This is a genomic window from Xanthobacter autotrophicus ATCC 700552, from assembly GCF_043194565.1.
In the GTDB taxonomy this organism is placed as follows: Bacteria; Pseudomonadota; Alphaproteobacteria; order Rhizobiales; family Xanthobacteraceae; genus Xanthobacter; species Xanthobacter autotrophicus_F.
Window position 1 is genome coordinate 56,955 of record NZ_JBAFVS010000016.1, and the last position, 50,645, is coordinate 107,599.

43 protein-coding genes (1 of these 43 only partly in view) are annotated in these 50,645 nt (G+C 68.4%); 22 read left to right on the forward strand and 21 right to left on the reverse strand.

What is annotated here, in order from left to right:
• A protein-coding gene (gene argF, locus V5F48_RS16810; protein WP_394259627.1) for an ornithine carbamoyltransferase crosses the window boundary here: on the reverse strand, nt 1-182 show its 5' portion. The gene continues 748 nt to the left of window position 1, outside the view; 182 of the gene's 930 nt are visible here — the first part of the coding sequence; its start codon is at nt 180-182; the stop codon falls past the left edge of the window.
• Complete coding sequence (locus V5F48_RS16815) at nt 179-1,387, reverse strand: aspartate aminotransferase family protein (RefSeq protein ID WP_394259628.1); 1,209 nt, start codon at nt 1,385-1,387, stop codon at nt 179-181. Before V5F48_RS16815 ends, argF begins: the two co-directional genes overlap by 4 nt.
• Nucleotides 1,388-2,128: 741 nt before the next feature.
• Between V5F48_RS16815 and V5F48_RS16820 the strand changes: the two genes are divergently transcribed.
• Nucleotides 2,129-2,665 carry a GcrA family cell cycle regulator gene (locus V5F48_RS16820; RefSeq protein WP_394108542.1) on the forward strand — a complete coding sequence of 179 codons (537 nt, stop codon included), beginning with the start codon at nt 2,129-2,131 and terminating at the stop codon, nt 2,663-2,665.
• 93 nt (nt 2,666-2,758) lie between these two features.
• Here V5F48_RS16820 and hisS read toward each other — a convergent pair whose 3' ends face one another.
• Entirely contained in the window at nt 2,759-4,288 is a 1,530-nt protein-coding gene (gene hisS, locus V5F48_RS16825; protein ID WP_394259629.1) for a histidine--tRNA ligase, read from the reverse strand.
• Nucleotides 4,289-4,580: 292 nt separating this feature from the next.
• Nucleotides 4,581-5,252: a L,D-transpeptidase gene (locus V5F48_RS16830; RefSeq protein WP_394108544.1), complete on the reverse strand. Its 672-nt coding sequence runs from the start codon at nt 5,250-5,252 to the stop codon at nt 4,581-4,583.
• A 508-nt stretch (nt 5,253-5,760) separates the two neighbouring features.
• On the opposite strand from V5F48_RS16830, the gene ybaL reads away from it, so the two are divergent.
• The 5 genes from ybaL (at nt 5,761) to V5F48_RS16855 (ending at nt 11,451) form a co-directional block, all read left to right on the forward strand.
• Nucleotides 5,761-7,776 (forward strand): YbaL family putative K(+) efflux transporter, encoded by a 2,016-nt coding sequence (gene ybaL, locus V5F48_RS16835; protein WP_394259630.1) that lies wholly within the window; start codon nt 5,761-5,763, stop codon nt 7,774-7,776.
• Nucleotides 7,777-7,851: 75 nt separating this feature from the next.
• Complete coding sequence (locus V5F48_RS16840) at nt 7,852-8,859, forward strand: metal ABC transporter substrate-binding protein (RefSeq protein ID WP_394259631.1); 1,008 nt, start codon at nt 7,852-7,854, stop codon at nt 8,857-8,859.
• Entirely contained in the window at nt 8,856-9,758 is a 903-nt protein-coding gene (locus V5F48_RS16845) for a manganese/iron ABC transporter ATP-binding protein (protein ID WP_394259632.1), read from the forward strand. Before V5F48_RS16840 ends, V5F48_RS16845 begins: the two co-directional genes overlap by 4 nt.
• A complete protein-coding gene (locus V5F48_RS16850) occupies nt 9,758-10,621 on the forward strand; it encodes a metal ABC transporter permease (protein WP_394108548.1) in 864 nt (287 codons plus the stop codon). Before V5F48_RS16845 ends, V5F48_RS16850 begins: the two co-directional genes overlap by 1 nt.
• Complete coding sequence (locus tag V5F48_RS16855) at nt 10,621-11,451, forward strand: metal ABC transporter permease (protein ID WP_394259633.1); 831 nt, start codon at nt 10,621-10,623, stop codon at nt 11,449-11,451. Before V5F48_RS16850 ends, V5F48_RS16855 begins: the two co-directional genes overlap by 1 nt.
• A 102-nt stretch (nt 11,452-11,553) precedes the next feature.
• Here V5F48_RS16855 and V5F48_RS16860 read toward each other — a convergent pair whose 3' ends face one another.
• Nucleotides 11,554-13,068 carry a Fic family protein gene (locus tag V5F48_RS16860; RefSeq protein WP_394259634.1) on the reverse strand — a complete coding sequence of 505 codons (1,515 nt, stop codon included), beginning with the start codon at nt 13,066-13,068 and terminating at the stop codon, nt 11,554-11,556.
• Between the two features lie 191 nt (nt 13,069-13,259).
• On the opposite strand from V5F48_RS16860, the gene V5F48_RS16865 reads away from it, so the two are divergent.
• The gene (locus V5F48_RS16865; RefSeq protein ID WP_394259635.1) at nt 13,260-14,435 is read left to right on the forward strand and encodes a phosphoserine transaminase; all 1,176 of its coding nucleotides are present in this window, start codon (nt 13,260-13,262) and stop codon (nt 14,433-14,435) included.
• A gap of 417 nt (nt 14,436-14,852) precedes the next feature.
• On the forward strand, nt 14,853-16,439 hold the full coding sequence (serA, locus tag V5F48_RS16870; RefSeq protein WP_394259636.1) for a phosphoglycerate dehydrogenase: 1,587 nt from the start codon (nt 14,853-14,855) through the stop codon (nt 16,437-16,439).
• Between the two features lie 103 nt (nt 16,440-16,542).
• Here serA and V5F48_RS16875 read toward each other — a convergent pair whose 3' ends face one another.
• From V5F48_RS16875 to V5F48_RS16895, 5 genes are all read right to left on the reverse strand, one after another.
• Complete coding sequence (locus V5F48_RS16875; protein WP_394259637.1) at nt 16,543-17,094, reverse strand: GlcG/HbpS family heme-binding protein; 552 nt, start codon at nt 17,092-17,094, stop codon at nt 16,543-16,545.
• A gap of 108 nt (nt 17,095-17,202) precedes the next feature.
• Complete coding sequence (locus V5F48_RS16880; protein ID WP_394259638.1) at nt 17,203-18,138, reverse strand: DMT family transporter; 936 nt, start codon at nt 18,136-18,138, stop codon at nt 17,203-17,205.
• A 173-nt stretch (nt 18,139-18,311) separates the two neighbouring features.
• Nucleotides 18,312-19,208: a VOC family protein gene (locus tag V5F48_RS16885; protein ID WP_394259639.1), complete on the reverse strand. Its 897-nt coding sequence runs from the start codon at nt 19,206-19,208 to the stop codon at nt 18,312-18,314.
• 278 nt (nt 19,209-19,486) lie between these two features.
• Nucleotides 19,487-21,460 (reverse strand): methylmalonyl-CoA mutase family protein, encoded by a 1,974-nt coding sequence (locus V5F48_RS16890; protein ID WP_394259640.1) that lies wholly within the window; start codon nt 21,458-21,460, stop codon nt 19,487-19,489.
• Between the two features lie 221 nt (nt 21,461-21,681).
• Nucleotides 21,682-21,918, reverse strand: coding sequence for a GlsB/YeaQ/YmgE family stress response membrane protein (locus V5F48_RS16895; protein ID WP_394108556.1), 237 nt, complete (start codon nt 21,916-21,918; stop codon nt 21,682-21,684).
• A 265-nt stretch (nt 21,919-22,183) separates the two neighbouring features.
• Here V5F48_RS16895 and ccrA point away from each other — a divergent pair, with 265 nt between their 5' ends.
• Nucleotides 22,184-23,467, forward strand: a complete 1,284-nt coding sequence (gene ccrA / locus V5F48_RS16900; protein ID WP_394108557.1) for a crotonyl-CoA carboxylase/reductase — start codon at nt 22,184-22,186, stop codon at nt 23,465-23,467.
• A gap of 127 nt (nt 23,468-23,594) precedes the next feature.
• Here the strand turns inward: ccrA and murC are convergent, their stop codons facing one another.
• From murC to V5F48_RS16920, 4 genes are all read right to left on the reverse strand, one after another.
• Complete coding sequence (gene murC, locus V5F48_RS16905) at nt 23,595-25,007, reverse strand: UDP-N-acetylmuramate--L-alanine ligase (protein WP_394259641.1); 1,413 nt, start codon at nt 25,005-25,007, stop codon at nt 23,595-23,597.
• A complete protein-coding gene (gene murG, locus V5F48_RS16910) occupies nt 25,004-26,131 on the reverse strand; it encodes an undecaprenyldiphospho-muramoylpentapeptide beta-N-acetylglucosaminyltransferase (protein ID WP_394259642.1) in 1,128 nt (375 codons plus the stop codon). The genes murC and murG overlap by 4 nt, the downstream gene beginning before the upstream one ends.
• Nucleotides 26,132-26,358: 227 nt before the next feature.
• Nucleotides 26,359-27,558 (reverse strand): putative lipid II flippase FtsW, encoded by a 1,200-nt coding sequence (gene ftsW / locus V5F48_RS16915; protein ID WP_394259643.1) that lies wholly within the window; start codon nt 27,556-27,558, stop codon nt 26,359-26,361.
• Nucleotides 27,559-27,620: 62 nt separating this feature from the next.
• On the reverse strand, nt 27,621-28,502 hold the full coding sequence (locus tag V5F48_RS16920; protein ID WP_394259644.1) for a hypothetical protein: 882 nt from the start codon (nt 28,500-28,502) through the stop codon (nt 27,621-27,623).
• A 178-nt stretch (nt 28,503-28,680) separates the two neighbouring features.
• Here V5F48_RS16920 and V5F48_RS16925 point away from each other — a divergent pair, with 178 nt between their 5' ends.
• The 8 genes from V5F48_RS16925 (at nt 28,681) to nadC (ending at nt 38,946) form a co-directional block, all read left to right on the forward strand.
• Nucleotides 28,681-31,680, forward strand: a complete 3,000-nt coding sequence (locus tag V5F48_RS16925) for a ligase-associated DNA damage response DEXH box helicase (RefSeq protein WP_394259645.1) — start codon at nt 28,681-28,683, stop codon at nt 31,678-31,680.
• 560 nt (nt 31,681-32,240) lie between these two features.
• Nucleotides 32,241-32,681 carry a metallopeptidase family protein gene (locus tag V5F48_RS16930; protein WP_394259646.1) on the forward strand — a complete coding sequence of 147 codons (441 nt, stop codon included), beginning with the start codon at nt 32,241-32,243 and terminating at the stop codon, nt 32,679-32,681.
• A 77-nt stretch (nt 32,682-32,758) separates the two neighbouring features.
• A complete protein-coding gene (locus tag V5F48_RS16935; protein ID WP_394108564.1) occupies nt 32,759-33,316 on the forward strand; it encodes a cytochrome b in 558 nt (185 codons plus the stop codon).
• A 129-nt stretch (nt 33,317-33,445) separates the two neighbouring features.
• Nucleotides 33,446-34,051, forward strand: coding sequence for a 3-isopropylmalate dehydratase small subunit (gene leuD, locus V5F48_RS16940; RefSeq protein WP_394259647.1), 606 nt, complete (start codon nt 33,446-33,448; stop codon nt 34,049-34,051).
• A 447-nt stretch (nt 34,052-34,498) separates the two neighbouring features.
• Entirely contained in the window at nt 34,499-35,458 is a 960-nt protein-coding gene (locus tag V5F48_RS16945) for an NUDIX hydrolase (RefSeq protein ID WP_394259648.1), read from the forward strand.
• Between the two features lie 97 nt (nt 35,459-35,555).
• A complete protein-coding gene (gene nadA / locus V5F48_RS16950; RefSeq protein WP_394259661.1) occupies nt 35,556-36,545 on the forward strand; it encodes a quinolinate synthase NadA in 990 nt (329 codons plus the stop codon).
• The gene (locus V5F48_RS16955) at nt 36,542-38,083 is read left to right on the forward strand and encodes an L-aspartate oxidase (protein WP_394259649.1); all 1,542 of its coding nucleotides are present in this window, start codon (nt 36,542-36,544) and stop codon (nt 38,081-38,083) included. Before nadA ends, V5F48_RS16955 begins: the two co-directional genes overlap by 4 nt.
• A gap of 11 nt (nt 38,084-38,094) precedes the next feature.
• Nucleotides 38,095-38,946 (forward strand): carboxylating nicotinate-nucleotide diphosphorylase, encoded by an 852-nt coding sequence (gene nadC, locus V5F48_RS16960; RefSeq protein WP_394259650.1) that lies wholly within the window; start codon nt 38,095-38,097, stop codon nt 38,944-38,946.
• A 194-nt stretch (nt 38,947-39,140) separates the two neighbouring features.
• On the opposite strand, the gene leuC is transcribed toward nadC, so the two are convergent.
• Both leuC and V5F48_RS16970 read right to left on the reverse strand, forming a co-directional pair.
• Nucleotides 39,141-40,598, reverse strand: coding sequence for a 3-isopropylmalate dehydratase large subunit (leuC, locus tag V5F48_RS16965; protein WP_394259651.1), 1,458 nt, complete (start codon nt 40,596-40,598; stop codon nt 39,141-39,143).
• 105 nt (nt 40,599-40,703) lie between these two features.
• Nucleotides 40,704-40,874 (reverse strand): hypothetical protein, encoded by a 171-nt coding sequence (locus tag V5F48_RS16970; protein ID WP_394259652.1) that lies wholly within the window; start codon nt 40,872-40,874, stop codon nt 40,704-40,706.
• Between the two features lie 146 nt (nt 40,875-41,020).
• Between V5F48_RS16970 and V5F48_RS16975 the strand changes: the two genes are divergently transcribed.
• The gene (locus V5F48_RS16975; RefSeq protein ID WP_394259653.1) at nt 41,021-41,737 is read left to right on the forward strand and encodes an MgtC/SapB family protein; all 717 of its coding nucleotides are present in this window, start codon (nt 41,021-41,023) and stop codon (nt 41,735-41,737) included.
• Between the two features lie 192 nt (nt 41,738-41,929).
• Here V5F48_RS16975 and V5F48_RS16980 read toward each other — a convergent pair whose 3' ends face one another.
• Together V5F48_RS16980 and V5F48_RS16985 are read right to left on the reverse strand one after the other, a co-directional pair.
• Nucleotides 41,930-42,766, reverse strand: a complete 837-nt coding sequence (locus V5F48_RS16980; protein WP_394259654.1) for a TrmH family RNA methyltransferase — start codon at nt 42,764-42,766, stop codon at nt 41,930-41,932.
• Nucleotides 42,763-43,845, reverse strand: a complete 1,083-nt coding sequence (locus V5F48_RS16985; protein WP_394259655.1) for a LacI family DNA-binding transcriptional regulator — start codon at nt 43,843-43,845, stop codon at nt 42,763-42,765. The genes V5F48_RS16980 and V5F48_RS16985 overlap by 4 nt, the downstream gene beginning before the upstream one ends.
• 105 nt (nt 43,846-43,950) lie before the next feature.
• Here V5F48_RS16985 and V5F48_RS16990 point away from each other — a divergent pair, with 105 nt between their 5' ends.
• Nucleotides 43,951-44,871, forward strand: a complete 921-nt coding sequence (locus V5F48_RS16990; RefSeq protein WP_394259656.1) for an NAD(P)-dependent oxidoreductase — start codon at nt 43,951-43,953, stop codon at nt 44,869-44,871.
• Between the two features lie 300 nt (nt 44,872-45,171).
• On the opposite strand, the gene V5F48_RS16995 is transcribed toward V5F48_RS16990, so the two are convergent.
• Both V5F48_RS16995 and V5F48_RS17000 read right to left on the reverse strand, forming a co-directional pair.
• Nucleotides 45,172-45,708 carry a hypothetical protein gene (locus tag V5F48_RS16995; protein ID WP_394108576.1) on the reverse strand — a complete coding sequence of 179 codons (537 nt, stop codon included), beginning with the start codon at nt 45,706-45,708 and terminating at the stop codon, nt 45,172-45,174.
• Nucleotides 45,709-45,856: 148 nt separating this feature from the next.
• Nucleotides 45,857-46,285, reverse strand: a complete 429-nt coding sequence (locus tag V5F48_RS17000; protein WP_394259657.1) for a Rieske (2Fe-2S) protein — start codon at nt 46,283-46,285, stop codon at nt 45,857-45,859.
• Between the two features lie 361 nt (nt 46,286-46,646).
• Between V5F48_RS17000 and V5F48_RS17005 the strand changes: the two genes are divergently transcribed.
• Entirely contained in the window at nt 46,647-47,828 is a 1,182-nt protein-coding gene (locus V5F48_RS17005; RefSeq protein WP_394259658.1) for a site-specific DNA-methyltransferase, read from the forward strand.
• An 80-nt stretch (nt 47,829-47,908) separates the two neighbouring features.
• Here the strand turns inward: V5F48_RS17005 and mutY are convergent, their stop codons facing one another.
• Nucleotides 47,909-48,940: an A/G-specific adenine glycosylase gene (mutY, locus tag V5F48_RS17010; protein WP_394259662.1), complete on the reverse strand. Its 1,032-nt coding sequence runs from the start codon at nt 48,938-48,940 to the stop codon at nt 47,909-47,911.
• Nucleotides 48,941-49,224: 284 nt separating this feature from the next.
• Between mutY and V5F48_RS17015 the strand changes: the two genes are divergently transcribed.
• On the forward strand, nt 49,225-49,722 hold the full coding sequence (locus V5F48_RS17015; protein ID WP_394259659.1) for a DUF721 domain-containing protein: 498 nt from the start codon (nt 49,225-49,227) through the stop codon (nt 49,720-49,722).
• A 218-nt stretch (nt 49,723-49,940) separates the two neighbouring features.
• A complete protein-coding gene (locus V5F48_RS17020; protein WP_394259660.1) occupies nt 49,941-50,606 on the forward strand; it encodes a DsbA family protein in 666 nt (221 codons plus the stop codon).
• Nucleotides 50,607-50,645: the final 39 nt, after the last annotated feature.

Here is a 50,645-nt window from a genome sequence, read left to right on the forward strand (position 1 = left end):
ACGCGGGTGCGGGTGGACGGCTTGTCGAACACCATGGCGAGCGTCTTGCCCGCAAGCGGCCGATCCACCTCGCCGGCCTTGCGCCGGGCCTTGAGATCCTTCGAAAAATCGAGAACCCGGCGCAATTCCTCGGCCGGGATCTCGGACAGGTCTAGAAAATGGCGCACGCCGTTCCCCCTCATTCCGCCGCTCCCTGCACCGGAGCGGCCACGAGGCGGTCCTCGATACGCCGGCAGGCAGCTTCGATCTTCTCCACGGCGATGCCCACCTCCTCCTCGCTCACGATGAGCGGGGGCAACAGCCGCACCACATTGTCGCTGGCGCCGGGCGCGAGCATGCCTTCTTCGCGCAGGGCGACCACCAGATCGGCGGCCGGCACGGCGCAGCGCAGGCCCAGCAGCAGGCCCTGCCCGCGCACCTCGGCGATGATGGACGGGTGCCGGTCCCTCACCTCGGCGAGGCGCTGCACGAGGCGCGTCGACATGGCGTTCACATGGTCGAGGAAGCCGTCGGCGAGCACGAGGTCGAGCACGGCATTGCCCACCGCCATGGCGAGGGGGTTGCCGCCATAGGTGGAACCGTGGGTGCCAAGCGTCATGCCCTTGGCGGCCTCTTCCGTCGCGAGGCAGGCGCCCATGGGGAAGCCGCCGCCGATGCCCTTGGCCACGGCCATGATGTCCGGGGTGACGCCGACCCATTCGTGGGCGAACAGCTTGCCGGTGCGCCCGACGCCGCACTGCACCTCGTCGAGCACCAGCAGCAGGCCCTTCTCGTCGCACAGGGCGCGCAGGCCCTTGAGGAAGGTCGACGGGGGAACGCGCACGCCACCCTCGCCCTGCACCGGCTCCACCAGGATGGCGGCGGTCTCAGGCGTCACGGCGGCGCGGGCGGCTTCAAGGTCGCCGAACGGGACCTGATCAAAGCCCGGCATGGCCGGCTCGAAGCCTTCGAGATACTTGGCGTTGCCGCCGGCGGCGATGGTCGCCAGCGTGCGGCCGTGGAACGCGCCCTCGAAGGTGATGATGCGGTTCTTTTCCGGATGGCCGCTGGCGAACTGGTATTTGCGGGCCATCTTGATGGCGCACTCGATGGCTTCCGCACCCGAATTGGTGAAGAACATGGTGTCCGCGAAGGTCACGGCCTTCAGGCGCTCGGCAAGCTTCTCGCCGCCGGGGATGCGGAACAGGTTCGAGGTGTGCCAGAGCTTCTTCGCCTGCTCGGAAAGCGCGTCGGCGAGATAGGGATGGGCATGGCCCAGCACGTTCACCGCGATGCCGGCGGTGAAATCGAGAAAGCGTCGCCCGTCCGTCGTGACGAGCCAGCAGCCCTCCCCCCGTTCGAATTCGAGGTCGATGCGCGCATAGGTCGGCAGAACGGCGGTGATCACTTCATTCCTCCCAAAAAGGGTTCATTCCCCTTGAGGTGGCACCGGTTGACGAACAAAACGCGACAACCGGCGCATCGCAAACAAAAAAGGCCGCCCTCGCGGGGGGCGGCCCGACGGACCGGATTCTAATGATCATGCGCGCGAGGTCAACTCATGCGCTGCCGCAGCCGGTTCCCAAGCCTCACGCCCGTTTTTCCGGCACCCGTTTGCCCGGTGTCAGAGCGCCGTGGAACCCATGGCCTTAACGAAGCCTTAAGGAGCTGGGGAAAACGGCCTTGACGCCATCACCGACTCTGTTGTGCGCACCAGCCATATTGTAGGTTCTTTCTCGTCAGCCACGAGATGTCGTGCGTGAGGGACGCCAGGGACGCATTTCCAGGACCTTGCAGAGCCGGGCCGGATCCGCACGCGGAAGCGTGGGGAACCGTGGAAGGAGTCCGGCTTCACGCGCCTCCCGGCACCGCCAGGCGGCGGGCTGGACTGGGGCCGGACCGTTCAGGTCGCATTGACCTGATCGATCGATCCGTCTCCAACGTGATGAAAAGAGGCCGTTTTCCGATCGGGTTGCGATCTGACCGGACGGGCTCCAGGCGCCCCGCGTATGTCCGGCGCCCTCGTTTTCGGCCGACGCATTCTCGCCGGCCGTCGTCCAGGGGTCCAGCACGGGCTCCGGACCGACCCACGCGACGCCGGCGGATGCCGGTGCCGGTGGCTTTCAAATGCGGCAAATGGAGAAGAGCGATGAGCTGGACTGACGAGCGCGTCGAACTCTTGAAGAAGCTCTGGAGCGAAGGCCTCTCCGCGAGCCAGATTGCAACTGAATTGGGCGAGGTCACCCGCAATGCGGTGATCGGCAAGGTGCACCGGCTGGGCCTGTCCGGCCGTGCCAAGTCGCCGACCCCGGCGCCGGCCCGCCCGCGCAGCAAGACGGACCGGCCCGAGCGGCCGGGCACCGGGGCAGGAGATCTGGCCCGTCCGCACCGCCCTGCCACCATCGGCAACACCGCGCTCGCGGCGGAGCCGGAGGAGATGCCGGAAGAGGCTCCGGCGCCCGCCCCCAAGGCGGTCGACAACGTGGTGCCCATGGCACAGCGTTGCACCATCATGAACCTCACCGAGTCCACCTGCCGCTGGCCCCTCGGCGAGCCGGGCACGGAGAGCTTCCATTTCTGCGGCGGCAAGAGCAATCCGGGCACGCCCTATTGCACCGTGCATGCCCGCATGGCTTACCAGCCGGTGCAGGATCGCCGCCGGGACCGGCGGCTCGCCTTTCTGTGAAAATGGAAAGGGCCGGGGAGGAGGCCCCCCGGCCCTTTCACTCAAGTCATTGAAGTCGCGAGGGGGTTTCCTGCGACTCCCGGCCCGGAAAATTCAGTCCGCGAGCCCCAGCGAAGGGGCGGCGCGGCGCTCCAGCACGTCGCGGATGGCGGAGACGAGGTCTTCCTCCTTCACCGCGAACTGGGCCGGGCGGGCGGCGCGATAGTCCGCATTGTCGGCGATGGAGGCGGCGATCTTCGCGCCCTCCACGAGGTCCTTGATCTGCACCTCGCCTGCCGATTTCTCGTTTGATCCCTGGATGATGACCGCGGGCGCGCCGCGCCGGTCGGCATATTTCATCTGCGGTTTCATGCCGCCGCCGCCCAGATACATCTCGGCCCGGATGCCGTTGGCGCGCAGGTCCGCCACCATTTTCATATAGTCGGCGATGCGGTGCGGCTCCTTGTCCATCACCAGCACCACGACCGGGCCAACCTCCGGCGCTGCATCCATTTTTCCCAGGAAGGCCAGCGCCGCCAAGAGCCGGGAGACGCCGATGGAGAAGCCGGTCGCGGGCACCTTCTCGCCGCGGAAGCGGGCCACCAGCCCGTCATAGCGCCCGCCGCCGGCGACCGAGCCGAAGCGCACCGGGCGACCCTCTTCATCCTTGATTTCAAACGTCAACTCGGCCTCGTAGACGGGGCCGGTATAATATTCGAGGCCGCGCACCACGGACGGGTCGATCTTCACCCGGTCCTCATAGCCAGCGGCGGTGACCAGCGCGGCGATGTCGCGCAGCTCGGCCATGCCCTCAAGGAAGGCGGAATTGGACGCCAAGGCCGCCGCGAGCTCCACATCACCGCCGAGTTCGACTTCAACTCCCACGTCGGTGGCGCGCAGGCCCTCGCCGGTGAGCATGGCGAGCACAACCGCGCTCTGGCGCGGGTCCAGCCCCGCACCCTTGGTGAAGTCGCCACTCTCGTCGCGCCGGCCGGGGCCGAGCAGAAGTTCGACACCTTCAACGCCGAACTTGTCGAACTTGTCGATGGCCCGCAGCACGGTGAGGCGGCGGCCGAAGTTTTCATCCCCGCCGAGGCCGATGGCCTCCATCACCCCGTCGAGCACTTTGCGGTTGTTCACCCGCACCACATAGGCGCCGCGGGGCACGCCCACCGCCTCCAGGGTGTCGGCGGCCATCATGCAGATCTCCGCGTCGGCGGCGACCGAAGGGGCGCCCACCGTGTCGGCGTCGAACTGCATGAACTGGCGGAAGCGGCCGGGGCCGGGCTTTTCGTTGCGGAAAACGGTGCCGGCCCGGTACGAGCGGTAGGGCTTGGGCAGCTGCTCGAAATGCTCGGCCACGTAGCGGGCCAGCGGCGCGGTCAGGTCATAGCGCAGGGACAGCCACTGCTCGTCGTCGTCCTTGAGGGAGAACACGCCCTCGTTGGGGCGGTCGAGGTCCGGCAGGAACTTGCCGAGGGCGTCGGTATATTCGAGGGCCGGGGTCTCCAGCGCCTCGAAGCCGTACAGCTCGTAGACGGCGCGGATCTTCTCCAGCATGGCGCGGGTGGCGGACAGCTCCGCGCCGGTGCGATCGACGAGGCCGCGGGGGAGCCGCGCCTTCGGCTTGAATTCTTTGGCCATGGGGTGTGGGAGCCCGTCCCGGTATCTCTAGAAAAGGTCGGGGCGTCTTAGAGGACGGGGGACGGAACGGCAAGTTTGGGGAGACCAGCCGTTCCCCGGACAAGCGAAGGCGAAGCCTGAGCGCCGATCCGGGGTCCAGCGCAAGAGTCCTGCGAAGCAGACAATCCCCAGGACGGTTTCAGATCAGGCCGCCTTCGGCGACTCCCTGCGCTGGGTCCCGGCTCTCCTTCCCCTGCGCTCACGCTGCGGTCCAGTCGGCCGGGACGCGAGCGGCTAAAGGCGAGCCGCCCGCTCAGCCCCTCACATAGACCCGGGTGCCCAGCGGCACGCGCTCGTAGAGGTCGATGATGTCCTGGTTCAAAAGGCGGATGCAGCCGGAGGACACCTGCTGGCCGATGCTCCACGGCTCGATGGTGCCGTGGATGCGGAACAGGGTGTCGCGGTCGCCGTCATAGAGATAGAGCGCGCGCGGGCCGAGCGGGTTGGTCTCGCCGCCGGGCAGGCCGGCCGCATAGGGTCCATAGCGGGCCGGCTGGAGCCGGACCATGTTGGCGGTCGGGGTCCAGTGGGGCCATTTTTCCTTGCGCTTGATGGTGGCCCAGCCGCGGAAGGAATAGCCCTCCTTGCCCACGCCCACGCCGTAGCGGATGGCCTTGCCGTCCCGCCCGACCAGATAAAGGAAGCGCTCGTTGACATCGACGAGGATGGTGCCGGGGGCAAAGCCCGCGGGGGCCGGCACCTCCTGGCGCAGGAAGCGGGGATCCACCTCGGAGAGGTCGACCTCGTCCACCGGGAAGGGCTCGCCCTCCACCGGGCCATACATCATGGCCGACCGGCTGAGCGGCGCGGGGGGCGGATTGGTCACGCAGGCGGCGAGCGCCAGCGGCGCTCCAAGCACGAACAGGCGACGGGTCAGGCGTTCAGGCGTCGAGGAATGATCTGCCGTGGGGGACTTCAGGGCCATGGTCTTTCCACTCGGAACGAAACGAATATCTGCACGCATCAACGCGCGGACCGGGGCGCGGGTTTCGCCCCATGTCTGCGACATTGAACCGTGCACAGGTGGCGTTAAGGTTAACGCCCCATCACCGGCTTCGCCTGAAAGCGCAGCGGATGACGCGGCCGCAAGACCTCATGGGCAGCGATTTACCATCAATGCTGCGCTGCGGGGTGGCCTTTGCGCCACATGTTTCCGGTGAACGACATCGCGGGAATGTGAATGCGCACGTACGCGGGCGGCACCCTGTGCTCCCCCGCGAGCGGGAATGGGGCACCAATCCCCCGCCCCCGGAAACGGAAAAAACTGCCCTGCCGGCATCTGCGCCATGACAGTGCCGCGTTCATGCGGAATACTACTGCGACTGGCAGGGGCATTCGCCTGAACTGCCCTCATCCCAAATCCGGGCACCCGCGCGCATCCGGCGCGAGGCGCCCCTTGTGCCAAAGCCCTATTGCCCCACGGAGGACGATCCTTGCCCCACGAAACGCCGCTCATTGCGACACTCGTCGGGGCCTTCGTCCTCGCCTTCGTCTTCGGCGCCATCGCCCAGCGGTTCAAACTGTCGCCGCTGGTGGGCTATCTGCTCGCCGGCGTCATGGTGGGGCCCTTCACCCCCGGCTTCGTCGCCGACCAGGGCATGGCGCTGGAACTGGCCGAGATCGGCGTCATCCTGCTGATGTTCGGCGTCGGCCTGCATTTCTCCCTCAGCGACCTGTTGTCGGTGAAGGCCATCGCCATTCCCGGCGCGGTGCTGCAGATCGGCGTCGCCACCCTCATGGGCATCGGCCTGGCCTATGGGCTGGGCTGGGGGCTCGGCGCCGGCATCGTGTTCGGCCTCGCCCTGGCGGTGGCGAGCACCGTGGTGCTGCTGCGGGCGCTGCAGGAACGGCGCATGGTGGAGAGCGAGCAGGGCCGCATCGCGGTGGGCTGGCTCATCGTGGAAGACCTCGCCATGGTGCTGGCGCTGGTGCTTTTGCCCGCGCTCTCGGGCGCCCTGGGCGGGCGGGTGGTGACCACCTCCACCGCCGCTTGGCTGGGCGGGGAAGACGTGTGGGTGACGCTCGCCATCACCCTCGCCAAGGTGGCGGGCTTCGTGGTGCTGATGCTGGTGGTGGGCCGGCGCGTCATTCCCGGCATCATGCATTGGGTGGCCCATATCGGCTCGCGGGAGCTGTTCCGGCTGGCGGTGCTGGCCATCGCGCTGGGCGTCGCCTTCGGCTCGGCCAAGCTGTTCGGGGTGTCGTTCGCGCTCGGCGCCTTCTTCGCCGGCATGGTGCTGAGCGAATCCCCCCTCTCCCACCGCGCGGCGGAAGAGACGCTGCCCCTGCGCGACGCCTTCGCCGTGCTGTTCTTCGTCTCCGTGGGCATGCTGGTGGACCCGTCCATCGTCATCAAGAGCCCGGGGCCGCTGCTGATCACCGTGCTGATCGTGCTGTTCGGCAAGTCGCTGGCCGCCTTCCTGCTGGTGCGGGCGTTCGGCTACGGCAATGTCACGGCGCTCACCATCTCCGCCTCGCTGGCGCAGATCGGCGAGTTCTCCTTCATCCTGGTGGCGCTGGGCGTGGACCTCCAGCTGCTGCCGGAGGAAGGGCGCGACCTCATCCTCGCGGCAGCGATCATCTCCATTCTCATCAACCCGTTCTTCTTCCTGGCGCTGGACCGCTACCGGGCCAAGGCGGTGGCGAAGGCGGTGGCGGCCGAGGCTCCGGCCCCGGCGGCGGAGAAGGCGCCGCCGCCCGCGCCCGCCCTGCCGGTCACCTCCCAGCAGGCCCACACGGTGCTGGTGGGCTACGGCCGTGTCGGCCGTCTGGTGGCGGATGGGCTGAAGGCCGCCGGCCTTGGCTTCCTCGTCATCGAGGACCAGGAAGACCGGGTGGACGAGCTGCGGCGCAGCGACATCGAGGTGGTGGACGCCAACGCCGCCTCCCCCGCCGCCATCACCGCCGCCAACGTGGCGGGGGCCAAGCGGCTCATCCTCGCCATTCCCGACGGCTTCGAGGCCAGCGGCGTGCTGCGCAAGGCCCGGCAGATCAATCCCGGCATCGAGATCGTCGCCCGCGCCCATTCCGACGCGGAGGTGGAGCACCTGCGCCAGGGCGGCGCCGACTTCATCATCATGGGCGAGCGCGAGGTGGCGCGGGGCATGCTCGCCCATGTGCTGGACCGCAGCGACGCGGACCTCGCTGCCGCGGTCCAGGCCGCGGGAACCACCACCACCGGGTCCGAGGCCGAGGCGACCTCCCCCGACGTGCCCGCCGCCAAGGTTGAGGTGAGCGCAGTGACGCCCCCGGCCGTGCCCTCCCCATCGGCCGAGACCGCACGCGCGAAATCCCCCGCGCCCGCCCCGGCGTCGGCCCCAGCCATGGTGCCGGCTGGAATCGTTGGCCCTGCGGCAACGCAGCCGCCCTTTTCGGAGCCTGAATCCTCCGCTGCGGCCGTCGCTGCCCTTGCGGAGACCGCCGCAGCGGAGCAGAACAAAAAGGGCTAGGCCGACTTAAATGCGAATAAGTTGCAATTGCAGTTTCGTCGGCCTATTTTTGCAAACGGATCGCAAATTGTTGCGATGATTGAATTGGAGCGCGGCTTCATGCGCTGCCCGGATTGTTGGACGGCCGGTCTTTCGACCCATTGCCTGGATCTTGCCCTCGGCCGCATCTTTTCGGCGGCCGGCGTCGTGCTTCTCGCCACCCTGGTGGCCGCTCTGGCGGTACTGCCATCCGCCGGACCCGCGCAGGCCGCGGGCAAGCTGAAGGTGGTCACCACCTTCACCATCATCGCCGACATGGCGAAGACCGTGGCGGGCGACGCCGCGCAGGTGGATAGCATCACCAAGCCCGGCGCCGAGATCCACAATTACCAGCCCACCCCCGGCGACCTCATCAAGGCCCAGGGCGCCAACCTCATCCTGTGGAACGGCCTGAACCTCGAACTGTGGTTCGAGAAGTTCTTCTCGCGGCTGAAGAACGTGCCGAGCGTGGTGATCTCCGACGGCGTCGAGCCCATGGGCATCACCGAAGGCCCCTATTCCGGCAAGCCCAATCCCCATGCCTGGATGTCGCCCGCCGCCGCCCTCATCTATGTGGACAATATCCGCGACGCGCTGGTGAAATACGATCCGGCCAACGCCGCCACCTACAAGGCGAACGCCGAGGCCTACAAGGCCAAGATCACCGCCACCATCGCCCCCATCCGCGCCGCTCTGGAGAAGGTGCCGCCGGACCAGCGCTGGCTGGTCACCAGCGAGGGCGCCTTCAGCTATCTGGCGCGGGATTTCGGCCTGAAGCCGCTCTACCTGTGGCCCATCAACGCCGACCAGCAGGGCACGCCCCAGCAGGTGCGCCGCGTGGTGGACCGCATGCGGGCGGACAAGATCCCCGCCATCTTCTCCGAGAGCACCATCTCGGCCGAGCCGGCCAAGCAGGTGGCGCGGGAAACCGGCGCCCGCTACGGCGGCGTGCTCTATGTGGATTCGCTCAGCGATGCCGCGGGCCCGGTGCCCACCTATCTCGACCTGCTGCGCGTCACCTCCACCACCATCGCGGCCGGCCTCACCGAAGGTGCGCCCCGATGAATGCCCCCCTCGATCCGGCCCTGTCGCACGTGGACGCGGCCGGCGCCGGCCTCAGCGTCGAGCATGTCACCGTCACCTATCGCAACGGCCATACCGCCCTGCGCGACGCGAGCTTTGAGATTCCCACCGGCACCATCACCGCGCTGGTGGGGGTGAACGGCTCGGGCAAGTCCACCCTGTTCAAGACCATCATGGGCTTCCTGTCGGCGGCGAAGGGGTCCGTCACCATCCTCGGCATGAGCGTGCGCGCGGCGCTGAAGTGCAACGTGGTGGCCTATGTGCCCCAGTCCGAGGAGGTGGACTGGAGCTTCCCCGTGCTGGTGGAAGACGTGGTGATGATGGGCCGCTACGGCCACATGAACTTCCTGCGCATGCCCCGCCGCGCCGACCATGAGGCGGTGACGGCGGCGCTCGGCCGCGTCAACATGCTGGAATTCCGCCATCGCCAGATCGGCGAGCTTTCCGGCGGGCAGAGGAAGCGCGTGTTCCTGGCCCGCGCGCTGGCGCAGGACGCCCGCGTGATCCTGCTCGACGAGCCCTTCACCGGCGTGGACGTGAAGACCGAGGACGCCATCATCGCCCTGCTCAAGGCCCTGCGCGACGAGGGGCGGGTGATGCTGGTCTCCACCCACAATCTGGGCTCTGTGCCGGAATTCTGCGATCGCACGGTGCTCATCAAGGGCACGGTGCTGGCCTATGGCCTCACCTCGGAGATCTTCACCCAGGTGAACCTGGAGAAGGCCTTCGGCGGCGTGCTGCGCCATTTCGTGCTGGACGAGAGCCACTCCACCGCCACCGGCACGCTGGGCGTGCTGACCGACGACGAGCGCCCCCTCGTGCTCTACAAGGACCGCCCCGCCGCCAGCGGCACCGCCGGTTCCTCCGAGGGGATCGGGTGATGATGGCCCTGCTGCTTGAGCCCTTCGGCTATTCCTACATGGTCAACGCCATGTGGGTGAGCGCGCTGGTGGGGGCGGTGTGCGCGTTCCTGTCCGCCTTCCTCATGCTCAAGGGCTGGTCGCTCATCGGCGATGCCCTGTCCCATGCCATCGTGCCGGGGGTGGCCGGGGCCTACATGCTGGGCCTGCCGTTCTCGCTCGGCGCCTTCTTCTCCGGCGCGCTGGCGGCCGGGGCCATGCTGTTTTTGCAGGAGCGCACCAAGCTGAAGGAAGATGCCGTCATCGGCCTCATCTTCACATCCTTCTTCGGCCTCGGCCTGTTCATGGTCTCGCTCTCCCCCACGTCAGTGAACGTGCAGACCATCGTGCTCGGCAACATCCTCGCCATCTCGCCGGAAGACACATTGCAACTGGCGCTCATCGGCTTCGTCTCGCTGGCGCTTCTTCTTGTGTTCTGGAAGGACCTGATGGTGACCTTCTTCGACGAGAGCCACGCCCGTTCCATCGGCCTCAACCCCACCTTCCTGAAGATCATGTTCTTCACATTGCTGTCCGCCTGCACGGTGGCGGCGCTGCAGACGGTGGGGGCCTTCCTCGTCATCGCCATGGTGGTGACGCCGGGGGCCACCGCCTATCTCCTCACCGACCGCTTCCCGCGCCTCATCACCCTGTCGGTGATCATCGGCGCGGGCACGAGCTTTACCGGCGCCTATCTCTCCTATTTCGTGGACGGGGCGACGGGGGGCATCATCGTGGTGCTGCAGACCCTCATCTTCCTCACCGCCTTCGTCTTCGCCCCCAAGCACGGGCTGCTGGCGGCGCGGCGGCAGGCGGCGCTGGCCTTGAGGGAGGACGGGGCGTGATGGACACCCTTCTCGCGCCGTTCCAGTTCGATTTCATGCTGAGCGCGCTGGCCATCTCGGCGCTGGTGGCGGTGCCCATGGCGCTGCTCTCCTGCTTCCTGGTGCTGAAGGGCTGGTCGCTGATGGGCGACGCCGTCTCCCACGCCGTGCTGCCCGGCGTGGTGCTGGCCTATATGGCCGGCCTGCCTTTGGCCTTCGGCGCCTTCGTGGCCGGCATGGTGTGCGCGCTCGGCACCGGATATTTGAAGGCCAACAGCCGCATCAAGGAAGACACGGTGATGGGCGTGGTCTTCTCCGGCATGTTCGGGCTGGGGCTGGTGCTCTACACCAAGATCCAGTCGGACGTGCACCTCGACCACATCCTGTTCGGCGACATGCTGGGCGTGACCTGGGGCGATATCGCCGAGAGCGCCATCATCTGCGGCCTCGTGACTTTGGCGCTTTTGGCCAAATGGCGCGACCTGCTGCTGAACGCCTTCGATCCGGCGCAGGCGCGCGCGGTGGGCCTGCGCGTGGGCCTGCTGCATTACGGGCTTCTGGTGATGCTGTCGCTGACCATCGTCGCGGCGCTGAAAGCGGTGGGCATCATCCTCGCCGTGTCGCTTCTGATCGCGCCGGGGGCCATCGCCTTCCTCATCACCCGCCGCTTCGGCTTCATGCTGGTGGTGGCGGTGGCGGTGGCGGTGGGCTGCGCGCTCTGCGGCGTCTACCTCTCCTTCTTCCTCGATTCCGCACCGGCGCCCACCATCGTGCTGCTGATGACGGCGGTCTTCATCGCCGCCTTCGTGGGGGTGCGGGTGAAGGCGGGGCGGGTGGAAGCGGCGGGTTGAAACCCTCGGCGGGGGTCTTTTATAATCAAACTCGGTCGCCAAGGCGGAACGATAAGTGATTTTGAAGGAGCCTAATCAATCCTGCACGGAACACGCCGTCCCTCAGTCGTCAGGCTCGCCAGCCTTCGCCTTCTGCACGGCGATCTCCATGGCGGCGATCTCCTCGTCCGTCAGTTCCTTGAACTGAGACCGCTTGGCCAGCGACAACCGGCCGCCGTTCTGGAGCATGAGGCGGATCAGAAGGGATGCGCGACGGTCCGGCATGTCGACAATGTCGCGAACCCGTTCGAACGCGCGGTCGAAGACTGCGAGGAAGCCGAGTTCTTCCTTGAGGTCGATCTGGACCGTGTCGACGACCCGATCATAGAGGTATTCGACGACTGCTGTTGCATCGAAGAAGCGGAAGAGAGGCGCCGTGTCATTCTGAACGACGATCTCCCGTTCCGCCGTCCATGCCCACTCGGTCAGGGCAAGCAGGGGCTGCGAGAAGCTCTCCAGCACCTCGTCATAGCCCCGCTGGTCCCGGATGATCGCCGCGGATACCGGGAAGATCACGCTGCCCGGGCTGAAGCCCGTCCGGCTCAGCACATGGTGGATCATGAAGCGATGGATGCGCCCGTTGCCGTCCTCGAACGGATGAATGAAGACGAAGGCAAACGCCGTGACGGCGGCCGCCACGACCGGATCCACGCCCCCCGCCATGAGGCGCCGCGCCAGATCCATCCAGCCCTCCATGAGCGCGGGCACGTCCTGCGGACGAGGGCAGATGAAGTGGACATCCTCCCGGAAATCCACGGTGGTCGAGCCGACGAAGTTCTGGAAGTCGCGCCAGTCGCGGGCCGCATACCTCGGGTCGACGATGGCGTTCTGCAAGTCCACGATGGCCGCCTTGCTTCCAGTATCGAAGCTCGCAGCCTTTCGCAGCGCTGCAATGAAACGCTCTGCGCGCTGGGGACTTGGGCTCTCGCCCTCAATGGCGAAGGAGGAGCGCGTCTCCTTGGTGTAGAGATAGGTAACCGCGCGGGCGAGCAAAGCAGGGTCGTAGCTCTCCACCAGGGCGCGCGCTTCCGCGTCCACATGGAGGGCCATCCGCTCCAGCAGGCGCGAGGTCCGGCGTACCGTGGGACAGAATGCCGGCGTCCCGAGCAGATTGTCGGCCACGCGGTGCCGCTGCGAGTTCCGCCGCGCGCCGGTGATGTGCTTCTCCTCGTCGAGCGCGAAGACGTAGTTGCCCGTGGTCACGTCGGGCAGATCGAGCCGCCGGCCGAGAAAGTATTCGTAGAAGAACCAGGCCCGCCGGGCATAGGCGCCCGTAGGCTCCGCGCGAACCCAGTTCTCGATGGTTTCAGGCCGCATCGCCGCAAGGGCGCCGACGAGGATGCGCAGATCGAGAGGCTCGTAGCGCAAGGCGAAGCGCAGGTTTGCCACCGGATCGTCGCCCGTCGCATAGGAGCGGGGGTAGAATTCGACGACACGGCGGTCTGATACGTCCCTGCGCCGGGCGCCAGCCACGGCGTAGCTCTCGGTGAAAGGCGGCGGAACGCGCAACCCGAAATGCGCGCGCAGCCACCCATGGCCGATCAGGGCGTCGTTGTTTTCACGAGAGGCGTCACTCATCCAGAAAGGCTTATCAGTATCAAAATTCAATTACAATTTCACCATCACATCCAAAAACGCATAGCGTGAGGTGCGCTGGGGCGCTTCACCCCACCACGTCGTGCCCTTGACGCCCCCGCCCCCTCGGGCGTAACCCCATCCGCGGGACACCTCCCCCCAACGGGAGGCGCCCATCTGTAAGGATGGACCACATGACGACGAATCCTGCTCCGGCCACCCGTCCGGAGAACCCGAACTTTTCGTCCGGCCCCTGTGCCAAGCGTCCCGGCTGGACGCTGGAAGGCCTCTCGGACGCGCCGCTGGGCCGGTCGCACCGCGCCAAGGTGGGCAAGGCCAAGCTCAAAGAGGCCATCGACCTCACCCGCGACGTGCTGGAAGTCCCGGCTGACTACCGCATCGGCATCGTTCCCGCTTCCGATACCGGCGCCGTGGAGATGGTGCTGTGGTCCATGCTGGGCGCCCGCCCGGTGGACATGCTGGCCTGGGAAAGCTTCGGCGAAGGCTGGGTGACCGATGTGGTCAAGCAGCTCAAGCTCGCCGACGCCCGCGCGCTGACCGCCCCCTATGGCGCGCTGCCGGACCTCACGCAGGTGGATTTCTCCCACGACGTGGTCTTCACCTGGAACGGCACCACCTCCGGCGTCATGGTGCCGGACGCGGACTGGATCCCGGCCGACCGCGCCGGCCTCACCATCTGCGATGCCACCTCGGCGGCGTTCGCGCAGAAGCTGGATTTCGCCAAGCTCGACGTGGTCACCTTCTCCTGGCAGAAGGTGCTCGGCGGCGAGGGCGCGCACGGCATCCTCATCCTCTCCCCCCGCGCGGTGGAGCGGCTTGAAACCTACAAGCCGGCCTGGCCGCTGCCCAAGATCTTCCGCATGACCAAGGGCGGCAAGCTCATCGAAGGCATCTTCGAGGGCGAAACCATCAACACGCCCTCCATGCTGTGCGTGGAAGACTATCTCGACGCGCTCAAGTGGGCGAAGAATGTGGGCGGGCTTAGCGCCCTGCAGGAGCGCTCCAACCGCAACTTCGAGGCCATCGCCCAGTGGGTGCATCGCACGCCGTGGGTGGACTTCCTGGCGAGCGACCCGGTGACGCGCTCCAACACGTCCGTATGCCTGAAGGTGGTGGATCAGGACGTGACGTCGCTGCCCGCCGACGCGCAGGCGGCCTTCGCCAAGGCCATCGCCTCCGGCCTTGAGAAGGGCGGCATCGCCTACGACATCGGCGCCTATCGCGACGCCCCTCCCGGCCTGCGCATCTGGTGCGGCGCCACCGTGGAACGGGCCGACGTGGAAGCCCTGACCCACTGGCTCGACTGGGCCTTCACCGAGGCCAAGTCCGCGCTGCCGAAAGCGGCGTGAGGTCTGGTGGGGTGAGGTCGGGCGGCGTGAGGTCGGCAGGGTGACTCGGGCCGCGTGAGCGGTCTCGGGTTCGAAGCGGTCGGTCCCCTCTCCCCTTGCGGGAGAGGGTTAGGGTGAGGGGTAAAAGCCCCACCGCACGTGCCCGTGCCCGCCCCCCGAACCGCCTTGCCCGAAGCCCCCTCACCTCCGGCCCCTCTCCCGCGAGGGGAGAGGGGAGAGGCACCCGACCCATCTCCGGGACCTGCCCCCTCCCAACCCTCCCCCGCAAGCGGGAGAGGGCTTGCAGCGGCAAGAGCTGCGGCAGCGGCTCACCCCCCATTCTCTCCTCCCCCGCAAGCGGGAGAGGGTTCACGCCGGTGAAGCGCGGAACGCGCGCGCATGCCCGGCCGGACACCCCCCTTTTCCGGAGCCCCTTCCATGGCACCCCGCGTACTCATCTCCGACAAGCTGTCGCCCGCCGCCGTGCAGATCTTCAAGGATCGCGGCATCGAGGTGGATTTCCAGCCCGACCTCGGCAAGGACAAGGACAAGCTCGCCGCCATCATCGGCGACTATGACGGCCTCGCCATCCGCTCGGCCACCAAGGTCACCCCGAAGATCCTGGCACAGGCGAACCGCCTCAAGGTCATCGGCCGCGCCGGCATCGGCGTCGACAACGTGGATTTGCCGGCGGCCACCGCCAAGGGCGTGATCGTGATGAACACGCCGTTCGGCAATTCCATCACCACCGCCGAGCATGCCATCGCCATGATGTTCGCGCTGGCCCGCGAGATCCCGGCGGCGGATGCCTCCACTCAGGCCGGCAAGTGGGAGAAGAACCGCTTCATGGGCGTCGAGGTCACCGCCAAGACGCTGGGCATCATCGGCTGCGGCAACATCGGCTCCATCGTCGCAGAGCGCGGCGTGGGCCTGAAGATGAAGGTGATCGCCTTCGATCCCTTCCTCTCGGTGGAGCGGGCGCTGGACCTCGGCGTGGAGAAGGTGGAGCTGGACGACCTGCTCGCCCGCGCCGACTTCATCACCCTGCACACCCCGCTCACCGAGAGGACCAAGAACATCCTCTCGGCCGAGAATATTGCCAGATGCAAGAAGGGCGTGCGCATCATCAACTGCGCCCGCGGCGGCCTCGTGGACGAAGCCGCCCTGCGCGACGCCCTCGATGCGAAGCAGGTGGCCGGCGCCGCCTTCGACGTGTTCGCGGTGGAGCCGGCTGAGACCAATCCCCTGTTCGGCCACCCCAACGTGGTGTGCACGCCCCACCTGGGCGCCGCCACAACCGAGGCTCAGGAGAATGTGGCCCTGCAGGTGGCCGAGCAGATGAGCGACTACCTGCTCACCGGCGCCATCACCAACGCGGTGAACTTTACCTCCATCACCGCCGAGGAAGCCCCCAAGCTGAAGCCCTATGTGGAGCTGGCGGAAAAGCTCGGCTCGTTCGCCGGCCAGCTCACCGACACCGACATCAAGACCGTGCGCATCGTCTATGAGGGCGCGGTGGCGGAGCTGAAGGTGAAGGCGCTGACCGCCGCCGCCGTGGCCGGCCTGCTGCGCCCGGTGCTGTCGGAAATCAACGTGGTGTCCGCCCCCACCGTCGCCAGGGAGCGCGGCATCGTCATCGAGGAGACCACCCGCGCCGCCACCGGCGACTACGACAGCCTCATCACCCTCACCGTGGTGACCGACACGCTCGAGCGCTCGATATCCGGCACCGTGTTCGCGGACGGCCGCCCGCGCATCGTGAACATCAAGGGCATCATGGTGGACGCCGAGTTCGCCCCCTCCATGATCTACATCACCAACGAAGACAAGCCCGGCTTCATCGGCCGCTTCGCCGGCCTGCTGGGCGATGCGGGCCTGAACATCGCCACCTTCGCCCTCGGCCGCGACCACCTGGGCGGCGACGCCATCGCTTTGGTGGCGGTGGACGGCACCGTGCCGGCCGACGTGCTCGCCAAGGTGCAGGCGCTGCCGCAGGTGAAGGCCGCCAAATCCCTCGCGTTCTGAGGCACTCGCGTTCTGAACAACCCGCAACGGCCGCCCCCTGGGCGGCCGTTTTCGTTCCCGCGTGACGCGATCGGCGCCGGTCGAAGGCGGGACAGGTCGTGCTTCAATGCGGCAGACGGTCGGCGATCCTGGCAAGGCCAGCGGCGGCGCAGGCCTCGTCCTTCTCCCCGCCCGGTGCGCCGCCGACGCCGATGGCGGCCACGATCTCCCCCTTCGCCTTCACGCCGACGCCGCCGGCCAGAAGCAGGATATCCGGCAGGGAGGCGAGCGCCTGGGTGTTGGGCCCGCCACGAGTCTTCTCCACGAAGGCCGAGAGGGTGTCGAAGCCGAACACCGGCCCCAGCGTCGCCACCGTATAGGCTTTGCGGAAACTGGAGGTGCGGGTGTGGGTGGTGGAATGGTCGCCCTTCACCAGCACACGGATCTCCCCGGACACATCCACCACCGCCACGGAGACCGGCCAGCCCTTCTCGGCGCAGGCGCGCACCGCCTCCAGCGCGGCCTCGTTGGCGAGCGTCAGCGGCAGCTCCCAGCCGGACCCGCGGACTTGCGCCACCGCCGGCGCGGCCGCCATGATCCCACCCGCCAGCAGCAGCGCCAGCAGCCCGCCGCGCACGCGCGCGCCAACACCCGTGGTCGAAATCCCCTTGCTCATGCTCTTCACCTCCTGCCGGCTCGTCCGGCAGGACCGCTCCTAGCAGAGAGGATGTAACCTCTTAATATAAATCTTAACGGTTTCACGCAGGCGTGACGGCCCAGCCGTTCAGGCGGGCGGCCGGACCCTGGCGCGGGCCGACAGGGTCGCCAGCGCGATGCCGGCGATGACCAGCGCATAGCCCGCCACATGGTACCAGGCCATGGTCTCGCCCAAAAAGACGATGGCCAGCGCCGTGCCGAACACCGGCATGAGATGCAGGAACGGCGCAGCGGCGTTGGCTCCCACCAGTTCCACCCCCCGGTTGAAGAACAGATAGGCGACGATGGACGGGCCGACCATCACATAGGCCAGCACCGTCAGCGTCATCCGGTCAAACCGCAGGGTGTGCCCCAGCGCCGCTTCCCACAGTGCGAACGGCACCAGCAGCACCGAGCCCAGCGCCATGATCACCACGAGGAAGGAGAGCGGCCCCAGCGCCGGCCGCTTGCGCAGCATGGCGGCATAGAAGGCATAGATGAACAGGGCGAAGATGATCCACACGTCGCCGACGTTGGGCTTGAGATGCAGGAAGGTATCGAGGCTACCGTGGCTGATGATCACCAGCACACCCACCAGCGAGGTGACGATGCCGGCCATCTGGCCAAGACTCAGCCGCTCGCGGAAGATGAAGAAGGTCCACAGGGCCACCAGCAGCGGCGCAGTGGACTGCACGAGAAGGCCATTGAGGGCCTGTGTATATTGCAGGCCGTAATAGCTCATGGCGTTGTAGCAGGCGATGCCGGTGGCCGCGAGCAGCACCAGCAGCCAGAAATGACGGCGGATGAGCGGCAGGTCGCGCCGCAGCTGCCCGAGGGCGAAGGGCAAAAGGATCAGCGTCGCCCCGGTCCAGCGCACGAAGGCCAGCGTCACCGGCGGCACATGGCCGGCGACGAAGCGGCCGATCACCATGTTGATGGCCCACAGCAGCGCCGTGACGGTGAGCAGCAGGTAGGGCGCGTCGTAAAGGGCGAATCCGGACGGGCGCGAGGACCTTGCCGACATCTTTCCTCCCGCGTGATGCGATCCACGCCTTCGGCGCGGGCCTGGAGCCAGCTCGGGCGGAGCGTGCTCCAGCAGGCGACCGCTGTAGCGTCATCCGACGCGTGAGGGAAATCGATTTTAGCGAACCCACCCATCAGCCTGCGTGATGGATCGCGCCCGCGCTTGCCCGGCCCTCAGGCCGGGCGGAACTGGGCCGTGTTGCCGGAGGGGTCGCGGACCGTCAGACCGCCCCCTTCAAGCGCCGTGAATTCAACGCCCGCCGCCGCGAGGCGCTGACCGAGGGCTTCGACGGCGGCCAGCGGAAGCCGCACGGTGAAATGGTCGAGACCCGCCGTGCCGGCCGCCGGCGCGGGCGCGCCCGAGGATTGCCAGGTGTTCAGGCCCAGATGGTGGTGATAGCCGTCGGCGCTCACAAACAGGGCGCCGGGATAGCGCGCCATGATGGTGAGGCCCACCGTATCCACCCAGAAGCGCCGCGCCGCCTCCAGGTCGGAAACCTTGAGGTGCACGTGTCCCATATCCGTGCCCGCAGGCGCGGGCACACGCCCCATCTCCGTGCCCGCAGGCGCGGGGTGCGCGGCCGGCGGTGCCTCACGGGCCAGCGCGGCGAGGTCGAGGGGCAGCGTCGCCATGGCGATGGCGCCGTCCGGGGTGCGCGGCCATTCCTCGGCGGGACGGTCGCGGTAGATCTCGATGCCGTTGCCGTCCGGGTCGTCCACATAGAGCGCCTCGCTCACCAGGTGGTCGGACGCACCCATCCGCAGGCCCATGTGGTGCAGGGCGAGCAACCGCGCGGCGAGGCTCGCGCGGTCGGGCACGCGGATGGCCATGTGGAACAGGCCGGGCGCGCGCACGGCGGCGCGGGCCGCATCCGGCCGGCGGGTGATCTCCACCAGCGGGCGGCCGCCGGCGCCGAGCACAATGGTCTCGCCGGTGGAGAGCACATCAAGGCCCACCCCGTCGCGATAGAAGGGGACAAGGCGCTCGGGATCGCGGCTCGTCAGCGCCACGGCGCCGAGGGCAAGGTCGTGGGGCGCGGTTTCAGGGGACAGGAAGAGGGCGTTGGTCATGCTGAAGCTCCGGGCAGGCAGCGATGTCCCTCACGGGGTCCACCGCCTGCGTTGCTCCAAATATGACGACACCCACACTCTTTTGCCATTGCACTGATGCAAGGAGTGTGCGGCGCCGGAGCATGTGCCTGCGGCCGGATCGTGGCAGGAGAACGTTGCGATCCTTGAGAAAACACGCACCCGTTCGCGCCGCGCCCCCTCTCCCGCTTGCGGGGGAGGGTTGGGGAGGGGGCAGGCGGCCCGCCCCGCACCCCGGAGAAAGAGCGCGACGCCGCGCCTCAGGCCGCCTTCTGGGCCTGCCGGTCCACGATGGCGACGATGTCGGCCATGATGCGGTTCAGCTCGAAATTCTTCGGGGTGTAGACCGCGGTCACGCCGAAGCCCTTCAACTGCACCTCGTCCTCCGGCGGGATGATGCCGCCCACCACCACCGGGATGTCGGAAAGCCCCTCGGCCCGCAGCCGCTCCATCACGTCGCGCACCAGCGGCACATGGGAGCCGGAAAGGATGGACAGGCCGATGACGTGCACGCTCTCCTCCAGCGCGGCGTTCACGATCTCGGCCGGGGTCAGGCGGATGCCCTCGTAGACCACTTCCATGCCGCAGTCGCGGGCGCGCACGGCGATCTGCTCGGCGCCGTTGGAATGGCCGTCGAGGCCCGGCTTGCCCACCAGGAACTTGATGCGCCGGCCGATCTTCTCGGACACCGCGTCCACGCCCTTGCGCACCTCGTCCAGCCCCTGCGTGTCCACGCGGGCGGCGCGGCCGACGCCGGTGGGGGCGCGGTATTCGCCGAACACCTCGCGCAGGCAGGTGCCCCATTCGCCGGTGGTGATGCCGGCCTTGGCGCAGACGATGGAGGGCTCCATGATGTTGCGTCCCTCCTGCGCCGCGCTCTTCAGCGCCGCCAGCGCCGCCGCCGCCGCCTTGTTGTCGCGCGCCTCGCGCCAGGCCTGCAGGCGCGCGATCTGCTCCGCCTCCACGCCCTCGGGCACGGTGAGGATGGCGCCCTCCCCGGTGGTCAGGGGCGAGGGCTCGGTCTCGGTCCAGCGGTTGACGCCCACCACCACCTGCTCGCCGCGCTCGATGGCCTCCAGCCGGCGGGTGTTGGATTCCACCAGCTGCTGCTTCATGTAGGAATTCTCGATGGCCGCCACCGCCCCGCCCATGGCGTCGATCTGGGCGAGCTCCGCGCGGGCTTCCTCCTTCAGCTGTTCCACCTTCCTTGCGATCTCGGTGGAACCGTCGAAGATGTCGCCGTAGTCGAGCAGGTCGGTCTCATAGGCCAGCACCTGCTGCATGCGCAGCGACCATTGCTGGTCGAACGAGCGCGGCAGGCCCAGCGCCTCGTTCCAGGCGGGCAGCTGCACGGCGCGGGCGCGGGCGCCCTTGGAGAGGGTGACGGCCAGCATCTCCAGAAGGATGCGGTAGACGTTGTTCTCCGGCTGCTGCTCGGTGAGGCCGAGGGAATTGACCTGCACGCCGTAGCGGAACAGCTTCTGCTTGGCGTCGGTGATGCCGTAGCGGTTGACGCAGATCTCGTCCCACAGATCCACGAACGCGCGCATCTTGCACATCTCGGTGATGAACCGCATGCCGGCGTTCACGAAGAAGGAGATGCGCCCCACCACCTCGCCGAAGACCTTGCCTTCCGCCTCGCCGGACTTCTTCACCGTGTCGAGGATGGCGATGGCGTTGGCGAGCGCGAAGGCCAGCTCCTGCACCGGCGTCGCCCCGGCCTCCTGCAGGTGGTAGGAGCACACGTTCATGGGGTTCCACCGGGGCAGGTACTCGGTGGTGAAGATGATGGTGTCCTTGGTCAGCCGCATGGACGGCGCCGGCGGGAACACATAGGTGCCGCGCGACAGATATTCCTTGATGATGTCGTTCTGGGTGGTGCCCTGCAGCTTGGTGCGGTCCGCGCCCTGCTCGTCGGCGGTGGCGATGTAAAGCGAGAGCAGCCACGCCGCGCAGGCGTTGATGGTCATGGACGTGTTCATCTCGGCGAGCGGGATGCCGTCGAACAGGGTGCGCATGTCGCCGAGATGGGAGATGGGCACGCCCACCTTGCCCACCTCGCCGCGCGCGAGCGGATGGTCGCTGTCGTAGCCGGTCTGGGTGGGCAGGTCGAAGGCGACCGACAGGCCGGTCTGGCCCTTGGCGAGGTTGGAACGGTAGAGCTTGTTGGACTCCGTGGCAGTCGAGTGGCCCGCATAGGTGCGGAAGAGCCAGGGTTTGTCGCGCACCACCATTCCTGCTTCCCCCATCGGTCGTTCTGGATTTGACGCAATTGTGCGTCGCAATGCCCGCGGCGTCGATGGGAAATTTGGGGGGGTATGGGTGATCCCCTCCGGCGGGCACGCGGGTCCGCGGGCTCTAGTCGCGGATCGGGAGGGCGACCGCGACGCCCCGGGCACAACAGGGCATCGCGGCAAGGCATCGGCAAGGCATCGTGAGGTGCGGGATCGCGCCTCTACCTTTTCACCAGCGAGATGATGAACAGCAGAATCACCGCGCCGATGGTGGCCGAGATGATCTGGCCGATGACGCCACCCACAACGAACACGCCGCCGAACAGGAAGCCGCCGATGAGCGCGCCGACGATGCCGACCGCGATGTTGCCCAGAAGGCCGAAGCCGTAGCCCTGGAAAATCTGCCCCGCCAGGAAGCCGGCGATGACGCCGACGATGATCATCCACAAGACCTGCATTTCCCGTCCCCTTTCGTTGTCGCCTCCCCGGCCTGTCCGCCCCGGCGGCCGGCCCGTCCCGCGACGACGCCAGCCTAGCGCTCCCGGCGCGCCGCGGGAATGACAACGCGAGCGTGGCCTTGTGGTTCGCAGAACGCGGAAACATGTCCCCCCGATGGTCCAAAGGGGGGTATCGCTTTGGAATTTTTCTCTGCTACGCTGCAATGCAAGAAGCCCCCAAAGACGTGACCGAACGGTCCGCACACGCACGGAGAGGACGATAGCCATGGCCCAGACGGCAGCCGCCAACGCGAACGAGGGACCGGTGAAGGACCTTTATGAGCTGGGCGAGGTTCCGCCCCTCGGCCACGTGCCGGCGCAGATGTATGCCTGGGCCATCCGTCGCGAGCGCCACGGGCCGCCGGAAGAGTCGTTCCAGCTGGAAGTGGTCCCCACCTGGGAGCTGGGCGAGAACGACGTGCTGGTCTACGTCATGGCCGCGGGCGTGAACTACAACGGCATCTGGGCCGGCCTCGGCGAACCCATCTCCGTGTTCGACGTGCACAAGCTGCCGTACCACATTGCCGGTTCCGACGCGTCCGGCGTCGTCTGGGCGGTGGGCGCCAAGGTGAAGCGCTGGAAAGTGGGCGACGAGGTGGTCGTCCACTGTAACCAGGACGACGGCGACGACGAGGAGTGCAACGGCGGCGACCCCATGTTCTCGCCGTCCCAGCGCATCTGGGGCTATGAGACGCCGGACGGCTCCTTCGCCCAGTTCTGCCGGGTGCAGGCGCGCCAGCTGATGCCGCGCCCCAAGCACCTGACCTGGGAAGAGAGCGCCTGCTACACCCTCACCATGGCCACCGCCTACCGCATGCTGTTCGGCCACCCGCCGCACACGGTGAAGCCGGGCGACTACGTGCTGGTGTGGGGCGCCTCTGGCGGCCTCGGCGTGTTCGGCGTGCAGCTCGCCGCCGCCTCCGGCGCCCATGTGATCGGCGTCATCTCCGACGAGACCAAGCGCGATTATGTCCTCGGCCTCGGCGCCAAGGGCGTGATCAACCGCAAGGACTTCAAGTGCTGGGGCCAGCTGCCCAAGGTCAATTCGCCCGAATACACCGAGTGGACCAAGGAAGCGCGCAAGTTCGGCAAGGCCATCTGGGACATCACCGGCAAGCGCGACGTGGACATCGTGTTCGAGCATCCCGGCGAACAGACCTTCCCGGTCTCCACTTTGGTGGGCAAGCGCGGCGGCATGATCGTGTTCTGCGCCGGCACCACCGGCTTCAACATCACCTTCGACGCCCGCTATGTGTGGATGCGCCAGAAGCGCATCCAGGGCTCGCACTTCGCCCACCTCAAGCAGGCCTCCGCCGCCAACCAGTTCATCATCGACCGGCGCGTGGACCCCTGCATGTCGGAAGTATTCCCCTGGGACCGCATCCCCGAGGCGCACACCAAGATGTGGAAGAACCAGCATGCCCCCGGCAACATGGCGGTTCTGGTCAACGCCCCCCGCACCGGCCTGCGCACCATCGATGACGTGATCGAGGCCGGCGCGAAGAAGTAAGGCTGGTCTCTTAGGACAGCGTCATCCCCCGAAGACAGCGTCATCCCCCGGTCAAGCCGGGGGATGACGGTGGTGAGATCCGCATGGCTCACGCGCGCGCCGACACGTCCTCCCCGAAACCGCCCCCTCACGCCGCCGGCTTGAGCGCTCCAAGGTCCCCCGGCAGGGCATAGGCCCATGAACTGATGGAGCCGGCACCGAGGCAGATCACGTAGTCGCCCGGCTTCGCCAGCGCGCCCACCACTTCGGCCAGCTTCTCCGGTCCGTCCAGCGCCGTCACCGAGCGGTGGCCGTGGGCGATGAGGCCCTGCACCAGATGCTCCCGGTCCGCGCCTTCGATGGGGGCCTCGCCGGCGGCATAGACCGGGGCCACCACCACATGGTCGGCATCGTTGAAGCAGGTGCAGAATTCGTCGAACAGGGAGGCGAGGCGCGAATAGCGGTGCGGCTGCACCACGGCGATCACCTGCCCCTCGCTCGCCGCCCGCGCCGCCTTCAGCACGGCGGCGATCTCCACCGGGTGGTGGCCGTAATCGTCGAACACGGTGACGCCGTTCCACTCCCCGGTGCGGGTGAAGCGCCGCTTCACCCCGCCGAAGCTGCCGATGGCCTCGATGATCTTGTCGTCCGGCACCTTCAGCTCATGGGCCACCGCGATGGCGGCGGTGGCATTCAGCGCATTGTGCTTGCCGGGCATGGGCAGCTTGAGGCCGGAGATTTCGTGCACGGTCTCGCCCGCCCGGTTGCGGAAGACCACGCCGAAGCGGGTGATGCCGCCCTTCAGGTCCACGTCCACCAGACGCACGTCCGCCTGCGGGTTCTCGCCATAGGTGATGACGCGCCGGTCTTCGATGCGCCCCACCAGGGCCTGCACCACCGGGTGGTCGATGCACATCACCGCGAAGCCGTAGAAGGGCACGTTCTCCACGAAGGCCTTGAAGGCGTCCTGCACCTTGTCGAAGGTCTTGAAATGGTCGAGGTGCTCGGGGTCCACATTGGTGACGATGGCGACTTCCGTGGGCAGCTTCAGGAAGGTGCCGTCGCTCTCGTCCGCCTCCACCACCATCCAGTTGCCATCGCCCCGGCGGGCATTGGTGCCGTAGGCGTTGATGATGCCGCCATTGATGACGGTGGGGTCGAAATTACCGGCGTCGAGCAGGGTCGCCACCAGCGAGGTGGTGGTGGTCTTGCCATGGGTGCCGGCGATGGCGACGCAGCTCTTCAGCCGCATCAGCTCGGCCAGCATCTCGGCGCGGCGCACCACCGGCAGGCGCTTGGCGCGGGCGGCCACCAGTTCGGGATTGTCGCGCTTGATGGCGGAGGAGACCACCACCACGTCCGCGTCATCCACGTTGGCCGCCGCGTGGCCGATCATCACCTTGATGCCGAGGTCGCGCAGGCGCTTCACGTTGGCGCTGTCGGCCACGTCCGAGCCCTGCACCTCGTAGCCGAGATTGTGCAGCACCTCGGCGATGCCGCTCATGCCGATGCCGCCGATGCCGACGAAATGGATGGAGCCAAGGCCGGACGGCAACTTCATGCCCGTTTCCCCTGAAAGGTTGCGACCGCGCCTTCTGCCGCCAGATGCCGGACGAGATCGCCCAGTCGTTCCGCTGCGTCGAGCACGCCCTGGCTTCTGGCCTTATCCGCCATCTGCGTCAATGATCGAGGTTCGCTGGCAAAGCTGTGGAGTTCCAGCGCCAGCCGGTCGGGATCGAATTCCACCTGCCGCAGCACCAGCGCCGCACCCACATCCCCCAGCGAACGGGCGTTGGCCGCCTGGTCCTGGTCGAGGGCGTGGGGCAAGGGCACCAATATGGCGGGCCGGCCGATGGCGGCCAGCTCCGCCACCGTCCCGGCGCCGGAGCGCGCCACCACCAGATGGGCCGCAGCCATGCGCGCCGGCAAATCGTCGAAGAAGGGCGCCACCAGCGCCCGCACGCCGAGCCGGGCGTAAGTGGCCTTCACCCGCTCCAGATCCTCCTCCCGCGCCTGCTGGGTGAGGACGAGGCGGGATCGCAGGTCGGCGTCGAGCCGCTCGATGGCCTCCGGCACCACGTCTGACATCACCCGCGCGCCCTGGCTGCCGCCGAACACGAGGAGGCGCAGTTCGCCCCCGGCCACCGGCGGATCATAGGGCGTCGCCGCGGCGGCGATGGCGGACGGGCGCAGGGGATTGCCGGTCCACACCGCCTTGGGGGCGAGGGCCGGATCACCCGCGACGATGCCGGGAAAGCCGGTGGCGATGGCGGTGACGCGCCGCGCCAGCATGCGGTTGGCCCGGCCCATGACGCCGTTCGCCTCGTGGATCAGGCTCGGCACGCCCATGAAAGAGGCCGCGAGCAGGGGCGGCACGGTGGGATAGCCGCCGAAGCCCACCACGGCCACCGGCTTCACCCGCCTGAGCAGCGTGAGGGAGGAGACGAGGCCCGAGGCGAGGGCGAATCCGGTGCGGGCCAGCGCCACCGGGGAGCGGCCGCGCACCGTATCGGCGGGCAGCACATGCAGTTCCCGCGCCGGGAAATGTCCGGCATAGCGGGCGGCGCGGGCATCGGTGGCGAGGTCCACGTCGAACCCACGCCGGCCGAGCGCCGCGGCGAGCGCTTCCGCCGGAAACAGATGGCCGCCGGTACCGCCGGCGGCGAGAAGAACAATCTGCGTCACATCACCCTCGCATGGCCGATCCGATCGGCCCCGCACCTCGAAAAGCCGACAGGACCGGCCAGATTGGGCTTGCTGCCCCGCCAATGCGGCCGTTCCGGGGAAGGGAGGGCGGGATACTCGCGCATCCCGCGTTTCCCCATCGCTCAGACGCCGCGCGGGCTTCCTTGCCGGATCGCAAGGATGCTCGCGCATCCCGCGATCCGCTTCGCTCAGACGCCGCGCGGGCTTCAGGCCGGGTCCGGCACGGCGCCGGCGGGTGGCGCGACCGGACGGGCGACGGGTTCCACCGTCGGCTTCTCGGTCAGCGCCGCCAGCGCCGCCGCGCCGGGTCTTTTTCGCGAGAGGGCCAGCAGCATGCCCATGCCGAAGGCGATGGAGATGAGCGATGAGCCGCCATAGGAGATGAAGGGCAGCGTCATGCCCTTGGCGGGGGCGATGTGCACGTTCACCGCCATGTTGATGGCCGCCTGCAGCCCAAACAGCAGCGCAAGGCCGGTGATGGCGAAGCGGGTGAAGGGATCGCTCTCCTTCGAGGCCCGCGACAGCGACCGCAGGATGATGAAGGCGAACAGGGCGAGGATGATGAGGCACAGGATGATGCCGAATTCCTCCCCGGCCACGGCGAAGACGAAGTCGGTGTGCCCGTCCGGCAGCATGCGCTTCATGGTGCCCTCGCCCGGCCCCTGGCCGAACCAGCCGCCGTTGCGGAACGAGTTGAGCGCGGCGTCGATCTGGTAGGTATCGCCGGAATCGGGATTGAGGAAGCGATTGATACGCTTCTGCACGTGGGACACGGTCATGTAGGCGATGAAGCCGCCCCCCGCGCCCACGCCCACCAGCCCCACCATCCAGATCCAGCGCAGCCCCGCGAGGAAGAACAGCGAGGCCCACACCAGCGAGATCAGCAGGCTCTGGCCGAAGTCCGGCTGCTTCACCAGCAGGCCGAGGACGCTGCCGAGCAGTCCGAAGGCGAGGAGCGTGGCAGGCATTTCCGGCCGTTTGGTGCTCTCGGCGAACAGCCAGGCGGCAAGGATGACGAAGGCCGGCTTGATGAATTCGGACGGCTGCACGGTGACGCCGGCAATGGTGAGCCAGCGCCGCGCGCCCTTCACCTCCGGCCCCACCACCAGGGTGGCCATGAGCAGCACGAAGAAGATGGCGAACGCCACAATGCAGATGCGCCTGAGCGCGCGCGGCGACAGGAAGGAGGTGGCGATCATCACCGCCGCGGCGGGCACCAGGAACAGCACCTGCCGGTTGACGAAGTGAAACGGGTCCGCGATGCCGAGGCGCGCGGCCACCGCAGGGCTCGCGGCAAGGCACATGATGATGCCGATCACCATCAGGCCGCAGAGGGCCGCCAGCAGGGCGCGGTCCACCGTCCACCACCATTCGCTCAAGACGGTGCGGTCGGCGCGCGACATCATGGGACGGCAACTCCGGTGCGGAACAACTGCCGCACCATGCGTCCGGGACGGTTGACGAGCGATTAAGAGCCCATCCCCTTGCCACGGACCCAGCGCCACAGGCGCCGCAGCAGCGACCGCCGCGGCGGAGGTGGCGGCGGCGGAGGTGGCGGCTCGGGCGGCGGCGGCGTGTCAGGCTTGACCGGGTGGATCAGCCAGTCGCCCTGCGGAAAGTCCTGCGGTCGCTCGGCGAAATAGTCCGGCCGCCAGGGCCGGTACACGAAGGTTCCCGGCACCAGAAAGGGATCCAGCGGCGTATTGGAATAGAGCGTTCCGCGCCGCTCGGGGGGACAGAACGGCCCCTCTCCGCCCATGTCCTCGATCCTGAGGCCGAGATGGCGGGCGACAGTGGGCAAGAGATACTCGAAATGGCCCTGCCAGCCGGGATCACGCACTTCGGCCGCATAGGCCTCCATGAAACGCCGCGACATGCGCATCAGCGGGTTGAACGAGCGCATGCGGCAGGCCGGGTCCACACGGGGCGGGGCCAGGGCCGTATCCATGAAATACCAGTCCGGGTCGTCGGCGAGGGGCAAAAGCGTGGTGGTCAGCAGATCGGCGTCATTGCCGGCAAAGCGCTCGAACAGCGCGCGCCAGTCGCCGGTGTAATCCACGTCGAATTCCATGACCCAGGTATGGTCATGGGGCAGCGGCCAGGCGGCTGCCAGGGTGAGCACGTCCACATAGCCGGGAACAAGGCCGCCATTCTCGTCCAGCTGGCGCAGGCGCTCGGGAAGCACCGCAGCCGGCGGCGGATCGAGGCTCGGCTCCACCGGGACAACGTGATTGCCCGGATTGTGCACCAGAAGCCAGTCCACCAGCCCTTCGGTCTGCCGCCGCACCCGCTCGAAATGCGCCCTGATCCGGTCCGTGTATTGCGTGGTGACGAACAGGCCGTTCGCCATCCGCACAGCCCCGCGCTCCCCACCCGGCGCACATTCACCTGCAACGCGAACCGTCATCCATGCTCATTTCTCCGCCCCTGATCCAACGCCCCCGCCGAAAGCGGCCGCACTATAAGGCGAGAGCCTCCTGATACAACGTCATTATAATACCACCATTCGCCAAAACACGGCATCGCCGATGCCGGTTCCGAGCTGCTCCGCCATCGCGCAACCGGCCCGGCATGCCTATCTTGAGCGGGTGCCGCGCTCCCCACGAATCCGCCCCCGACCCGACGCGCCCAAATCCGGCGCGGCCCCGTCCCACGTCGCAGACGACGTGCTGCCGGAGGTGTTCCGCCGCTGGTTCCGCGCGCGGGGCTGGACGGCGCGGGCGCACCAGCTCGATCTCGTCGCCGCCGCGCAGGCCGGGCGCTCGGTGCTGCTGATCGCCCCCACCGGCGCCGGCAAGACCCTCGCCGGCTTCCTGCCCACGCTGATTGAACTGAGCGGCGGGCGCCCGGCGTGGGGCGCAGCGGGCGGGGCGAAGGACGGGGCTGCTGCCCCTCCGGGCTCCGTGCCCCCTCCGGGCTCCGTGCCCCCACCCCAGCCCTCCCCCGCGAGCGGGAGAGGGAGCACGGCGGCGCGAAATGTCGACAAGGGGCAAAAGGCTCGCGCCGACATAACAGCCGAGAGCCCTCTCCCGCCCGAGGCCGGAAACATCCGGCCTCGGCTCTTGGGAACTGAACTCGGCAACAGCCGAGTTCAGGCGGGGGAGGGCAGGGAGGGGGCTGCCGCGCGCGCGACAAGCGCCGGCGAGCGGGTGGAGGCTCCGGCCTCCGCGCCCCCGCCCGCCACTCCCCTGCCCTTCGCCCGCTGGCAGGCGGCGCAGCCGGCCTCGCCCCTGCACACGCTCTATATCTCCCCGCTGAAGGCGCTGGCGGTGGACATCGCGCGCAATCTGGAGACGCCCATCAGCGAGATGGGGCTGCCCATCCGCGTGGAGACCCGCACCGGCGACACCCCGTCCTCCCGCCGCCAGCGGCAGCGGCGCGACCCGCCGGACATTCTCCTGACGACCCCCGAGCAGATCTCCCTGCTGCTCGCCTCGAAGGACGCCGAGCACCTGTTCAGCGGCCTGAAACGCGTGGTGCTGGACGAGTTGCACGCCCTCGTCACCTCCAAGCGCGGCGACCTGCTGGCGCTGGCCCTGGCGCGGCTCAAGGCCATCGCGCCGGGGCTGCAATGCGTCGGCCTCTCCGCCACCGTGGCCGAGCCCGACGACCTGCGCCGCTATCTGGTGCCGCAGGATGAAAGCACCCCCGGCCCCGCCCCCCTCGCCGACCTCGTGGTGGCGCAGGGCGGCGTCGCGCCCGACGTGCGCATGCTGGAGACCGACGTGCCCATGCCGTGGGCGAGCCACATGGCGCTCCATGCGGTGCGCGATATCTATGCGCTGCTGAAGGCCAACCGGCTCAGCCTCGTGTTCGTCAACACCCGGCGGCAGGCGGAATTCATCTTCCAGGAACTGTGGCGCATCAACGACGACAATCTGCCCATCGCCCTCCACCACGGCTCGCTGGCGGTGGAGCAGCGGCGCAAGGTGGAGGCGGCCATGGCCGCCGGGCGGTTGAAGGCGGTGGTGGCCACCTCCTCCCTCGACCTCGGCATCGACTGGGGCGACGTGGACCTCGTGATCAACGTGGGCGCGCCCAAGGGCTCCTCGCGGCTCTTGCAGCGCATCGGCCGCGCCAACCACCGGCTCGACGAGCCCTCCCGCGCGGTGCTGGTGCCGGCCAATAGGTTCGAGGTGCTGGAATGCCGGGCGGCGCTGGAGGCGGTGGCGATCGGCGCGCAGGATACCCCGCCCGAGCGCCTCGGCGCGCTGGATGTGCTGGCCCAGCATATCCTCGGCATGGCCTGCGCCGCGCCGTTTGCCGCCGATGCGCTCTTCCACGAGGTGCGCTCGGCCGCGCCCTACCGGACCCTGCCCCGCGCCGATTTCGACGCCGCCCTCGATTTCGTCGCCACCGGCGGCTACGCGCTGAACGCCTATGAGCGCTACGCCAAGATCCGCCCGACGAAGGACGGCCTGTGGCGGGTGGCCAACCCCATGATCGCGCAGGCCTACCGGCTCAATGTGGGCACCATCGTGGAATCCACCATGCTCAAGGTGCGTCTCGTCTCGGCGCGGGGCGCGGCCAAGACCGGCGTCACCGGGCGGGTGCGCTTCGGCGGGCGGATGCTGGGCGAGGTGGAGGAATACTTCGTGGAGACCATGGTGCCCGGCGACACCTTCGTCTTCGCCGGCGAGATCCTGCGCTACGAGACCCTGGTGGAGGACGAGGTCTATGTCTCGCGTACCACCGCCACCGAGCCCAAGGTGCCGGCCTATGCGGGGGGCAAGTTCCCCCTTTCCACCTTCCTCGCGGCGGGGGTGCGGGCGCTGCTCGCCGCTCCCGAGCGCTGGGCCGCGCTGCCGGGGCAGGTGCGCGACTGGCTGGAGCTGCAGCGCCTGCGCTCGCGCCTGCCGGGCCGCGACGACCTTCTGGTGGAAAGCTTCGTACAGGGCGGGCGCTACTATCTCGTCACCTACCCCTTCGAGGGCCGCCTCGCCCACCAGACGCTGGGCATGCTGCTGACCCGGCGGCTGGAGCGGGCGCGGCTGAAGCCGCTGGGCTTCGTCGCCAATGATTACGCCCTCGCGGTCTATGCGGCGGGGGACATGGGCGCCGCCATCGCGCAAGGCCGGCTCGCGCTGGCGGAGCTGTTCGACGAGGACATGCTGGGCGACGATCTGGAGGCGTGGCTGGCGGAAAGCGCCCTCATGAAGCGGACGTTCCGCCACTGCGCGGTGATCGCCGGGCTGATCGAGCGGCGGTTTCCCGGCAAGGAGAAGACCTCGCGGCAGGTCACCGTCTCCACCGACCTCATCTATGACGTGCTGCGCCGGCACGAGCCCACCCACCTGCTGCTGCGCGCCGCGCGGGCGGACGCCGCCACCGGCCTGCTCGACGTGAAGCGACTGGGCGAGATGCTGGCGCGCATCAGGGGGGCCATCGTGCACATGCCGCTGGACCGGGTATCGCCGCTGGCGGTGCCGGTGCTGCTGGAGATCGGCCAGGAGAGCGTGGGGGGCGAGGCGAGCGACGCGCTGCTCGCGGAGGCGGAAGAGGAACTCATTCGCGCCGCCATGGGTTGAACAGCAGCGTCGATTGGGGGGCTGAAGCGAGGCGCGCACAGACGCTCCCGCGGCGCCCTCATGGAGCGTGGCGAAAGATCTGGCGGCTCATTTCGCAGTTGCGAAGGCGCCAACTCACCTGTTGCACATGGGAAACGGGCAACTTTCAACGCTCTCCATTTCCATCACAATCACGTGATCAAACGGCGCGCAAAAGGCTCGCCGTCGAACCAAGATATCAGAACATCACGCCGCCGAGCATGCCGAGCGTGGCAGCATTGGCCTCGTGAGGGGCAAAAAAGGCAGCAATTCCAAGGATGGTCACCAGAGCGCCGGTGACAGCAAGCTTCCGAACCATGGCCACTCTCCAAATTCGTCGTCTACAGGGTTAACGATGCAGGTCGATTAAGAGTTCCTTAACCAAGTCTGTCTGAACCCCCTTTGATGCTCCCGTTCAGAAAGTGTTCAGGAAAGTCACGGCTGCGTGACGATTGACCCCCGGGGAGGGTCAGGGCGATTGACCTTTGCCCCGCATGATGTTGCATCGCAGCAGGAAGGGTTCCGCCGAAGGAGGTACAGGCATGTCGCAGAACAGAGCGGGGGCGAACGGGACGCAGAGTATCTGGCGCGATCTTGAGGCGCCCGGCATCGCCGCGTTCGAGGAGCTGGCGCGCGACGCCTTCGCCCGCTTGCCGGACTCGTTCCGCGCGCTGTGCACGGGCCTCGTCATCCGCATCGAGGATTTTCCCACCGACGAGGTGCTGGACGAGATGGGCGCCGAGACGCCGTTCGACCTGCTCGGCCTGTTCCAGGGCGTCGGCCGCGCCCAGGCGGATGCGGTGGCCCACACCGGGCAAATGCCCAACATGGTGTTCCTCTACCGCCGCCCCATCCTCGACTACTGGGCCGAGAACGAGGAAACCCTCGGCGACGTGGTCACCCACGTGCTGGTGCATGAGATCGGCCATCACTTCGGCCTCTCCGACGACGACATGGAAGCCATCGAGGACCGGGCCAATTGACCGCAGGGCCAGCCGCACCTTTGGGCTGGACCCGCAGGCCGGCACTTTTTAGAATAGCTCAAAACAAGGAGACTCATGTGGCCGTCGATCCCAAGCTCTCGCGCTATGGGGCGCCGTTGCGCGCCATCCACTGGCTCACCGTTCTGAGCATCATCGTCGCCTTCGGCATCACCTATTTGGAGGGCTTCTTCGCGCGCGGAACGCCGGAGCGGGGCCTCATCTGGTGGACCCACATCTCCGTCGGCCTGCTGATCATCGCGCTGGTGGCGGTGCGCATTCCGGTGCGGATCTTCGGCCCCAACCCGCCAGCCTCCACGCAGATCAGCCGGCCGGTGGCCATCGCCTCGCACATCGTGCACGGGCTGCTCTACCTGCTGCTGATCGCGACCCCGCTGGTGGGCATCTATCTCTCCTTCCTGCGCGGCAACGAGGTGAGCTTCTTCTCGCTCTTCACCATCCCCTCGCCCATCGCGGTGAACCGGGACCTCGCGCGCGAGGTGATCGAAGTGCACGAATGGCTGGCCAACAGCCTCGTCATCCTCGCCGTCCTGCACGCGGCGGCCGCCGTGGCCCACCACTATGTGCTCAAGGACGACGTGCTGAAGCGCATGCTGCCGGAACGCGCCGCGCCCTGACCGGCGGGCAGCCCCAGGCCGGCGCGCGAAGGCGTGCGCCGGTCTTCCTGGCTGGGCAAGGGCGGATGCGCCTGTTATGGAGGGGCTTCAGGCAGGAAGCCTATAAGACAAGCCGAGGCTGTAGGTCCCATGGAGAAGTTCACCGTCCTGGAGGGTGTCGCCGCCCCGCTCAAGCTGGTCAATGTCGATACCGACATGATCATCCCCAAGCAGTACCTCAAGACCATCAAGCGCACGGGCCTGGGCACCGGCCTGTTCTCGGAGATGCGGTACAAGGACGACGGCTCGGACAATCCCGATTTCGTGCTCAACCAAAGCGCCTACAAGAACGCCAAGATCCTGGTGGCCGGCGACAATTTCGGCTGCGGCTCGTCGCGTGAGCATGCGCCCTGGGCGCTGCTCGACTTCGGCATCCGCTGCGTGATCTCCACCTCGTTCGCCGACATCTTCTACAACAACTGCTTCAAGAACGGCATCCTGCCCGTGGTCGTCTCCAAGGACGACCTGGACAAGCTGTTCGACGACGCCGACCGCGGCGCCAACGCCACCCTCACCGTCGATCTGGCGGCGCAGGAAATCCGCGGGCCGGACGGCGGCGTGGTGAAGTTCGAGATCGACCCGTTCCGCAAGCGCTGCCTCATCGAGGGGCTGGACGACATCGGCCTGACCCTGGAGAAGGCCCCCGCCATCGCCACCTACGAGACCGCCAAGGGCGCCGAGCAGCCCTGGCTGTGAGCGGCGCCGGTCTCGTGCCGGGCTGATCGCACGAAGCCTGTCGGACGGAGCCTGCGGCGCAGACCGCCCGCCGCGCCGCCGCGATCGGCAAAGCGCTTTGAGGAACCACAGCCGCTGTGCCCCCTCTCACGCTTGCGGGGGAGGGCTGGGGTGGGGGCAGGTCTGCAGGGCCTCATCCCATCATAGGGTTTCAGATGGAGAGGGCTTGCCCCCTCCCTGCCCTCCCCCGCAAGCGGGAGAGGGTTCGCATCTGTGCCCGGTCCCCATGTTGGGGCTTCAAGACAATAGGCATCGGGCCAAACAGCTTCGAGCCGGGACGCAAAGGCTCACCCTCCCTGCCCTCCCCCACCTTTTTGCCGCGCTTCCGTCCCGCGCGGTCGGCGTGCTATCGGGGGCGCAGCGGATGGCCTCGCCATCTCCCCGAGCCATCCTCCTGCCGTGAGCACCATGCCGGGTTCCCAGCGCGCCAGCCGATCCGTTGTCGTGGATCTCATCGCCGTGCTCGCGGCGGTGACCGCCGGCGAGCCGCGGGTGATGACGGTGACAAAGGGCAGCGCCCTGCCCTCCGGGCCGTTCGAGCTGGCCCACCGCTCGCTCCAGCAGGGCCTGCGCGATTGGGTGGAGCAGCAGACCCACCATCCGCTCGGCTATGTGGAGCAGCTCTACACCTTCGCCGACAAGGACCGCGCCGACGCGGATACCGCGCCGCGCACCATCTCCATCTCCTATCTGGGCCTCACCCGGGAGCACGATGCGGCCGAGGCCGGCTGGCACAGCTGGTATGAATATTTCCCGTGGGAGGACCACCGCGCCGGCCCGCCGCCGGTGATTGCCAGGGTGCTTTCCCCCGCCCTTTCCGCCTGGGCGGAGGACGCGCCCACCGTCGGCATGCGGAGCGAGCGGCGCCTGCGGGCGGCGGCCACCTTCGCCCTCGACGGGGGCCGGTGGAACGAGGAACTGACCCTCCAGCGCTACGAGATGCTGTACGAGGCCCGCATCGTGGCCGAGCGCCTGCGCCGGGATTGCCGGAGCGAGGCGGGCAAAAATGACGAAAGCCACGGCGAGGAAAGCGGCGCCGGGCGCCCCATGATCGCCGACCACCGGCGCATCCTCGCCACCGGGATCGCGCGGCTGCGGGCCAAGATCAAGTATCGCCCGGTGGTGTTCGAACTGATGCCGCCCACCTTCACCCTGCTGCAACTGCAACGCTGCGTGGAAGCCATCGCCGGACGCACCCTGCACAAGCAGAATTTTCGCCGGCTCATGGAACAACAGGAGCTGGTGGAGGAAACCGGCGGCACCACCTCCGAAAGCCTTGGCAGGCCAGCAAAACTCTTCCGCTTCCGCCACGCTGTGGTGGAGGAGCGGGCACTGGCCGGGACGAAATTGCCCCTCGCGCCCACTTGACAGTGCTTATGCTCAGTATAAGCATATGCCAGACATATGCTCAAACTGAGTATAGACAATGGTCGCACTCGCCCAGCCTGCCCCCGTCGAACCCCGCCTGTCCGAGACCGCGCTTTCGGAGGCCTTCGCCCGCACCGCGCCGCTCTATGAGCGCATCCGGCGCGTGGTGCCGCCCGCCGACTGGGCCTTCTTCGCGCAGGATGTCGAAGCCATCCTGCGCCTGAAGCGCGAGCGCAACGCGGTGATCCTGGCGCACAATTACCAGACGCCGGAAATCTTCCACTGCGTCGCCGACATCGTGGGCGACAGCCTGGCGTTGGCCCGCGAAGCCATGCGGGTGGAAGCGGACGTGATCGTGCTCGCCGGCGTCTATTTCATGGCCGAGACAGCCAAGCTGCTGAATCCCGGCAAGACCGTGCTGATCCCCGATACCGGCGCCGGCTGCTCGCTGGCCGATTCCATCACGGCGGAGGATGTGCGCCTCATGCGGCAGGCCTATCCCGGCCTGCCCGTCATCGCCTATGTGAACACCTCCGCCGCCGTGAAGGCGGAGGTGGACGTGTGCTGCACCTCGGGCAATGCGGCGCGCATCGTGAAAAGCTTCGGCGTGCCGAAGATGATCATGCTGCCGGACCAGTATCTGGCCAAGAACGTGGCCGCCGAGACCGGCATCGAGATCATCTCCTGGGCCGGCCAGTGCGAGGTGCACGAGCGCTTCACCGCGCAGGACGTGCGCGAATTGCGCCTGGCCAATCCCGGCGTCACCGTGCTGGTGCACCCGGAATGCCCGCCGGAGGTGGTGGCGGAAGCGGACTTCGCCGGCTCCACCGCCGCCATGAGCGATTATGTGGGGCAGAAGCGCCCGCCGCGCGTGGTGCTGCTCACCGAATGCTCCATGAGCGACAATGTCGCCGTGCATTATCCGGACATCGACTTCGTGCGGCCCTGCAACCTCTGCCCGCACATGAAGAAGATCACCCTTTCCAACATCCGCGCGGCGCTGGAAGGCAATGTGCACGAAGTGACCATCGCGGCGGACGTGGCGGACCGCGCCCGCGCCTCGGTGGAGCGGATGCTGGCGCTGTGACCGGCTTCGAGCGGCTGGAGGGCCGCCCCGTCATCGTCGGCGGCGGCATCGCGGGGCTTGCCGCCGCGCTCTTCCTCGCGCCCGAGCCGGTGGTGCTGGTCACCCGCGCACCGCTGGGGGCGGATGGCTCCAGCCCGCTGGCCCAGGGCGGCATGGCCGCCAGCGTCGGCACGGACGACGATGCCGACCTCCACCTCGCCGACACGCTGATGGCCGGCGACGGCCTGTGCGATCCCGAGGTCGCCCGCCGCATCCTCGCCGATGGACCCGCCGCCGTGGCGGAGCTGGAACGCCTCGGCGTCGCCTTCGACCGGGCCGCCGACGGCAGCCTCGCCCTCGGGCTGGAGGCCGCCCACAGCCGGCGCCGCATCGTCCATGCGGATGGCGACGCCACCGGCCGCGCGCTGGTGGAAGCCCTCACCCGTGCCGCCCGCGCCTGCCCTTCCATCACCGTGGTGGAGGCCGAAGCCCGGCGCATCCTCATGGAGGACGGCGCGGTGGCCGGCCTGCTCGTTGCCGGGCTTAACGGCGGCGCCGTGCTGCGCACCCGTCGCCTGATCCTGGCCACGGGGGGCGTGGGCGCCCTGTTCGAGCACACCACCAATCCCGCCTCGTCCTTCGGCATGGGCCTCGCGCTCGCCGCCGAGGCCGGGGCGGAGCTGGCGGACCTCGAATTCGTGCAGTTCCACCCCACCGCGCTGGCCACCTCCGCCCGGCCGCTCTCCCTCATCAGCGAGGCGGTGCGCGGCGAAGGCGCCCTCATCGTCGACCGCGCCGGCCGCCGCGTGCTGGAAGCCGTGCCGGGCGCGGAGCTGGCCCCGCGCGACGTGGTGGCCCGCGCCGTGTGGCGGGAACTGGTGGCGGGGCGCGAGGTGTTCCTCGATGCCCGCGCCAGCCTCGGCGCGCGCTTTGCCACGCGCTTTCCCTCCGTCGCCGCCGGATGCCGCGCGGCGGGGATCGATCCGGCCACCGACCTCGTGCCCATCCGCCCGGCGGCGCACTACCACATGGGCGGCATCGCGGTGGATGCCGAGGGCCGCAGCTCCGTTCCCGGCCTGTGGGCGGCGGGCGAGGTGGCAGCCACCGGCCTCCACGGCGCCAACCGGCTCGCCAGCAATTCCCTGCTGGAGGCGGTGGTCTGCGGCCGCGCGGCCGCCCTGAGCGTGGCCGGAACGCCGGCCCGCGCCCCGGCCCGGCTTATGGCGGCTCACCTGCCGGCGACGCCGGACCCGTGCGCCGTCCGTCCCATCGTCTCGCGCCATCTCGGCGTCACCCGCGACGCGGCGGGCCTTGCCACCGCCGTCGCCCGCCTGCTGCCGCTGGCGGACGGCACGGGGCCGGCCTGCGCCCCCGCCCGGGTGGGGCTCATGATGGCGGTCTCAGCGCTGGCCCGGGAGGAAAGCCGGGGCGCCCATGCCCGCACCGATTTCCCTGCTCCCGCCGCCGTGGCCCGGCGCTCCCGCACCACCCTTGAGCGCACCCTTGCCGAGGCCCGCCGCCATGCCGCGCCGGTCCTCGCCCTCGCCTCATCCAGCTGACGGATCGTCCCATGCCTCTCGACCCGCTCCCGGAGCTGATGGTGGAGCCCATCGTGCGCGCCGCGCTGCTGGAGGATCTCGGCCGGGCCGGCGACATCACCACCGACGCAGTGGTGCCCCCCGGCCATGAGAGCCGCCTCGTGCTCGCCGCGCGGCAACAGGGCGTGGTGGCGGGGCTCGATTGCGCCCGCCTCGCCTTCCGCCTGCTGGACGGCGCGGTGCGCTTCACCCCGCGCGTCACGGATGGCACGGCGGTGGAACCGGGCACGGTGCTGGCGGAGGTGGAAGGCTCGTCCCGCGCGCTGCTCACCGGCGAGCGCACCGGGCTGAACCTCGCCTGCCGCCTCTCCGGCATCGCCACCGCCACGGCGGGGCTGGTTGAAGCCATCGCCGGGCACAAGGCGCAGATCGTCTGCACCCGCAAGACCACGCCGGGCCTGCGTTCGCTGGAGAAATACGCGGTGCGGGCCGGCGGCGGCTCCAACCACCGCTTTGGGCTGGATGACGCGGTGCTCATCAAGGACAACCACGTGGCCATCGCCGGCTCGGTGCGCGAAGCGGTGAGCCGGGTGCGTGCCCGCGCCGGCCACATGGTCAAGGTGGAGGTGGAGGTAGACACCCTCGCCCAGCTGGAAGAACTGCTCACCATCGGCGCCGACGCGGTGCTGCTCGACAATATGACGCCGCAGACCCTGGCCGAGGCGGTGCGCATGGTGGGCGGGCGCATGCTCACCGAGGCGTCGGGGCGGGTGAACCTTCAGACCGCGCCGGCCATCGCGGCGGCGGGCGTGGACCTCATCTCCGTGGGCTGGCTGACCCACAGCGCCCCCATCCTCGACATCGGCCTCGACTGGGTGGGGTGAGGGGCGTTGCTCCCCTCTCCCCTCGCGGGAGAGGGGTTGGGGGTGAGGGGGCGGCGCAGGCGCTTCCTGCCCCTCTGCCGGAGCGGTTAGTCGCCTGCTGCGCAGGAGTCCTTGCGCTTACGTCCCGGCTCTCCTTCCACTGCGCTTCGCTGCGTTGCAGTCGGCCGGGACACGAGACGCGCCAAACGAAACCTTCACGCCGCCTTGGGCCAGTGGCGCACGTCCACGAAGCGGCCGGCGATGGCCGCGGCCGCCGCCATGGCGGGCGACACCAGGTGGGTGCGGCCCTTGAAGCCCTGCCGGCCCTCGAAATTGCGGTTCGAGGTGGAGGCGCAGCGCTCCTCGGGGGCGAGGCGGTCGGCGTTCATGGCGAGGCACATGGAGCAGCCCGGCTCGCGCCACTCGAAGCCGGCGGCAAGGAAGATCTTGTCGAGACCTTCCGCCTCCGCCTGCTCCTTCACGAGGCCGGAGCCCGGCACCACCATGGCGTTGACGTTCGCATTCACCGTGTGGCCGGCGACGATGGCGGCGGCCTGCCGCAGATCCTCAATGCGGCCGTTGGTGCATGAGCCGATGAAAACGCGGTCGAGCGTGATGTCGGTGATCTTCGTGCCCGCGGAGAGGCCCATATAGGCCAGTGCACGGACCTTGGCGGCGCGCTTGCCCTCGTCGGCGATGAGGGCCGGATCGGGCACGAGGCCCTCCACCGAGATCACGTCCTCGGGGCTGGTGCCCCAGGAGACGATGGGCGGCAGATTGGCGCCGTCGAGCTGGATCTCGGCGTCGAAATGGGCGCCCTCATCGGTGCGCAGGGTCTGCCAGAAGCGCAGGGCGGCGTCCCAGTCGGCACCCTTGGGCGACTTGGGGCGGTCCTTGAGGTAGGCGAAGGCCTTCTCGTCGGGGGCCACGAGGCCGGCGCGGGCGCCACCCTCGATGGACATGTTGCACACGGTCATCCGCCCTTCCATGGAGAGGGAGGTGATGGCGTCGCCCGCATATTCGATGACGTAGCCGGTGCCGCCGGCGGTTCCGATGCTGCCGATGATGGCGAGCACCACGTCCTTGGCGCCAACGCCCTCGGGCAGCGGCCCGGAGACGGTGACGCGCATGTTCTTCGCCTTCTTCTGGATCAGCGTCTGGGTGGCGAGCACATGCTCCACCTCCGACGTGCCGATGCCATGGGCGAGCGCGCCGAACGCGCCGTGGGTGGAGGTGTGGCTGTCGCCGCAGACGATAGTGGTGCCGGGCAGGGTGAAGCCCTGCTCGGGGCCCACCACATGGACCACGCCCTGGCGCTTGTCGAAGCCGTCATAATATTCGACGCCGAACTCCCGCGTGTTCTCCGCCAGCGCGGCGATCTGCGCCACGCTCTCCGGGTCCGGGTTGGGCAGGGTGCGGTCGGTGGTGGGAACGTTGTGGTCCACCACCGCCAGCGTCTTGTGCGGCGCGCGCACGGTGCGGCCGGTCATGCGCAGGCCCTCGAAGGCCTGGGGGCTGGTCACCTCGTGGACCAAATGGCGGTCGATGTAGAGGAGGCAGGTGCCGTCCTCCTGCCGCGCCACCACATGGTCGTCGAAGATCTTGTCGTAGAGGGTGCGGGGGCCGTTCGCGGGTGCGGTGTTCGCGGGTGCGGTGTTCGCCGGTGCGGTCATGGCTGCGTCTTGCGTCCTGTCCTGAGGAGAGGCCGGCGCGCGCGATGGGCGGCCGGGCCGGTATCTGGAATGCGAGCTGTCTCGACGACGAGACCTAAAGGCGCGTCAGCCGCGAAGCTGGGCCGAGGCCGCCGTGGTGAAGCGGCCGAAGAAGCGGCCCGGCAGGCGGACATGATCCGGCACCGCCGCGAACTCCATGGTCGTGCGCGCGAACGGCCCGGCGGCGCAGAAGGCCACCCGGCTCAGGATCGAAAAAGGCGCACAGGCATGATGCATGGCCGGTTTGTAGCAGTTCCAGCGCGCCGCGACAATCCGGCGCGCGAGACTGTGAAAACGTCTCCGGCCCGCTTTTTCCCTTGCTCGGCCGCCGCCGGGACGCGAGGAAGAAGCCTTTCCGGAACCTGCGCAGCACGGGGACCCGCTTGAGCTTCCTGAAAACCTTCGAGTTCTGGTCGTTCCTTGATTCCGTCATAAGCCTTGCCGCCGCCTTCGTGCTCGGCACGCTGATCGGCGCGGAACGCCAATATCGCCAGCGCACCGCCGGCCTGCGCACCAACGTGCTGGTGGCGGTGGGCGCCGCCGCCTTCGTGGACCTCGCCGCCCGCATCGCCGGCTCCGACGAGGCCATGCGCGTGGTGGCCAATGTGGTCACCGGCGTCGGCTTCCTCGGCGCCGGCGTCATCATGAAGGAAGGCCTCAACGTGCGCGGCCTCAACACGGCGGCGACGCTGTGGTGCTCGGCGGCGGTGGGCTGCTTCACCGGGGCGGACATGCTGGCGGAGGCCATGCTGCTCACCTTCATCGTCATCGCCGGCAACACCCTGCTGCGCCCGGTGGCCAACTTCATCGACCGCATTCCGCTGGACGAACGCCACTCGGAAGTGAGCTACGAGGTGCGCCTGACGGTGGAGACCGGCGCCATCCCCGACCTGCGGGACAAGCTCATCGAGATGCTGGAACAGGCGAAATATCCGGTGAGCGACGTGGACGAGGCCCCCGCCACCGACGACACCTCCCTGCTGGTGGCCAAGCTCATGAGCACGGCCGTGGAGCCGGCCGAGCTGGACGCGGTCACCGACCGCCTCGCCGCTTTGCCCGGCGTGCGCCACGCCACCTGGGAGAGCACCACCGAGGAGTGAGGCGTCCCGTGCCCCGGCCAAGTGAAGGCGTAGCCTGAGCGCCGAGCCGGGGCCCAGCGCAAGACTCCTGCGCAGCAGGCAAATCCTTCGGGACGGTTTCAGATAAAGCCGCCTTCGGCGGACTCGCGCGCTGGGTCCCGGCTCTCCTTCCACTGCGCTGACGCTCCGTTGCAGTCGGCCGGGACGCGAGCCTCACACCCCCGATAGATGATGCAGGACGATGCCGCTGGTGGTGGCCACGTTCAGGCTGTCGAAGCCCTCAGCCATGGGAATGGCCACGGTGCGCGTCATGGCCATCACGGCCGCCGGCAGGCCCGGCCCCTCGGTGCCGAACAGGGCCGCCACGCGCGGCGGACGCACGAGCCGGGACAAGGGCTCGCGCCCGGCGGGCGACAGCGCCACCACCTCGAATCCGCGCGCCTTCAGCAGGTCCACCGCGCTGGCTCCATCCGCCACCCGCGCGAACGGCACCACCAGGCTTGCCCCCACCGACACGCGGATGGCCTTGCGGTAGAGCGGATCGCAGGAGGCGGCATCGATCAGCACCGCATCGGCGCCAAAGGCCGCCGCATTGCGGAAGATGCCGCCCATATTGTCATGGTTGGTGAGGCCGAGGGCCACCACCACCAGCGCCCGTTCCCCCAGCCGGTCCAGCAACGCTCCCGGCTCCGGCAGCGGCCGCGCTGCCCCCAAGGCGAGGATGCCGCGATGGATGGGAAAGCCCACCACCTGGTCCATCACCTTCTGCCCCGCCACATAGACCGGCACGTCTTCCGGCAAAGCCGCGATGACATCGGCGAGGCGCATCGCCTGCGCTTCGGAGAGCAGCAGCGCGCGCAGGCCATGGCCATCCGCCGTGCCGAGGCGCGAGGCAGGGAGATGCGAGACCGGGAGATGCGACACGAGGAGGCGCAGCACCACCTCCCCTTCCGCCATGAACGAGCCCTGCCGGCCCACGAGGTCGCGCTCGCGCACATCCCGGAACGCCGCGATGCGCGGATCGTCCGCCTCGACAACCGGAAGGATCATAGAGGCCGGCGCTTCACCGGCACGGGCGGGGCGGTGGTGGCGCGCACCACCAGCTTGGGCGCCATCTCCACCCGCTCCACGGGGCGCGACGGATCGGCGATGCGCTTCAGGGCGAGGTCGGCGGCGGCGCGGCCATATTCGGGGATGAAGGTGTGCACCGTGGTGAGCCCCGGATGCCAGACCCTGGCCTCCCCGATGTCGTCATAGCCCACCAGCGAGAAGTCCCGGCCCACGGTGAGCCCCGCCGCCTGCAGTTCCATGAGGGCGCCGAAGGCCGAAAGATCGTTGAAGCTCACGGCGGCGGTGGGCGGCTCCTCCAGCGCCAGCAGGCGCGCCAGCTGGCGGCGGCCTTCTTCCCGCAGGCCCGGCCCTTCCATGACCAGGGTGGGATCGAAGGGGATGCCGGCGGCGGCAAGGCCGGCCTTGTATCCGGCAAGGCGCTTGCGGCCGGTAGAAATGGCGCCGAAGCCGCCCAGCATGCCGATGCGCCGGTGGCCCAGTGCCACCAGATGGGCGACGCCGAGCGCCACGCCCACCACATCGTCCGAGCCGGCGAAATCGAAGCCCGAGCCTTCGATCTCCCGCGTCACCTGCACCACGGCGATGCCGGTGGAGGCGAGCGCCTTCAGGTCCGCCACCGTGGAGTGGGCGGCGGGCGAGACCAGGAAGGCGTCTGGGCGGTATTCGGCAAGGGTCCCCAGGGTGCGGGTCTGGCGCGCCACGTCCTCCTGGCTGACGCCGAGCAGCACCGTCTTGCCGGCGGCGGTCAACGCATCCTCCACCGCCGCGAGCAGCTCGGTGAAGGAGGGATTGACGATGTCGTGCAGGCCCAGCGCCACGATGTTGGTGCGGGCCGTGCGCAGGGCCGCGGCGCCGCGATTGGCCACATAGCCGCGGGCGCGGGCCACCTCCTGCACCTTCAGCCGCGTCGCCTCCGCCACCATGGGGCTGTCGCGCAAGGCGAGCGAGATGGTGGCCGTGGACAATCCAAGCTCGCGGGCAAGGCCCTGGAGCGTTACCTTGCCGATGGGCACATGCATCTGACCGGCTGGGGCCTGAGCGGGGATATTGTCATCCATGGGCCTTCCCTATAACCGGATCTGTCGCGTCTCGCGCCGTCCTTTCGTTCATGTTAAACGATTAAACGGCAACGACCAATGGGAATTGGGATAGGGACGAAAGACATGACCGAGGATACGACCGGGGATACGACCGGGGCGCGGGTGGGCTTCATCGGCGTGGGCCTGATGGGGCATGGGATGGCGAAAAACATCCTCGCCAAGGGTTTTCCGCTCGCCGTGCTGGGCCATCGCAACCGGGCGCCGGTGGAAGACCTCGTCGCCCGTGGCGCCACCGAGGTGAAGTCCGCGGCGGAGCTGGCGCAGGTGAGCGATATCATCGTCTTGTGCGTCACCGGCGCACCCCAGGTGGAAGCCGTGCTGCGCGGCGACAACGGCATCCTTGCCACGGCAAAGGCCGGCCTCCACATCATCGATACCTCCACCTCCGAGCCGACCCTCACCATGGCGCTGGCGGCGGAGCTGGAGGCGCGGGGCATCTTCTTCTGCGATTCGCCCCTCGGCGGCACCCCGGTGCAGGCGGACGAAGGCAGCCTCTCGGCCATGGTGGGCGCGCAGGATGCCGCCTTCGCGGTGATCGAGCCGGTGGTGGCGGCCTATGCCAGCCGCATCGTGCGGGTGGGCGCGCCGGGGGCGGGGCACACCATGAAGCTGCTCAACAATTTCCTGTCGCTCGGCTACGGCGCCATCTATGCGGAGGCGCTGGCGCTGGCCGCCAAGGCGGGGGTGACGCCGCAGGTGTTCGACGCGGTGATCCGCGGCGGGCGCATGGATTGCGGCTTCTACCGCACCTTCATGGGCTATGCGCTGGACGGCAACGTGAACGCCCACCGCTTCACCATCACCAATGCCCACAAGGACATGCGCTACGTGACCAACCTCGCCACCAACACCGGCGCGGCAGCCTTCATCAGCGCCACGGTGAAGAACCTCTACGCCACCGCCGAGGGGCTGGGGAATGGCGAGAAGAACGTACCCCAGCTGGTGGATGTGGTGGGGCAGATGAACGGGGTTCGAAAGAGCTAAAGCGTTTTCAAGCGAAGTGGATACCGGTTCGCGTGAAGAAACCGCGTCAACGCAATAAATTAAGAGCGATAGCCGTGATCCGAGGCGAACGGAAAGCGCTCTGATCCAGCCCCGGAGCACGTGACGATCCGGCTTGATGTGGTCGGTACGTGCTCCGGCGGGCTGTGTGGGCATTCGAGCATTTTCGATGCGAAGTGGATACCGGTTCGCGTGAAGAAAATGCGTCAAAACAATATTCTAGAGCGATTACCGTGAGCCAATGCGAACGGAAAACGCTCTAGCCGAATGGCTGTTCGGGGCTCAGCCGTTCTTGATCTTCAATCCGTCTTCGTAGGACACTTCCTTGTAGTCCGAAGGCGACGAATACTTCAGGCCCACGTCGGCGAGCGCATCGAGCTTGGCGGCCGTGTCGTACTTCTTCAGCTTGACCTTGTCCACGTAGAACGTATCGATCAGCTCATTGTAGACCGAAGTGCCATCGATGAAGATCGCGAAGATCTTCACATCGCCGAACTGGATGGCGAGGCGATTGCCCTGCGGCAGGTCCGCAATATAGATGAGATACTTGCCATCGGCATTGAAAGCCGCGCCGAAGGTCTCGACAAGCTTGGGCAGGGTTTCGAACTCGGCGATGGAGCCCGCCAGGAATCCGATGGCCGGCTGGCCGGTTTCAGAGACGGCAAAAACCTCCTTCAGGACGGTCTCGGAATCGTCATAGGAGATTTCGCCGCGAAAGCCGAAGCGGCCGGCCACGTGGGTGTCGGCGTTCAGGCTGGGCTTCAGCAACCGGCCCTCGGTTTCGAGCTTGGCAAACGGCGTATCTGCAATGGCAGTCATAAGGGATGGTCCTTTGTGGAGGTCGTGGTGGGCTTGCCTTGAGTGCTGTCGTCCGCTTCGGCAGATCCTTGCCGCGCGAACCGCACCGTCGTGGTCTGCCGCGCCTCTTGCGGGCGCGACCTCTGGTCGGCGGGCCGTTTGGCCCGCGTCAATCGCCCGTGATCAGGACCTCGGGGACCTCGTTGGGGTCCTCAATGTCTAGTCCGTCTTCTTCAGCCAGTTCGACATCCACCAGGCACACATCGCCATCGTCGATGACGAGCTTGATCGGCGTCAGCGCCTTGCCCTGGCAGGGGCCGATGAAACAAAGCCCGGTGTCGAAATCGAACTTCGCCCCGTGCCGGGCGCATGCCAGGAAGTTGCCCTCCCGGTCGAGAAACTCCCCCGGCACCAGGTCCAGGCGCGTACCCTCGTGGGGGCAGGCATTTTCGTAGCCGTAGTAGTTCTTGGACTGGCGCGCGATGAGGATGGGCCACCTTTTGACGGCGCCGGTCTCGTCCAGCCGCGCCAGCACGAAGCTGCGCGCGTCGCCGTCATCGACCTCATAGGTGGCACATACGGCGAAAAGCTCACTCATGGGACCGCGCCTTTCCCCGGACACGCAAGACGCCCCCTTTGGCGGGAAGCGGACATGGGCCTGATACAAGCAAGATCGGCGCCACGGGGGATTGTCGGGTTTCGGCGGGGGCACCCCTCAGCGAACGGGAGCCGGCAACCCGCCTTCCCCTTCACCCCGCCTTAACCCCTGCCGGCCACACTCCTGCCTGTTCGTAAGCGTTGCGTAGGGTTGCGTCATGCGTAGTGTGGCCAAGGGGGCAGCCGGGCGGACGGCGCGCCAGTCGGGCGTTCGTCCAGAGTATGCCGAGCCTGCCCCCTTGGCGGCCCCACGGGCCGCGAATGCGACAGATTCGGCCCCACGGGCCGCGAATGCGGCCGGCATGGAACCAAGGGCCGTAACGGCGACAGGTGCGGCCGTGCGCGTCGCGTCGCCGGTGAAGCGGACGCGGGAGGCGGCCGGCGCCCCATCAGCCCCCCTGCCCCTCGACCAGATCCTTCTCGGCGACAGCATCCAGATGATGGCCGGCCTGCCTGCCGGCAGCGTGGACCTGGTGTTCGCCGATCCGCCCTACAATCTCCAGCTCGGCGGCGAGCTGAAGCGGCCCGACGAGAGCCTCGTCGATGCGGTGGACGACGACTGGGACCGGTTCGACAGCTTCGCCACCTATGATGCCTTTACCCGCGCCTGGCTTCTGGCCGCGCGGCGGGCGCTGAAGCCCAACGGCACCCTGTTCGTCATCGGCTCCTATCACAACATCTTCCGCGTCGGCGCCATGATGCAGGATCTGGGCTTCTGGATCCTCAACGACATCGTGTGGCGCAAGGCCAACCCCATGCCCAACTTCCGGGGCCGGCGCTTCACCAATGCGCACGAGACCCTGATCTGGGCTGCCCGCAGCGCCGATGCCAAATACACGTTCAATTACGAGGCGCTGAAAGCCGGCAACGACGACGTGCAGATGCGCTCGGACTGGCTGTTCCCCCTGTGCACCGGCCAGGAGCGGCTGAAGGACGGGGCGGGCAAGAAGCTCCACCCCACCCAGAAGCCCGAGGCCCTGCTCGCCCGCATCCTGCTCTCGGCGACGAAGCCCGGCGACGTGGTGCTGGACCCCTTCTTCGGCTCCGGCACCACCGGCGCGGTGGCGAGGCGGCTGCGCCGCTCCTTCATCGGCATCGAGCGCGAGGAAGCCTATGCGCAGGCCGCCCGCGCCCGCATCGACGCGGTTGAACCGCTGCCGGAAGACGCCCTGATTGCCCCGCCCAGCGCGCGGGAAGCCCCGCGCGTCGCCTTCTCGGTGCTGGTGGAGCGCGGGCTGGTGACCCCCGGCGCCGAACTCACCGACGCCAAGGGCCGCTTCCGCGCCGTGGTGCGGGCCGACGGCACCCTGGCCCTGGCCGGCGGGCAGAATGTGGGCTCCATCCACCGCGTCGGCGCGCTGGCCCAGGGGGCGGAAGCCTGCAACGGCTGGACCTTCTGGCACGTGGAAGAGGAAGGCCGCCGCCACCCCATCGACATGCTGCGTGCCCGCCTGCGGGCGGAGATGGGCATCGCGGCGGAGTAGGCGAGGCGGGGTGGGAACGCCTCTTCGTCCCCCTCATCCCCTGCCCCTCTCCCGCGGGGGGAGAGGGGAGCATCGCCTCCCTACTCGATCCCCCCATGGGCCAGCACCTTGCGCATGAGCGAGGGCAGCGCCTCCCGGCCGAAGCCCTCCGGCCGCACCCAGCGATGGCCTTCCGGGGCCGGCGTGGCGGCGGGCAGGTCCGCCCGGAGCACCTTCAGCGTCAGCGCGAAATGGGTGAAGACGTGCTCCACCGCCCCCGGCAGGGCGCGCCAGCACGTCGGCAGGGGGGCGTGATCCTCGGCCCGCGCCGGAACCTTCGCCCCCGCCCGGCTGTCCCACGGTGTGGAGGGCACCTCCGTCATCTTCGCCAGCAGGCCCTTGTCGGGCCGCGTGCGCAGCAGCACCGCCCCATCCGCCCGCACGGCGAGGAAGGCCGTGCCAGCGCGCCGCGGCTTGTCGCCCTTGGGCGCCTTCACCGGATAGCGGGCAGCATCGCCCTCGGCCCGCGCCACGCACGGCTCCATCCACGGGCAGAGCGAACAGGCGGGGGATTTCGGCGTGCAGATGGTGGCGCCGAGATCCATCATGGCCTGGGCGAAATCCCCCGGCCGCTGGTCCGGCGTCAGCGCGGCGGCGCGGGCCTTGATGGCGGGCTTCGCCGCCGGCAAAGGCTCGCCGATGGCATAGAGGCGGGACATGACGCGCTCGATATTGCCGTCCACCGGGCTCGCCGGCCGGTCGAAGGCGATGGCAGCGATGGCCGCCGCCGTATAGGGCCCGATGCCGGGAAGTTCGAGCAGCGCCGCCTCGGCATCCGGGAAGCGCCCGCCATGGCGCGCCACCACCGCCCTGGCGCAGGCGTGGAGATTGCGGGCGCGAGCGTAATAGCCGAGCCCCGCCCAGGCGGAGAGTACCTCCTCCAGCGGAGCGGCGGCGAGATGCGACACGCTGGGCCAGCGGGCCAGGAAGGCGCCGAAATACGGCCCCACCGCCTTCACCGTGGTCTGCTGCAGCATGATTTCGGAGAGGAACACATGGTAGGGATCGGCACGGCGCCCCGGCTCCGCCCGCCAGGGCAGGCGGCGGCGGTGGCGGTCGTACCAGGCGAGCAGCGCGGCGGGGTCCGGTCCGCCGGAGGCCGATGGGGGCGTCGCGGCGGCGGGCGCGCTGGAACTTGCGCCGGAATTTGCGTCGGAATTTGCTGCGGCATCCGCCGATGCCCGCGCGGACGCTCTTGCGGTCGCTCTTGCAGTCGCTCTTGCGGCGGCTCTTGTTGCGGCTCTTGCCGTGGCTCTTGCGGCGGGGGAGGATGTCATGCGGCCAAGGTGGCTGCGTCGGCGTCACAGGACAAGAGGCGCCGCGCCTTCTTCCCCCTCAGAGAATTCCCGAGCCGCCCGTGTCGAACCCGCCCCGCATGCTCCGCCGCCGTTCCGGCCCCCGGCCGCTCGCCGACTTCGTCGCACCGAGCATCTCGGACCTGTGCGGCAAGGCGGGCTTCTCCGTGGTGGAGGTGGTGACCCACTGGGACGAGATCGTCGGGCCGGACCTCGCCCCGCGCTGCATGCCCGTGCGCCTGCAATGGCCCAAGGAGGACGGCGCCGCCGCCACCCTCGTGGTGCGGGTGGAAGGCGCCTATGCCATCGAATTGCAATATGCCGCCGGCGTGGTGGTGGAGCGCATCAATGCCTATTTCGGCTGGCGCTGCGTGGGCCGCCTCGCCCTGCGCCAGGGGCCGGTGCCGCAGCGCCACGCCCGCCAGCCCCTGCCGCCCAAGCCCGAGCCGTCCACCATTGCCGCCGTGCGCGGCGAGATCGGCACCTTCGAGGACGAGGAGCTCGCCGCCTCCCTCGCCCGCCTTGGTGCGCTGGTGCGGCGGGAACGCGGGCGCGGCTGAGCGGCTTCCCGCCGGCGCGCGGCAGCACTGAAGAAGCTGTGATCGGCGCAAGGTTTGCCGCCATACGGGCGACATGTTAGAGCCCCATGGATTGTTCGTCGGGGCGCCCTGCCCCTGCCCTTACCCGTGCTTTGCGCTCACCAGATTCGGCGACGCGGCGCATTCGGCTCCCGCTCGCGGGACCGCCGGGTCCGACGCCGGACCTTTCGGAGATGTCCATGATTCTCGATCGCCGCCGTTTCCTGGCCGGAGCCGGACTTGCCGCCCTCGCCGCCGGCCTTGGCCTGGGCCTCACCGTGCCGTTCGAGCCGGCGGCCGCGCAGACGGTCGAGCAGGCCAAGCTCATGGCCCCCGCCGCGAGCCCCCTGCCGGAGAAGGCGATCGGCAGCGCCACGGCGCCGGTGACGGTGGTGGAATACGCCTCGGCCACGTGCAGCCACTGCGCCACCTTCCACACCACCACTTTCCCCGAGTTGAAGACGAAGTACATCGACACCGGCAAGGTGCGCTTTATCTTCCGCGAATTCCCGTTCGAGCCGGTGGCCACCGCCGCCTTCATGCTGGCCCGCTGCATGCCGGACGACAAGTATTTCCCCATGGTCTCGACCCTGTTCGAGACGCAGAAGACCTGGGCCTACAGCAATGATCCGGCCGCGGGCCTGCTCGCCGTGGCCAAGCAGGCGGGCATGAGCCAGGCCGATTTCGAAAAGTGCCTCACCGACCAGACTCTCGGCGAGAAGGTGCAGGAAAGCGCCCTCTACGCCAACAAGGAGCTGGGCGTGAACGCGACCCCCACCTTCTTCATCAACGGCAAGAAGCTTTCCGGCGCCCTCGGCATCGCCGAATGGGACAAGGAACTGGCCCCGCTGCTCGGCGGCAAGTGAGACGGGTCTGCGCATCTCGCGGGGCATGATGCTCCGCCA

Coding starts and splice junctions, on each gene's coding strand:
- V5F48_RS16820 (WP_394108542.1), top strand. CDS start 2,129: ATGAGCTGGACTGACGAGCGCGTCGAACTCTTGAAGAAGCTCTGGAGC.
- hisS (WP_394259629.1), bottom strand. CDS start 4,288: ATGGCCAAAGAATTCAAGCCGAAGGCGCGGCTCCCCCGCGGCCTCGTC.
- V5F48_RS16830 (WP_394108544.1), bottom strand. CDS start 5,252: ATGGCCCTGAAGTCCCCCACGGCAGATCATTCCTCGACGCCTGAACGC.
- V5F48_RS16840 (WP_394259631.1), top strand. CDS start 7,852: ATGATTGAATTGGAGCGCGGCTTCATGCGCTGCCCGGATTGTTGGACG.
- V5F48_RS16845 (WP_394259632.1), top strand. CDS start 8,856: ATGAATGCCCCCCTCGATCCGGCCCTGTCGCACGTGGACGCGGCCGGC.
- V5F48_RS16850 (WP_394108548.1), top strand. CDS start 9,758: ATGATGGCCCTGCTGCTTGAGCCCTTCGGCTATTCCTACATGGTCAAC.
- V5F48_RS16855 (WP_394259633.1), top strand. CDS start 10,621: ATGGACACCCTTCTCGCGCCGTTCCAGTTCGATTTCATGCTGAGCGCG.
- V5F48_RS16860 (WP_394259634.1), bottom strand. CDS start 13,068: ATGAGTGACGCCTCTCGTGAAAACAACGACGCCCTGATCGGCCATGGG.
- V5F48_RS16865 (WP_394259635.1), top strand. CDS start 13,260: ATGACGACGAATCCTGCTCCGGCCACCCGTCCGGAGAACCCGAACTTT.
- serA (WP_394259636.1), top strand. CDS start 14,853: ATGGCACCCCGCGTACTCATCTCCGACAAGCTGTCGCCCGCCGCCGTG.
- V5F48_RS16875 (WP_394259637.1), bottom strand. CDS start 17,094: ATGAGCAAGGGGATTTCGACCACGGGTGTTGGCGCGCGCGTGCGCGGC.
- V5F48_RS16880 (WP_394259638.1), bottom strand. CDS start 18,138: ATGTCGGCAAGGTCCTCGCGCCCGTCCGGATTCGCCCTTTACGACGCG.
- V5F48_RS16885 (WP_394259639.1), bottom strand. CDS start 19,208: ATGACCAACGCCCTCTTCCTGTCCCCTGAAACCGCGCCCCACGACCTT.
- V5F48_RS16890 (WP_394259640.1), bottom strand. CDS start 21,460: ATGGTGGTGCGCGACAAACCCTGGCTCTTCCGCACCTATGCGGGCCAC.
- V5F48_RS16895 (WP_394108556.1), bottom strand. CDS start 21,918: ATGCAGGTCTTGTGGATGATCATCGTCGGCGTCATCGCCGGCTTCCTG.
- ccrA (WP_394108557.1), top strand. CDS start 22,184: ATGGCCCAGACGGCAGCCGCCAACGCGAACGAGGGACCGGTGAAGGAC.
- murC (WP_394259641.1), bottom strand. CDS start 25,007: ATGAAGTTGCCGTCCGGCCTTGGCTCCATCCATTTCGTCGGCATCGGC.
- ftsW (WP_394259643.1), bottom strand. CDS start 27,558: ATGATGTCGCGCGCCGACCGCACCGTCTTGAGCGAATGGTGGTGGACG.
- V5F48_RS16920 (WP_394259644.1), bottom strand. CDS start 28,502: ATGGCGAACGGCCTGTTCGTCACCACGCAATACACGGACCGGATCAGG.
- V5F48_RS16925 (WP_394259645.1), top strand. CDS start 28,681: ATGCCGGTTCCGAGCTGCTCCGCCATCGCGCAACCGGCCCGGCATGCC.
- V5F48_RS16930 (WP_394259646.1), top strand. CDS start 32,241: ATGTCGCAGAACAGAGCGGGGGCGAACGGGACGCAGAGTATCTGGCGC.
- leuD (WP_394259647.1), top strand. CDS start 33,446: ATGGAGAAGTTCACCGTCCTGGAGGGTGTCGCCGCCCCGCTCAAGCTG.
- V5F48_RS16945 (WP_394259648.1), top strand. CDS start 34,499: ATGCCGGGTTCCCAGCGCGCCAGCCGATCCGTTGTCGTGGATCTCATC.
- nadC (WP_394259650.1), top strand. CDS start 38,095: ATGCCTCTCGACCCGCTCCCGGAGCTGATGGTGGAGCCCATCGTGCGC.
- leuC (WP_394259651.1), bottom strand. CDS start 40,598: ATGACCGCACCGGCGAACACCGCACCCGCGAACACCGCACCCGCGAAC.
- V5F48_RS16970 (WP_394259652.1), bottom strand. CDS start 40,874: ATGCATCATGCCTGTGCGCCTTTTTCGATCCTGAGCCGGGTGGCCTTC.
- V5F48_RS16980 (WP_394259654.1), bottom strand. CDS start 42,766: ATGATCCTTCCGGTTGTCGAGGCGGACGATCCGCGCATCGCGGCGTTC.
- V5F48_RS16985 (WP_394259655.1), bottom strand. CDS start 43,845: ATGGATGACAATATCCCCGCTCAGGCCCCAGCCGGTCAGATGCATGTG.
- V5F48_RS16990 (WP_394259656.1), top strand. CDS start 43,951: ATGACCGAGGATACGACCGGGGATACGACCGGGGCGCGGGTGGGCTTC.
- V5F48_RS16995 (WP_394108576.1), bottom strand. CDS start 45,708: ATGACTGCCATTGCAGATACGCCGTTTGCCAAGCTCGAAACCGAGGGC.
- V5F48_RS17000 (WP_394259657.1), bottom strand. CDS start 46,285: ATGAGTGAGCTTTTCGCCGTATGTGCCACCTATGAGGTCGATGACGGC.
- V5F48_RS17005 (WP_394259658.1), top strand. CDS start 46,647: ATGGAACCAAGGGCCGTAACGGCGACAGGTGCGGCCGTGCGCGTCGCG.
- V5F48_RS17020 (WP_394259660.1), top strand. CDS start 49,941: ATGATTCTCGATCGCCGCCGTTTCCTGGCCGGAGCCGGACTTGCCGCC.